The 55,022-nt window shown below is 72.9% G+C and carries 51 protein-coding genes and 1 riboswitch; of the genes, 19 read left to right on the top strand and 32 right to left on the bottom strand.

Annotation, left to right across the window (positions count from 1 at the left end; all coding sequences use genetic code 11):
* The 3 genes from IRQ30_RS19780 to IRQ30_RS19770 form a co-directional block, all read right to left on the bottom strand.
* A partial coding sequence (locus IRQ30_RS19780; RefSeq protein ID WP_193614628.1) for an RDD family protein occupies positions 1-655 on the bottom strand: 655 nt, incomplete at its 3' end.
* 16 nt (positions 656-671) lie between these two features.
* A complete protein-coding gene (locus tag IRQ30_RS19775; protein WP_193614627.1) occupies positions 672-2,024 on the bottom strand; it encodes a hypothetical protein in 1,353 nt (450 codons plus the stop codon).
* Positions 2,021-2,842 carry a PP2C family protein-serine/threonine phosphatase gene (locus tag IRQ30_RS19770; RefSeq protein WP_193614626.1) on the bottom strand — a complete coding sequence of 274 codons (822 nt, stop codon included), beginning with the start codon at positions 2,840-2,842 and terminating at the stop codon, positions 2,021-2,023. The genes IRQ30_RS19775 and IRQ30_RS19770 overlap by 4 nt, the downstream gene beginning before the upstream one ends.
* A 297-nt stretch (positions 2,843-3,139) precedes the next feature.
* On the opposite strand from IRQ30_RS19770, the gene IRQ30_RS23930 reads away from it, so the two are divergent.
* The 3 genes from IRQ30_RS23930 to IRQ30_RS19755 all read left to right on the top strand — a co-directional run bounded on the left by IRQ30_RS23930 (position 3,140) and on the right by IRQ30_RS19755 (position 7,467).
* Positions 3,140-5,149: a helicase-associated domain-containing protein gene (locus IRQ30_RS23930; protein WP_338089796.1), complete on the top strand. Its 2,010-nt coding sequence runs from the start codon at positions 3,140-3,142 to the stop codon at positions 5,147-5,149.
* Positions 5,150-5,159: 10 nt separating this feature from the next.
* Positions 5,160-5,708, top strand: a complete 549-nt coding sequence (locus tag IRQ30_RS24295; protein WP_193614624.1) for a CGNR zinc finger domain-containing protein — start codon at positions 5,160-5,162, stop codon at positions 5,706-5,708.
* Between the two features lie 118 nt (positions 5,709-5,826).
* On the top strand, positions 5,827-7,467 hold the full coding sequence (locus IRQ30_RS19755) for a DNA repair helicase XPB (RefSeq protein WP_193614623.1): 1,641 nt from the start codon (positions 5,827-5,829) through the stop codon (positions 7,465-7,467).
* A gap of 60 nt (positions 7,468-7,527) precedes the next feature.
* Here IRQ30_RS19755 and IRQ30_RS19750 read toward each other — a convergent pair whose 3' ends face one another.
* Positions 7,528-8,037: a hypothetical protein gene (locus tag IRQ30_RS19750; RefSeq protein ID WP_193614622.1), complete on the bottom strand. Its 510-nt coding sequence runs from the start codon at positions 8,035-8,037 to the stop codon at positions 7,528-7,530.
* 149 nt (positions 8,038-8,186) lie between these two features.
* Between IRQ30_RS19750 and IRQ30_RS19745 the strand changes: the two genes are divergently transcribed.
* From IRQ30_RS19745 to IRQ30_RS19735, 3 genes are read left to right on the top strand one after another with little or no spacing between them, the layout of a single operon-like run.
* Positions 8,187-9,587 carry an MSCRAMM family protein gene (locus IRQ30_RS19745; RefSeq protein WP_193614621.1) on the top strand — a complete coding sequence of 467 codons (1,401 nt, stop codon included), beginning with the start codon at positions 8,187-8,189 and terminating at the stop codon, positions 9,585-9,587.
* A 60-nt stretch (positions 9,588-9,647) separates the two neighbouring features.
* Entirely contained in the window at positions 9,648-10,496 is an 849-nt protein-coding gene (locus IRQ30_RS19740) for an oxygenase MpaB family protein (protein WP_193614620.1), read from the top strand.
* A gap of 49 nt (positions 10,497-10,545) precedes the next feature.
* Positions 10,546-11,148, top strand: coding sequence for an HD domain-containing protein (locus IRQ30_RS19735; protein ID WP_193614619.1), 603 nt, complete (start codon positions 10,546-10,548; stop codon positions 11,146-11,148).
* Here IRQ30_RS19735 and IRQ30_RS19730 read toward each other — a convergent pair.
* Complete coding sequence (locus tag IRQ30_RS19730; protein ID WP_193614618.1) at positions 11,125-11,385, bottom strand: DUF4031 domain-containing protein; 261 nt, start codon at positions 11,383-11,385, stop codon at positions 11,125-11,127. The genes IRQ30_RS19735 and IRQ30_RS19730 overlap by 24 nt on opposite strands.
* Entirely contained in the window at positions 11,382-12,092 is a 711-nt protein-coding gene (locus tag IRQ30_RS19725; RefSeq protein WP_193614617.1) for a copper homeostasis protein CutC, read from the bottom strand. Before IRQ30_RS19725 ends, IRQ30_RS19730 begins: the two co-directional genes overlap by 4 nt.
* A gap of 79 nt (positions 12,093-12,171) precedes the next feature.
* Between IRQ30_RS19725 and IRQ30_RS19720 the strand changes: the two genes are divergently transcribed.
* Complete coding sequence (locus IRQ30_RS19720) at positions 12,172-12,519, top strand: hypothetical protein (protein ID WP_193610133.1); 348 nt, start codon at positions 12,172-12,174, stop codon at positions 12,517-12,519.
* 109 nt (positions 12,520-12,628) lie between these two features.
* Here IRQ30_RS19720 and IRQ30_RS19715 read toward each other — a convergent pair whose 3' ends face one another.
* From IRQ30_RS19715 to IRQ30_RS19705, 3 genes are all read right to left on the bottom strand, one after another.
* A complete protein-coding gene (locus IRQ30_RS19715) occupies positions 12,629-13,342 on the bottom strand; it encodes a GntR family transcriptional regulator (RefSeq protein ID WP_338087985.1) in 714 nt (237 codons plus the stop codon).
* Between the two features lie 76 nt (positions 13,343-13,418).
* Positions 13,419-15,947, bottom strand: a complete 2,529-nt coding sequence (locus tag IRQ30_RS19710; protein ID WP_193614616.1) for an ABC transporter permease — start codon at positions 15,945-15,947, stop codon at positions 13,419-13,421.
* A 5-nt stretch (positions 15,948-15,952) separates the two neighbouring features.
* Positions 15,953-16,723: an ABC transporter ATP-binding protein gene (locus IRQ30_RS19705; RefSeq protein ID WP_193614615.1), complete on the bottom strand. Its 771-nt coding sequence runs from the start codon at positions 16,721-16,723 to the stop codon at positions 15,953-15,955.
* A gap of 117 nt (positions 16,724-16,840) precedes the next feature.
* Here IRQ30_RS19705 and IRQ30_RS19700 point away from each other — a divergent pair, with 117 nt between their 5' ends.
* The 4 genes from IRQ30_RS19700 (at position 16,841) to IRQ30_RS19685 (ending at position 20,314) form a co-directional block, all read left to right on the top strand.
* Complete coding sequence (locus IRQ30_RS19700; RefSeq protein WP_193614614.1) at positions 16,841-17,266, top strand: SRPBCC family protein; 426 nt, start codon at positions 16,841-16,843, stop codon at positions 17,264-17,266.
* 64 nt (positions 17,267-17,330) lie between these two features.
* Complete coding sequence (locus IRQ30_RS19695) at positions 17,331-17,945, top strand: alpha-ketoglutarate-dependent dioxygenase AlkB (RefSeq protein ID WP_193614613.1); 615 nt, start codon at positions 17,331-17,333, stop codon at positions 17,943-17,945.
* 44 nt (positions 17,946-17,989) lie between these two features.
* Positions 17,990-19,453: an NADP-dependent phosphogluconate dehydrogenase gene (gene gndA / locus IRQ30_RS19690; protein ID WP_193614612.1), complete on the top strand. Its 1,464-nt coding sequence runs from the start codon at positions 17,990-17,992 to the stop codon at positions 19,451-19,453.
* Positions 19,454-20,314 carry an aldo/keto reductase gene (locus IRQ30_RS19685; protein ID WP_193614611.1) on the top strand — a complete coding sequence of 287 codons (861 nt, stop codon included), beginning with the start codon at positions 19,454-19,456 and terminating at the stop codon, positions 20,312-20,314. It begins immediately after the preceding gene.
* Positions 20,315-20,386: 72 nt separating this feature from the next.
* Here the strand turns inward: IRQ30_RS19685 and IRQ30_RS19680 are convergent, their stop codons facing one another.
* Positions 20,387-20,950, bottom strand: a complete 564-nt coding sequence (locus IRQ30_RS19680) for a LemA family protein (protein WP_193614610.1) — start codon at positions 20,948-20,950, stop codon at positions 20,387-20,389.
* 49 nt (positions 20,951-20,999) lie between these two features.
* Positions 21,000-22,760, bottom strand: coding sequence for a DUF2207 domain-containing protein (locus tag IRQ30_RS19675; protein ID WP_193614609.1), 1,761 nt, complete (start codon positions 22,758-22,760; stop codon positions 21,000-21,002).
* A 75-nt stretch (positions 22,761-22,835) separates the two neighbouring features.
* On the opposite strand from IRQ30_RS19675, the gene IRQ30_RS19670 reads away from it, so the two are divergent.
* Positions 22,836-23,204 carry a hypothetical protein gene (locus tag IRQ30_RS19670; protein WP_193614608.1) on the top strand — a complete coding sequence of 123 codons (369 nt, stop codon included), beginning with the start codon at positions 22,836-22,838 and terminating at the stop codon, positions 23,202-23,204.
* Positions 23,205-23,227: 23 nt separating this feature from the next.
* Here IRQ30_RS19670 and IRQ30_RS19665 read toward each other — a convergent pair whose 3' ends face one another.
* The 10 genes from IRQ30_RS19665 to IRQ30_RS19620 all read right to left on the bottom strand — a co-directional run bounded on the left by IRQ30_RS19665 (position 23,228) and on the right by IRQ30_RS19620 (position 35,213).
* Positions 23,228-24,460, bottom strand: coding sequence for an HNH endonuclease signature motif containing protein (locus IRQ30_RS19665; protein ID WP_193614607.1), 1,233 nt, complete (start codon positions 24,458-24,460; stop codon positions 23,228-23,230).
* Between the two features lie 576 nt (positions 24,461-25,036).
* Positions 25,037-25,723, bottom strand: coding sequence for an SRPBCC family protein (locus tag IRQ30_RS19660; RefSeq protein ID WP_193613312.1), 687 nt, complete (start codon positions 25,721-25,723; stop codon positions 25,037-25,039).
* Entirely contained in the window at positions 25,723-26,580 is an 858-nt protein-coding gene (locus IRQ30_RS19655; protein WP_193613313.1) for an FAD binding domain-containing protein, read from the bottom strand. Before IRQ30_RS19655 ends, IRQ30_RS19660 begins: the two co-directional genes overlap by 1 nt.
* Positions 26,577-29,075, bottom strand: a complete 2,499-nt coding sequence (locus IRQ30_RS19650; protein ID WP_338089695.1) for a xanthine dehydrogenase family protein molybdopterin-binding subunit — start codon at positions 29,073-29,075, stop codon at positions 26,577-26,579. Before IRQ30_RS19650 ends, IRQ30_RS19655 begins: the two co-directional genes overlap by 4 nt.
* The gene (locus IRQ30_RS19645; protein WP_193610146.1) at positions 29,072-29,542 is read right to left on the bottom strand and encodes a (2Fe-2S)-binding protein; all 471 of its coding nucleotides are present in this window, start codon (positions 29,540-29,542) and stop codon (positions 29,072-29,074) included. The genes IRQ30_RS19650 and IRQ30_RS19645 overlap by 4 nt, the downstream gene beginning before the upstream one ends.
* Before the next feature lie 181 nt (positions 29,543-29,723).
* Positions 29,724-30,959, bottom strand: coding sequence for a transcriptional regulator (locus IRQ30_RS19640; RefSeq protein WP_193613315.1), 1,236 nt, complete (start codon positions 30,957-30,959; stop codon positions 29,724-29,726).
* 91 nt (positions 30,960-31,050) lie between these two features.
* Positions 31,051-32,106: an alpha/beta fold hydrolase gene (locus IRQ30_RS19635; protein WP_193613317.1), complete on the bottom strand. Its 1,056-nt coding sequence runs from the start codon at positions 32,104-32,106 to the stop codon at positions 31,051-31,053.
* Positions 32,103-33,242: an XdhC family protein gene (locus IRQ30_RS19630; RefSeq protein ID WP_193613319.1), complete on the bottom strand. Its 1,140-nt coding sequence runs from the start codon at positions 33,240-33,242 to the stop codon at positions 32,103-32,105. Before IRQ30_RS19630 ends, IRQ30_RS19635 begins: the two co-directional genes overlap by 4 nt.
* On the bottom strand, positions 33,235-34,344 hold the full coding sequence (locus IRQ30_RS19625) for a vWA domain-containing protein (RefSeq protein WP_193613321.1): 1,110 nt from the start codon (positions 34,342-34,344) through the stop codon (positions 33,235-33,237). The genes IRQ30_RS19630 and IRQ30_RS19625 overlap by 8 nt, the downstream gene beginning before the upstream one ends.
* Positions 34,341-35,213, bottom strand: a complete 873-nt coding sequence (locus IRQ30_RS19620; protein WP_193613323.1) for an AAA family ATPase — start codon at positions 35,211-35,213, stop codon at positions 34,341-34,343. The genes IRQ30_RS19625 and IRQ30_RS19620 overlap by 4 nt, the downstream gene beginning before the upstream one ends.
* A gap of 67 nt (positions 35,214-35,280) precedes the next feature.
* Between IRQ30_RS19620 and IRQ30_RS19615 the strand changes: the two genes are divergently transcribed.
* On the top strand, positions 35,281-35,532 hold the full coding sequence (locus IRQ30_RS19615; protein WP_227464659.1) for a DUF3253 domain-containing protein: 252 nt from the start codon (positions 35,281-35,283) through the stop codon (positions 35,530-35,532).
* Here the strand turns inward: IRQ30_RS19615 and IRQ30_RS19610 are convergent.
* The 3 genes from IRQ30_RS19610 to IRQ30_RS19600 are packed head-to-tail and all read right to left on the bottom strand — an operon-like array spanning position 35,529 to position 37,317.
* Entirely contained in the window at positions 35,529-36,080 is a 552-nt protein-coding gene (locus tag IRQ30_RS19610) for an NTP transferase domain-containing protein (protein WP_193613327.1), read from the bottom strand. The genes IRQ30_RS19615 and IRQ30_RS19610 overlap by 4 nt on opposite strands.
* The gene (locus tag IRQ30_RS19605) at positions 36,077-36,760 is read right to left on the bottom strand and encodes a hypothetical protein (protein ID WP_193613329.1); all 684 of its coding nucleotides are present in this window, start codon (positions 36,758-36,760) and stop codon (positions 36,077-36,079) included. The genes IRQ30_RS19610 and IRQ30_RS19605 overlap by 4 nt, the downstream gene beginning before the upstream one ends.
* On the bottom strand, positions 36,757-37,317 hold the full coding sequence (locus IRQ30_RS19600) for a sigma-70 family RNA polymerase sigma factor (protein WP_193613331.1): 561 nt from the start codon (positions 37,315-37,317) through the stop codon (positions 36,757-36,759). The genes IRQ30_RS19605 and IRQ30_RS19600 overlap by 4 nt, the downstream gene beginning before the upstream one ends.
* A gap of 243 nt (positions 37,318-37,560) precedes the next feature.
* Here IRQ30_RS19600 and IRQ30_RS19595 point away from each other — a divergent pair, with 243 nt between their 5' ends.
* Positions 37,561-39,387, top strand: a complete 1,827-nt coding sequence (locus tag IRQ30_RS19595; RefSeq protein ID WP_193613333.1) for a serine/threonine-protein kinase — start codon at positions 37,561-37,563, stop codon at positions 39,385-39,387.
* A gap of 325 nt (positions 39,388-39,712) precedes the next feature.
* On the opposite strand, the gene groL is transcribed toward IRQ30_RS19595, so the two are convergent.
* Both groL and IRQ30_RS19585 read right to left on the bottom strand, forming a co-directional pair.
* Positions 39,713-41,344 (bottom strand): chaperonin GroEL, encoded by a 1,632-nt coding sequence (gene groL / locus IRQ30_RS19590; RefSeq protein WP_193610157.1) that lies wholly within the window; start codon positions 41,342-41,344, stop codon positions 39,713-39,715.
* Positions 41,345-41,686: 342 nt separating this feature from the next.
* Positions 41,687-42,526, bottom strand: coding sequence for an ATP-grasp domain-containing protein (locus IRQ30_RS19585; protein WP_193613335.1), 840 nt, complete (start codon positions 42,524-42,526; stop codon positions 41,687-41,689).
* A 90-nt stretch (positions 42,527-42,616) separates the two neighbouring features.
* Here IRQ30_RS19585 and IRQ30_RS19580 point away from each other — a divergent pair, with 90 nt between their 5' ends.
* The 3 genes from IRQ30_RS19580 to IRQ30_RS19570 all read left to right on the top strand — a co-directional run bounded on the left by IRQ30_RS19580 (position 42,617) and on the right by IRQ30_RS19570 (position 44,573).
* Positions 42,617-42,985, top strand: a complete 369-nt coding sequence (locus IRQ30_RS19580) for a YciI family protein (RefSeq protein WP_193610161.1) — start codon at positions 42,617-42,619, stop codon at positions 42,983-42,985.
* Complete coding sequence (locus tag IRQ30_RS19575; RefSeq protein WP_193610162.1) at positions 42,982-43,335, top strand: YciI family protein; 354 nt, start codon at positions 42,982-42,984, stop codon at positions 43,333-43,335. The genes IRQ30_RS19580 and IRQ30_RS19575 overlap by 4 nt, the downstream gene beginning before the upstream one ends.
* Before the next feature lie 161 nt (positions 43,336-43,496).
* Positions 43,497-44,573, top strand: coding sequence for an RNA polymerase sigma factor (locus tag IRQ30_RS19570; protein ID WP_338089696.1), 1,077 nt, complete (start codon positions 43,497-43,499; stop codon positions 44,571-44,573).
* Positions 44,574-44,578: 5 nt separating this feature from the next.
* Here the strand turns inward: IRQ30_RS19570 and IRQ30_RS19565 are convergent, their stop codons facing one another.
* Positions 44,579-44,854: a MoaD/ThiS family protein gene (locus IRQ30_RS19565; protein WP_193610163.1), complete on the bottom strand. Its 276-nt coding sequence runs from the start codon at positions 44,852-44,854 to the stop codon at positions 44,579-44,581.
* Positions 44,855-44,894: 40 nt separating this feature from the next.
* Positions 44,895-46,184: a threonine synthase gene (thrC, locus tag IRQ30_RS19560; RefSeq protein ID WP_193613337.1), complete on the bottom strand. Its 1,290-nt coding sequence runs from the start codon at positions 46,182-46,184 to the stop codon at positions 44,895-44,897.
* A gap of 9 nt (positions 46,185-46,193) precedes the next feature.
* A riboswitch (SAM riboswitch) is annotated at positions 46,194-46,326 on the bottom strand.
* A gap of 199 nt (positions 46,327-46,525) precedes the next feature.
* Between thrC and IRQ30_RS19555 the strand changes: the two genes are divergently transcribed.
* Positions 46,526-48,265 carry a PHP domain-containing protein gene (locus tag IRQ30_RS19555; protein ID WP_193613338.1) on the top strand — a complete coding sequence of 580 codons (1,740 nt, stop codon included), beginning with the start codon at positions 46,526-46,528 and terminating at the stop codon, positions 48,263-48,265.
* A complete protein-coding gene (locus IRQ30_RS19550; RefSeq protein WP_193613340.1) occupies positions 48,262-48,885 on the top strand; it encodes a hypothetical protein in 624 nt (207 codons plus the stop codon). The genes IRQ30_RS19555 and IRQ30_RS19550 overlap by 4 nt, the downstream gene beginning before the upstream one ends.
* A 27-nt stretch (positions 48,886-48,912) precedes the next feature.
* On the opposite strand, the gene lon is transcribed toward IRQ30_RS19550, so the two are convergent.
* From lon to IRQ30_RS19530, 4 genes are all read right to left on the bottom strand, one after another.
* The gene (lon, locus tag IRQ30_RS19545; RefSeq protein ID WP_193613342.1) at positions 48,913-51,270 is read right to left on the bottom strand and encodes an endopeptidase La; all 2,358 of its coding nucleotides are present in this window, start codon (positions 51,268-51,270) and stop codon (positions 48,913-48,915) included.
* A gap of 562 nt (positions 51,271-51,832) precedes the next feature.
* Complete coding sequence (locus IRQ30_RS19540) at positions 51,833-52,327, bottom strand: carbonic anhydrase (protein WP_193614606.1); 495 nt, start codon at positions 52,325-52,327, stop codon at positions 51,833-51,835.
* Between the two features lie 80 nt (positions 52,328-52,407).
* Positions 52,408-54,177, bottom strand: coding sequence for an MFS transporter (locus IRQ30_RS19535; RefSeq protein ID WP_193614605.1), 1,770 nt, complete (start codon positions 54,175-54,177; stop codon positions 52,408-52,410).
* Positions 54,174-54,872: an LppX_LprAFG lipoprotein gene (locus IRQ30_RS19530; RefSeq protein ID WP_193614604.1), complete on the bottom strand. Its 699-nt coding sequence runs from the start codon at positions 54,870-54,872 to the stop codon at positions 54,174-54,176. The genes IRQ30_RS19535 and IRQ30_RS19530 overlap by 4 nt, the downstream gene beginning before the upstream one ends.
* Positions 54,873-55,022: the final 150 nt, after the last annotated feature.

Raw genomic sequence — 55,022 nt, 5'->3', positions numbered from 1 at the left:
TCGGGGCCGGAGCGGCGGGCCGGGGCGCGGCGGGCTGCGGGGACGGCGCGCCCGCCGGCGGCGCGGTGGGCTTGGGCAGCCGGCGAGGGGTCGGGACCGAGACCACGGGCTGCGCGGGTGCCGGTACGAGCCGCATCGCGGTGAGGTTGACCAGCTGGCGCGGGCGGACCTCCTCCTCCTCCACGACCTCGGGCAGGGGGCGCACGTCCACGACGACGCCGTGGCTGACGTGGTCGTGCCAGCCGCGGCGCTGGTTGGCGGGGTCCATCACCGCGGTCCAGGCGAGCGTCGCGACGCCCAGGCCGATCGTCGGCAGCGTCGCCACGCCCAGCACCAGCGTGCGCAGCAGCGCCCGCCCGACCCCGATCGGCGTCCCGGTGGCGTCCTCGACGACCCGCAGCCCCACCAGGGCCTTGCCCGGCGACGTCCCCTTGAGACCGAGGAGCAGCGCGTGCACGAGGCCGACGAGGAGCACGACCCCCGCGATCAGGGCGATGCCGGCCGCGACGTCGCCGGGCTCGATCAGGTAGACGTAGGCCGCGTAGGTGGCGCCGGCGTAGATGCTCCAGGCGATGAGCCGGTCGATCGTGAAGGCGTAGAAGCGTCGGTCGAGCTCGGCGGGCGGGTACGTCGTGGCGTCGTGCGGCGCGCTCATGGGTCCGTCTCTGAGGTCAGGGGTTGGTGACCTGGATGGTCACCCCGTCGCCGAGGTTGATGATCGCGCCCGGGATGAGCTGCACGGCGATGCCGGGCTTGAGGTCCTCGGGGCCGAGCCCCGGTTGGACCAGCACCGTGCCGTTGGTGGAGCCCATGTCGGTCACGACCGCGCTGCCGTGGTCGGCGCCGGTGCCGGGACGCACCTCGACGTGGGTCGAGGAGATCTCGTGCAGCGGGCTCGGCACGGTGACCAGCCGCGGCTGCTCGGTAACGGTGAAGCGCCGCGCCTCCGGCGCGCGTCCGATCAGCACGACGCGGTCGACCTCGACCGTGTCGCCGCTGGAGACGATCAGCCGGGCCACGGGACGGGTGACGTTGGGGGCCGGCGGCTGGCCGGGGATGCCCGGCTTCTCGCGCGCGAACTCCCCGGTCGCGGGTCCGGTCTGGGTGAGGCCGTCGTGGTCGGTCGGCGGCGGGCCCGACACGGGGGGCACCGTGGCGTCGGCGGGCGGGCCGCCCGGCACGGGGGCGGGCGGGATCGGCGGCGGGGGCAGCGGGGGTGCGTCCGCGCCGTCCTCGTCCCACACGAGCCCCGAGCCGTCGTCGTCGGAGGGCGGCGGGTCCATCAGGCTGATGCCGGCCGGCGGCGCCTCGACGCCCTCGGCCGGGGTGTCGAGCGGTCCGAGAGCGTCCTCCCGCACCTCGGCGGCGTCCTCCTCGGCGTCGTAGGCCGCCACGTCGAGCAGCTCGGTCGCGGGCTGCTCCTCGGGCGCGACGGCGTCGCCGGCGGGCTCGTCGACCGGCTCCTCAGCCGACGCGTCGACGGGCTCGACCACGGGCTCCTCGGCGGGCAACCCGACGGGCGGGGCGCCCAGCGGCGCCGCCTCCGGGGCGGCCGGAGTGGTGGGGGCCTCGTCGGCCGTGCGCGCGGGGAAGTCGATGCGGGCGACACGGACCAGGCCGCCCTCGATCAGGTGGTCGGGGCCGGGGCGGTCGGCCTCGCCGACCTCGACGCCGATGGCGCTGACCCCCTCGAGGGTCTTCTCGACCCAGGTGGTGACGGTGGAGCCGTCGAGCTCGACGGTCTCGTCGTCGGTGGTGAGCGTGGCGCGCACACCGGCCCCCCGGACGATCACCTTGGTCGGGCCGTCGCCGGTCCCGATGAGCACGAAGGCCGGCAGCACGCTGAGCCCGGGGGCCAGCACCTGGTCCAGCGTCTCGGCGAAGCCCGAGCCCCCGTCGACCTGGTCCCACAGCTGGGCGGCGCGCGCCTTCTCGCTGGCGGGCAGCAACAGGGTGGTGGTGGCGCCGAAGATCGCCAGCCAGTCCCCCGGCCGGTAGGACCACGTGCTGTTGTCCTGGCTCATGGCAGGGCTCCCAACTTCTCCTCGAGACTCACCCGCTGGCGCTCGGAGTCATACGGTGTCTCGGCGACCAATCCCACCACATCGACCACCACGGCCGTCGCGTTGTCCCGTCCGCCGGCCGCGACGGCCGCGGCGACCATCTGGTCGGCCGCGTCGCGCGGGTCGTCGGCCGAGCCGAGGATGTGCTGGATGGCGGCGTCGTCGATCATCCCGCTGACGCCGTCGGAGCAGAGCACGAGCCGCTCGGCGGCCGACAGCGGGAGCACGAAGTAGTCGGCCTCGGTGCTCCCGGTGCCGCCCAGAGCCCGCGTGATCACGTGCCGCTCGGGGTGGACCGCGGCGTCGGCCGTGGTGATCGCCCCCGACTCGACGAGCTCCTGGACCAGGCTGTGGTCGACGCTGACCTGCTCGAGCGCTCCGTGGTTGTAGCGGTAGACGCGGGAGTCGCCGAGGTTGGCGAGCAGCCACTTCGGCTCGCCGGACTGCTCGATCAGCAGGGCGACCACGGCCGTCGTGCCGGCGTGGAAGTCGGCGGCCCCCTGGGCGCGCTGGCTGGCGTCGTACTCGGCGATGCGGGCCTGGCAGTCCCCGAGGATCTCGGCGACGACGGCCGCCCCCCGCGCGGGGTCGTAGCCCTGGTCGGCCAGCCGGGCGAACTCCTCGACGACGATCGCCGAGGCGATGTCGCCGCGGTCGTGGCCGCCCATGCCGTCGGCGACGACGAAGACCGGCGGGGCGACCAGGAAGGCGTCCTCGTTGACCTCGCGCACCAGTCCGACGTCGGTCGCGGCCCCGTGGTGGAGCTCCACGCCGGTCATCTGGTGGCCTCGTGGGTGGGGAGGCCGGATAGCGTGGGAAGGATGAGTACGACGAGGGGGTTCCGGTCGCTCGCCGACCAGCTGCGCGGCTGGACGGACGAACGGCTGTCGACCCTGCTCTCCGAGCGTCCCGATCTCGCCACTCCCGCCCCTCATGATTTCGGCCAGCTCGCCTCGCGTGCTGCCGTGCGTACGTCGGTCGTCCGAGCGCTCGACGGTCTCACACGTCTCGAGCTCACTGTCCTAGATGCCCTGGTGGTCAGCGGCCAAACCACACCCACCGAACTCTGCACATCAGTGCAGGCGGACCCGGGTGCCGTCAAGGCGGCGCTCCGCAGGCTGACCGACCTGGTGCTCGTGTGGGAGTCGACCGGCGGCCTGCGTCCGCTCACCGGCGTCGCGGAGGGCCTCACCGGCGGACCGGAGGCGGGCGTGAGCGGCCTGCGCCCGCGCAGCGCGGAGCCGCTGTCGCCCAGCGACGTCGGCACGCGCCTCGCCGAGCTGTCCGCCCCGGCCCGGGCGCTGCTCGACCACGTCCTGGAGCAGGGCGGGGAGGCGACGACCAGCGCCGCGCGCCACACGGTGTCGCCCCGCGAGGCCGCCAACCCGGCCGAGGAGCTGCTCTCGCGGCGCCTGCTCGTGCCGCGCGGCACCGGCACGGTCGTGCTGCCCGGCGAGGTCGGGCTGGTCCTGCGCGGTGGCACCACCACCAGCGAGCCGGCCGACCGGGTCCCCGGGCTGGCCACCACCGCCCGCGAGCAGGCCCTGGTCGACCGCGTCGCGGGCGGAGCGGCGTTCGAGCTCGTGCGGCGCCTCGAGCTGCTCCTCGACCACTGGGGCACCCACCCGGCGCCGGCGCTGCGCAGCGGAGGCCTGGGCGTGCGCGAGCTCAAGGCGGCCGCGACGTTCCTCCACGTCGACCAGCAGGCCGCCGCGCTGATCATCGAGTGCGCCTCCACTGCCGGGCTGCTGGCCTCGCGGGCCGACACCGACGGCAACCTGGTGTGGGTGCCGACCGACGTCTTCGACACCTGGAGCGCGCAGGACGTCCCTGCTCGCTGGTCGGCCGTGGCCCGGTCGTGGCTCGAGAGCCCGCGGATGCCCGGCCTCGTCGGCAGCCGCGACCCCGCCGGCAAGCCGTGGAACGTCCTCACCCCCGAGCTGGCCGCGCGCACCATGCCCGAGGCGCGGCTGATGACCCTGCAGGTGCTCGCCGGGCTGCCGCCCGGGCAGGTGCTCGCGGCCGGCACGGGCGTGCCCTCCCTGCTCGCGCGGCTGGCGTGGTTGCGGCCCCGGCGACCGCGCTCGCGGGCCGACCAGGTCGCCTGGACCGTCGAGGAGGCCGCGGCGCTCGGGGCCACCGGCCTGGGCGGGCTGGCGTCGTACGCCCGGGTGCTGCTGGACGGCGGCGACCCGCACGACACCATGGCCGCCCTCCTGCCCGAGCCGGTCGACCACGTGCTGATCCAGGCCGACCTCACCGCCGTCGCGCCCGGTCCGCTCGAGTCGTCGCTGGCGCGGCGGCTGCAGCTCCTGGCCGACGTGGAGTCGCGCGGCGGCGCCACGACGTACCGCTTCACGCCGGGCTCCGTGCGTCGCGCCCTCGACCTCGGCTGGACCGCGGCGGAGGTGCACGAGTTCCTCGGCACGGTCTCACGCACGCCGGTGCCACAGCCGCTGACGTACCTGGTCGACGACACGGTCCGCACGTTCGGTGCCATCCGGGTCGGGCAGGCCGAGTCGTTCCTGCGCGCCGACGACGAGACCGCGCTGACCGAGCTGCTGCACCATCCCAAGGTGGGCCCGCTGGGGCTGCGCCGGCTGGCGCCGACGGTCCTGATCAGCTCCACCCCGATCGAGGTCCTGCTCCCCCGGCTGCGCGACCTCGGCGCCGCCCCGGTGGTCGAGGCCGCCGACGGCACCGTGCGGGTCACCCGCCCCGACCAGCTGCGCGCCCGCACCCCCCGCGCCCGCCGCGCCGCCGCCGCGAACGCCCACGAGTCGGCGCGGATCGCCGCCACGATCACCGCCATCCGGTCCGGGGACCGCGCGGCGGCCTCGCGGCCCGCCACCGGGACCACCCTGTCGCCGAGCGGCTCGCTGACCGCGCTGCGGGAGGCCATCGAGATCGGCGGCGCCGTGCTGATCGGCTACGTCGACAACCACGGCACCGCCACGGACCGGATCGTGGACCCGCTCTCGGTCGAGGGCGGGCAGCTCACCGCGCGCGACCACCGCTCCGACGACGTGCGCACCTTCGCCGTCCACCGCATCACCACCGTGAAGTCGCTGGACGGGCCTTCGTAGACTCGCAGGCGTGGACTTCATCAGGTACGCCGAGCGAACGGCCGGCCTCCTCAACACCGAGCTGGCCGACGTCGACGCGCTCGTGGACCACCTCGAGGGGCGCGAGTGGCTGCACGAGCAGTGCACCGAGCGCGACCTGACGCAGCTGCGGCGCTTCCAGCGCGAGCTCCGGCCGGTCTTCGAGGCCTCGGCCGCCGGCGACGACCGCGGGGTCATCGACGGCCTCAACGCGCTCATGGTCCGGCACCCGATCACCCCCCGCATCTCCGACCACGACCCCGGCGACCTTCACCTGCACGTCGCCACCAAGGCTGCCTCGGTCGCCGAGCTGCTCGTCGGCGAGGCGCTGCTGGGCCTGGCCACCCTGGTCTGCGACCTGGGCCCCTCGCGCCTCGGCGTCTGCGAGGCCGCGCCGTGCGACCACGTCTTCGTCGACACCTCCCCCAACCGCTCGCGCCGCTACTGCTCCGAGCGCTGCTCCTCGCGCGCCAACGTGGCGGCGTACCGCGCGCGCCGCAAGGCGCAGGCGCTCGCGCTCGCGCTCGCCCAGTCGGCCTGAGCGGTCCAGTTTCGCCGGTCGACCGGCGAAACTGGAGCCTGACCGCTGAAACTCACCCCCAGAAGCGTGAGAAACGCCGGTCGACCGGCGAATCTCACCCGGTCCGTAGACTCACCAGGTGAACGACGGCCCCCTCATCGTCCAGTCGGACAAGACGCTCCTGCTCGAGATCGACCACGCGCAGGCGGCGGCGTGCCGACGCGCAATCGCGCCGTTCGCGGAGCTGGAGCGCTCGCCCGAGCACATCCACACCTACCGGCTCACGCCGCTCGGGCTGTGGAACGCGCGCGCGGCCGGACACGACGCCGAGCAGGTGGTCGACACGCTGCTGGAGTTCAGCCGCTACGCCGTCCCGCACGCACTGCTCGTCGACGTCGCGGAGACGATGGCCCGCTACGGCCGACTGCGCCTGGAGAAGCACCCGGTCCACGGCCTGGTCATGGTCAGCAATGACCGCCCGGTGCTCGAGGAGGTCCTGCGCGCCAAGAAGATCGCCGGCATGATCGGCGAGCGGCTCGACGACGACACGGTCGCGGTGCACGCCTCCGAGCGCGGCAACCTCAAGCAGGCGCTCCTCAAGCTGGGCTGGCCGGCCGAGGACTTCGCCGGCTACGTCGACGGCGAGGCGCACCCGATCGCGCTGGACGAGTCCGAGTGGCACCTGCGCGACTACCAGCGTGACGCCGCCGAGTCGTTCTGGCACGGCGGCTCCGGTGTGGTGGTGCTGCCGTGCGGGGCTGGCAAGACGCTGGTCGGCGCGGCCGCCATGGCCCAGGCGCAGGCCACGACGCTGATCCTGGTCACCAACACCGTGAGCGCGCGGCAGTGGAAGGACGAGCTCGTGCGGCGCACGAGCCTCACCGAGGACGAGATCGGCGAGTACTCCGGCGCCGTCAAGGAGATCCGGCCCGTCACCATCGCGACGTACCAGGTGATGACCACGCGCCGGAAGGGCGTCTACTCCCACCTCGAGCTGCTCGACGCCCGCGACTGGGGCCTGATCGTGTACGACGAGGTGCACCTGCTGCCGGCGCCGATCTTCCGGATGACCGCCAACCTCCAGGCCCGCCGCCGCATCGGTCTCACCGCCACCCTGGTCCGCGAGGACGGCCGCGAGGGCGACGTGTTCTCCCTCATCGGGCCCAAGCGGTACGACGCCCCCTGGAAGGACATCGAGGCGCAGGGCTGGATCGCGCCGGCCGACTGCGTCGAGGTCCGCGTGACGCTGCCGACGCACGAGCGCATCGCCTACGCCACCGCGGACCCGGAGGAGCGCTACCGGCTCGCGTCCTGCACCCACCACAAGGTGCAGGTCGTGCGCGACCTGGTGGCCCAGCACCCCGGGCAGCCGACCCTGGTCATCGGCCAGTACCTCGACCAGCTCGACGAGCTCGCCGCCGCGCTGGACGCCCCCGTCATCAAGGGCGAGACGCCGGTCAAGGAGCGCCAGCGGCTCTTCGAGGCCTTCCGCAGCGGCGAGGTCGGCCTGCTGGTCGTGAGCAAGGTCGCCAACTTCTCCATCGACCTGCCCTCGGCCGAGGTCGCGATCCAGGTGTCCGGCTCGTTCGGGTCGCGGCAGGAGGAGGCGCAGCGCCTGGGCCGGCTGCTGCGACCCAAGACCGACGGCAGGTCCGCGCACTTCTACACGATCGTCAGCCGCGACACCGTCGACGCCGACTTCGCCCAGAACCGTCAGCGCTTCCTCGCCGAGCAGGGCTACGCCTACCGGATCATGGACGCCGAGGACCTGCCCGCCTGACCTGCCCGCCTGACCTGCCCGCTTGACCGGCCCGCCTGACCGGTCACGGGGCCGCGCGGCTCAGAGGAACGCGACGAACACCATCAGCGCGATCAGCGCCAGGAAGAACGCGGCGAAGGCGTAGACGAACCACACGCCCTTGCGCTTCTGCTTCTCGAAGCCGATGCTCCCGGTCGTGAACTGGTGGTACGGCATCGCGTAGAACACCGGCACCTGGTGGCCCGGGGCGATGTCGACGTCCAGCGCCGCCTGCCCGTAGGTCAGCAGCCACTGGCCGTGCACGTCGATGTGCCAGCGCCCCGCCGGCAACGGGATCGTGTTGAGGCCGTACTGCGTCGGCACCCGGTAGCCGTTGAGCCGCACCGTCGGCGGGATCAGGCCCGCGGTCATGACGCTGCCCTGGATCGTCAGCTGGAGCCAGCCCGTGCTCGGGTCGGGAGCCGGGGTCGGCTGCGGAGCCGCGTGGGGAGCCGCGTGGGGAGCCGCCTGCGGGGCCGACGGCTGGTACGCCGGTGGCTGGGTGGGCGGCGGGGGTGGCTGGTACGGCGGGGGCACGGGCGGTTGGCTCATGCCCGCACCCTGCCCCACCGGCGGGCGAAGTAATCCCGGGTGACGTCCAGCACGTCTGCTGCGGTAATGCCCCGCGGTGACCTGCAGCGACCTACCCTGGTGAGGAGATCGTCGGCGCTGGGCCGCGTTCACGACCTGGAGCCTGTCACATGCCTTCCCCGTCCCGCAGCCGCGACCACGCCCTCCTCGCCGTGGTGCTGACCGCCATCGTCGCCTGCCTCGCGCTCGTGATGCCGGCGCAGTCGGCGCTCGCCGGCGACGGATCAGGAGCCGGCACGAGCGGCAGGGCGACCAGCGAGAAGGCGTCGGTCGGCAAGGTCCGGGGCAACGTCGTCGGCAGGGCCAGCGACGGCCGGCTGCGGCTCAAGATGCTGCTGTTCCGGGCCGACTGGAGCTACATCGGCGCCCGCCGGATCGCCGGCTCGACGTACTCGCTGACCCTTCCGGCCGGGACCTACCGCCTCCAGTTCGTCGACAAGCGGCCCTCCTACGACGTCCGCAAGTACGCGCCCACCGACGTCCTCGTGCGGGTGCGCGCCGGCTCGACCACCGTGCGCAACGCCCGGATGCGTCGCGGCGCGGCCATCACCGGCGTCGTCCGCGCCGGCGGCAAGGTGGGCGCCGGCGCCAAGGTCGTCGCGGCCAACACCAGCGAGCAGTCCTTCGACACCGTCGCCAACGCCCAGGGCCAGTTCGCGATCGGCGGCCTGCCTGCGGGCAACTACTCGATCTTCACCTACGACCGTCGCCGCGCGTGGGTGGGCAAGAGCCTCTACGTGCCCCGCGTGAAGGCCGGGAAGTTCCGCAACGTCCGCATCAACCTCCGCAAGCGTGCGGGCGAGCTGCGCGTCGACCTGTACGCCGGTGGACAGCCGCTCACCGGCAGCGGCTTCGCCACCGTGGTGAGCCGCAAGACCGGTCAGTTCTGGACCGCGAAGTTCTCGCGGGGCTCCATCGCCTTCCCCGGCGTCTACCCCGGTCGCTACCGCATCATCATGCCTGACACCGGTCGGTGGTTCGGGCGCAGCGGCAACGTCTCCAACGGCTACGTGCGGCCCGGGCGCGGCGCCTTCGGCAGCTTCGCCCTCACCCAGCGCGGCGGCGCCCTCACGGGCCGGGTCCTGCGCGGCGACAGCGGCACCGCCTTCCAGGGCGTGACGCTGCGTCTCTACAACCGGGCCGGCGCGCTCATCGCGCAGACCACGAGCTCCACCAACGGCGGGTTCTACCTCGGCGGCAACCTGCGCAGCCAGGTCGGCATGACCCTCGTGGCCTACAACAGCTTCGACGGCAACTACAAGCAGCTGACCGTCCCCAACCTGAGCGTCCGGATCAACCAGGACGTGCGGCTGCCCAACCTGACCCTGCAGCGCAACGCCACCACCACGCCGTCCAGCACCCCACCCACGACGCCCACGAGCACGGCGACCAGCACGGCGACCAGCACCGCGACGAGCACGCCGACCACCCCGTCGGCGACGGCGCCGACCTCAACCTCCACCGCCACGGCCACCACGACCGTCACGGTCACGGCCACCGTCACCCCGTAGCGGCTGCGCGCGGCCCCGGGGGCCGCTTGGCCCCGCTGGCACGATGGCAGGGTGTCCACGATGAGCGAGGTCCGCGAGCGGCTCGGCACCGCCCTGTTCCTGCGGGTGGCCGGCCCGGACGGCGCCGCTCACGCGGCACGCATCCACGACACCCCGGGTCCACGCTGGTTCGAGCCCGACAGCGCGATCGTGCGGGTGCACGGCGACGCGTCGATGTTCGTCGGCGGCATCCGCGCCCTCCTGCTGCAGACCCTCCACCCGGCCGCGATGCGCGCCGTCTCGGAGCACTCCGGCTTCCGCGGCGACATGTGGGGCCGCCTCAACCGCACCAGCCGCTTCCTGGCGACCACCACGTTCGGGACCGCGGAGGACGCCGAGCAGTCGATCCGGATCGTACGCTCCATCCACGAGCGGGTCGTGGGCACGATGCCCGACGGCACGCCCTACCGCGCCTCCGACCCGCACCTGCTGCGCTGGGTCCACATAGCCGAGGTCGACAGCTTCCTGCGCGCCCACACGCTCTACGGCAAGGAGCCGCTCGACCAGGCCGGCCGCGACGAGTACGTCGAGCAGGCGGCCGAGGTCGCGCGCCGCCTCGGCGTGATCGACCCGCCCCTGACCGAGGCCGCCCTCGCCGAGGACCTCGCGGCCTTCCGCCCGGAGCTGCGCGGGACGCCGGAGGCGCGCGAGGCCGTGCGCTACCTGCTCTTCAAGCCGCCGCTGCCGCTCGCGGCCAGGGCTCCCTACGGCGTGCTGGTCGCCGCCGCCGTGGCGATGATGCCGCGCTGGACGCGGCGACCGCTGCGGCTGCCGTGGCTCCCGGTCTCCGAGCGCACCGTCGTGCGCGCCCTGGGCGGGCTCGCGACCGGCACCATCCGCTGGGCGATGGGCGCCGGGCGCCCCTCCTGAGGCCCGCCGTGACGCGCGTCCTGTCGGGAGCCGGTGCTTGACTGTGCCGATGGACGTTCTCTCGGCCTGGCCCCTGCCCGACGGCGCCGACCTGCGTGACCGGCTCCTTGCCGCCTACGCCGACGAGGCTCGCGGCTACCACGACACGACGCACCTCGCCGAGGTGCTGGGGCGCCTCGACGAGCTCGCCCGCCACGGCGCGACGTACGACCGGGTGCCGGTGCTGCTCGCCGCGTGGTTCCACGACGCGGTCTACGACGGCGAGCGCGACGCCGAGGAGCGCTCGGCCGCGTGGGCCGAGGCGGAGCTCCCGGAGCTCGTCGACGAGTCCCTCGTGCACGAGGTCGCGCGGCTGGTGCGCCTCACCGAGACCCACCGCCCGGAGGCCGACGACCCGAGCGGCTGCGCGCTGTCCGACGCCGACCTCGGCATCCTCGCCACCGAGCCCGCCCGCTACGCGACGTACGTCGCCGCGGTGCGGGTCGACTACGCGCACGTGCCCGACGACGTGTTCGTCGAGGGGCGCGCGGCGGTCCTGCGCGACCTGCTGTCCAAGCCGCACCTGTTCCACACCGACTACGCCCGCGAGGCCTGGGAGGCGCCGGCCCGGGCCAACGTCGGGGCGGAGCTAGCGAGGCTTGCGGCGCCGTAGTCCGGCGGCGATCAGCCGGCGGACGAGCTCGCGCGAGGTGACCGGCTGCGCGCCCAGCGCGACGACCTGGTCGTACCACTCCGACGGCACGTCGTAGTGGTCGCGGTCGAAGCCGCGCTCGGGGATCCCGAGCACGCGCGCGAACTCGTGCAGCTCCTCGTAGGAGGTGTCGCTCGCGAGGTGCGACCACATCCGGCCGTGGCCGGGCACGTTCGGGGGGTCGATGAGCAGCGTCATGCGGACCGCGACGCCGCGTCGTCGAGCATCAGGCGCCACGAGCGCACGTAGTCGGCGTCGACGTACGAGCGGGTGGTCGAGCCCGGCCGCACCTGGAGGTCGACGTGCAGCTGCCGCACCCCAGCCCGCAGGAGCCAGGGCACGTGCTCGGGCCGGAGCCCCCCGGCGGGCAGCAGCAGCCGCGCGACGTCGGGGTCGGACTCGGCGAGCGCCAGGAGGTCGTCGTAGCCGTGGCTCAGGCCCTGCGGCGAGCCACCGGAGCGTACGGCGGTCAGGCCCGGCAGCCCGGCCGTCAGGGCGCGCCAGGCGCGGACCGGCTCGAGGACGTGGTCGATCGCGCGGTGGAAGGTCCACGGCACGCCGGGCAGGGCCGCGGCCAGCGCCCGGCACGTCTCGACGTCGACCTCGAGGTCGGCGTCGAGGAAGCCGAGCTCGACGCCCTCGGCGCCCAGCGACACCAGCTCCTCGGCCAGCCGCACCAGCCGCAGGAACTCCCCGCCGGTCGTGGTCAGCGAGTCGTCGGTGCGCAGCATCACGCGCACCGGGAGCTCGGTGCCGCGGATCACCGACGCCGCCAGCGCCAGGTCGGGAGAGCGGCCGTCGCCCTCGCCCTCGACGGCGAGAGAGAGCCGGTCGGCGCCGCCCTGCTCGCAGCCCGGCAGGTCGCGCGCGTGCAGCACGGCGACCTCGAGGAGCGCTCTGCCCATGACCGCACTGTAGGCGCTCACCGGGCCCGCCCCCGGGACGCGCGCAGCGCCCGCCTTGCGCCGTCGGCACAATGGGGACGTGGACAACGCCCTGTACTTCGACGCCCGCGCCCGCGTGCTGGCCGACCTGCAGGCTCGACGGCTCGCGACGGCCGAGGCCGTGTCCGCCCTCGAGGACGCCTGCGCCTCCCGCAAGTGGTGGGCCGAGCAGTGGCCCGAGGGAGCGGTCTACGTCGCGGGGCTGGTGGCCCAGGACGTCCAGGACGCGCTCTTCGAGGTCTCCGCCCGCTGGCCGATGTGCCTCGACTGCGAGGACGGGCCCGTGCACTCGCTCTACATCCAGCCCGACCTGGGCGGCCCCGAGCCGGTCTGGGTGTGCGAGGAGACCGGCCAGGTCGCCGCCGCGCTGGGCCACCTCGGGGGCTGAGCGCCGGCGGCGGTTTCCCCAAGGTATGCGGGGAAGACGTCACTTCCCGTGCGCTGCAGACCGAGGGAAGTGACGCTTCGGCGTCATACCTTGGTGAAGCGGCGCGGGCTCAGGACCCGAGCTGCACCCACATCGTGAAGCGGTCGGCGCGGTAGACCGAGCGGGAGACCTCGACGATCTTCTCGCCCGAGAGGGCTCGCCTCGACTGGCGGAGCACGACGCCGCCCGGCGGCAGCTCGAGCAGGGTCGACTCCTCGACGGTCGGGCGGTCGGCGGTGATCGAGTCCTCCGCCCACGTGGGCCGCAGGCCGCGCTGGTCGAGGTCGTCGTAGAGGCTGGTGGGCATGCCGCTCTGCAGGAAGCCGGGCAGCAGGATCTCGTTGAGGTAGGCGTCCTCGAGGCACACCGGGGACCCGTCGCCGCGGCGCAGCCGCCGCCAGTGGATGACCGCGTCGCCCTCGGAGATGTTGAGCGCCCGGGCGACGCCGGGGCCGGCCTGCTCGCGACGGGCCAGGAGCGTCTGCGACTCGGCGAGCAGCCCGCGCCGGGTCATCTCCTCGGTGTAGCCCGAGATCCGGCTGACGGCCTGTCGCGGGCGGGCGACGAAGGTGCCGCGGCCCGGGATCCGCTCCAGCAGCCCCTCGACCACGAGGGCGTCGAGCGCCTGGCGCACGGTCATCCGGGCGACGCCGAACCGGTGCACCAGCTCGCGCTCCGACGGCGCCGGCGAGCCGGGCGCGGAGCCGGTGACGAGCGACCGGACGTACTCGCGCACCTGGACGTGCTTCAGCGTCCGTCCGTCCGTCAGGAGCGCGTCTTCCACCCCTGCACCCTAGGACCACGGGGCCTCCCGCGTCCCCCGAATAGCCGGAGAAAGGGCCTGACCTGCGGCGAGGCTGCTAGTCGGTGGCGATCGCCCGCAGCACGTCGAGGCGCGCGGCGCGCCGCGCGGGGAGGACGGCCGCGAGCATGCCGATGACCACCGAGAGCACCAGGAACGCCGCCAGCTGGCCGTAGGGCACGCGGATCACCTCGAGCCCCTCGTCGCGCAGGGCGTACATCAGGGCGATCCCGAAGCCGACACCGAGGATCACGCCGAGCACCGCGCCCAGCGCCGAGATCACGACCGACTCCAGCGTGATCATCCAGCGCAGCTGCGAGCGGGAGACGCCGATCGCCCGCAGGAGGCCGACCTCGCGGGTCCGCTCGATCACCGACAGCGCGAGCGTGTTGACGACGCCGAGCACGGCGATGATCAGGGCCAGCCCGAGCAACGCGAAGATGATCAGCACGAACTGGTCGATCGGCTCGCGCTGCTCCTCCGCGAACGCCGCCTGGTCCTTGACCGTGACGATCGGCAGCTCCTCGACGACCGCGTCCAGGCCCGCCTGGAGGTCCTGGGCACCGGGCTCGGCGAAGATGATGAGCGCGTTGTCGGCCGCCTCGTAGCCAGCGTCCTCGAGCGTGGAGAGCGTCGTCACCAGCGGCACGAAGATGATCGGGTTGTCCTCGAACACCGCTACCACCGGCCACGTCCGCTTCCCGTCCGGCGTCTCGAACTCCACCGTGTCGCCGACGCCGAGACCCTCGTCGTCGGCGTAGCTCTCGGGCACCACGACGGTGCCGTCCTCGAAGTCGCCGAGGTCGCCCTCGACGACGCTCAGCTCCAGCCGGTCCGCCGTGGCGGGGTCGATCGCGGACACGCCGTCGCCGCCGAGGTCGCCGAACTGGTAGCGCTGGCGCACGACGGTGTCGACGCCGTCGACCTCCGCCATCTCGTCGGCGATCGCGGGGTTGAACTCCCCGCCGAACACGTTGCTGACGACGTAGTCGCCGACGAAGTTCTCCTCCACCGACTTGTCGACCGACGCCTTGGCGGACGCGCCGACGATCGCCATCATGCACGCGAGCGTCAGCGAGATCATCAGGGCCGACGCGGTCGCCGTGGTCCGTCGCGGGTTGCGCAGGGTGTTCTGCCCGGCGAGGTTGCCGATCGAGCCGAACAGGCGGGTGTAGAGCGAGCGCGCGCCGCTGAGGAACGGTCGCGACACCACCGGGCTCACGGCCGCGGCGGCCAGCAGGATGAGGAACATCCCGCCACCCGCGGTCTGGAGCGCGTAGGGGATGTCCGCGAAGAGGCCGAGCGCGACGGCCACGACGCCGACGACCGCCAGCGCCACACCCCACGAGAATCGTCTCCAGATCGAGGTCTCGGTGAGCGCCACGTCGTCGCGCATCGCCTGCACCGGCGAGATGCGCGACGTGCGCCGCGCCGGCAGCCACGCCGCGATCATCGTGACCAGCACGCCCACGGCGTACGACGCCACGACCGTGCGCCAGCCGAAGACCAGCGGCTGGCCCGACAGGTCCAGGCCGAACTGCCCGAACAGCACGCGCAGGCCCATCGCCAGGAGGACGCCCAGGCCGAGCCCGATCGTCGAGCCCAGCAGCCCGAGCACGAGCGCCTCGAGCTGCACCGACCGGACCACCTGCCGCTTGGAGGCGCCTAGCGCGCGCAGCAGCGCCAGCTCCCGGCTGCGCTGGGCGACCAGGATCGAGAAGGTGTTGACGATCAGGAACGCCCCGACCACCAGCGAGATGAACGCGAACACCAGCAGGAAGACCGTGATGAACGAGATCGCCTCGAGCAGCTGGCTCGCCGACTCGTCGGCCGCCTCGTCGCCGGTGACCGCTTCGATCTCGTCGGGCAGCACCGTCGTGACCGCGTCGCGCAGCTCCTCCTGGGACACGCCGTCCTCGGCGGTGACCCAGACGTCGTTGTACTCGTCCTTGCCGTCGAGGAACAGCTCCTGGGCGGTCGCGGTGTCGAACATCGTGAGGGTCGCGCCGTTGAGGGAGCCGCCGTCGGGGAAGCCGACCAGCCCCACGAGGGTCGGCGCCAGCTTGCTGGTCCCGCGCGGGAGCAGGAGCTCCACGGTGTCCCCGACCTCGTAGCTGCCCTTCTCGGCGGTGCTCTCGTCGAGGACGATCTCGTCGCGTCCCTCCGGCGCCTCGCCGTCGACCAGCTCGAGTCCCTCGCCGCCCGCGGCGGGTGCGGTGGTGTAGTTGCCGCCCAGCGCCGGCGGCCCGAGGCCCCCGATGACCTTGTCGTCGCTGCCGACGACGTAGACCCCGAAGGCGCTGACGTTGCCGTCGACCCGCTCCACTCCCTCCGCGCCCTCGAGCTCGTCGACCAGGGAGGCCGGCACGGTGAGGGACGACAGGGAGCCGGCCGCCGTCTGACCACCCACCGGGCGTACGACGACGTCGCCCACCGTGGAGGCGAAGAGCGCCGTGAAGCTGCGACTCAGCGTGTCGGAGAAGATCAGCGATCCGGCGACGAAGGCGACGCCCAGCACGATCGCGAACGTGCTCATCAGCAGGCGGACCTTGCGCCCGAGCAGGCTCTTGAGGGAGGCGCGCCACATGCCGCTCAGGCCTCCGGGTCGGCCATGCGGGCCATGATCTCCAGGACCCGGTCGCGGTCGGGGTGCCGCAGCTCGTCGACGACCCGGCCGTCGGCCAGGAAGACCACCCGGTCGGTGTAGGCCGCCGCCACCGGGTCGTGGGTGACCATGACGACCGTCTGGCCGTGGTCGGCCGCGCTGCTGCGCAGGAGCTCGAGCACCTCCGCGCCGGACTTGGAGTCGAGGTTGCCGGTGGGCTCGTCGGCGAAGACGATGCGAGGCCGGCTCACCAGCGCCCGGGCCACGGCGACGCGCTGCTGCTGCCCTCCGGAGAGCTCGTTGGGCTTGTGGCCGAGCCGGTCGCCGAGCCCGACGGTGGCGATGACCTCGTCGTACCAGGCCGCGTCGGGCTTGCGTCCGGCGATCGACATCGGGAGCAGGATGTTCTCCTTGGCGGTCAGCGTCGGCACCAGGTTGAACGACTGGAAGACGAACCCGATCTCGTCGCGCCGCAGGCGGGTGAGCTCCTTGTCCGAGAGGTTCTCCAGGCTGCGGTCGCCGATCACGACGGTGCCGCTGGTGGCGGTGTCCAGCGCCGCGCACAGGTGCATCAGCGTGGACTTGCCCGAGCCGCTGGGACCCATGACGGCGGTGAACTCACCGGAGAGGATGTCGAGCGTGACGTCGTCGAGGGCCCGGACGAGCGCGAGTCCCTCGCCGTAGGTCTTCGTGAGGTGCTGGACGCGGGCGGCGGGAGCGCGCGTGGCGCCTGCGTCGGCGAGCGGGACGTCGGTCATGGGCCTACCCTCTCGCGGCGCGCCAACCCCCGGCCACCGGGAATGACCCCGAGCCGGCCCCCGAGGTCGCCCTCGGGGGCGACCGGCCGCTTGCCGACCGTCCGTACTGTCAGGAGCATGCACGTCGAGCGCACGTTCACGGTCCCTCGGCCGGTCGAGGAGGTCTTCGACTACCTCGCGGACTTCACGCACACCGAGGCGTGGGACCCGGGCACCGTGTCGACCACCCGCACGGGAGGCGACGGCGGCGTCGGCACGACGTACGCCAACACCTCGCGGTTCGTGGGGCGCACGGTCGAGCTCACCTACGAGACACTCACCCACGACCGCCCGCACCGGCTCGTCTTCCGCGGCCGCAACGCGTCGGCCACGGCCACGGACACGCTCACCTTCGCCACGGCCGGTGAGGGCACGACCATGCACTACCGCGCCGACTTCGACTTCGGCCGCCTGGGCAACCTGCTGTTCCCGCTGTTCGTGCGGGGCAAGATCGACCGGCTCGCCGACGACACCGTCGCCCAGATGTCGCGCACCCTGTCCTAGACGGCGTCGCGACGACACGCCAGGAAGTCGAACGCATGTTCGAACGATCGCGTATCGTGTCGGCATGGACTTCCAGACCTCGCTGTTCGCGGCCCCGCCGCACCGGCTCCGGTCCTTCGAGGGGCTCGAGCGCCGCACCCTGAGCCAGGGCGCCTGGGTGGACGTGCTCCGCTCCTGGGTGCCCGAGGCCGACGACATCTTCACGACCATGGTCGACGCCGTGCCGTGGCGCGCGGAGCGACGCCAGATGTACGACCGCGTCGTCGACGTGCCCCGGCTCGTCTACACCTACATGATCGGCGAGCAGCTCCCCCATCCCGTGCTGGAGGAGGCGCGCGACGCGCTGAGCGAGCACTACCTCCCGGAGCTGGGCGAGCCGTTCCGCACCGCCGGCTGCTGCTACTACCGCGACGGGCGCGACAGCGTCGCGTGGCACGGCGACACGATCGGGCGCGGCAGCAGCCAGGACACGATGGTCGCCATCGTCTCCGTCGGCGACCCCCGCAAGCTCCACCTCCGCCCACGCGGGGGTGGCGAGTCGATCGCGATCGAGATGGGCCACGGCGACCTGCTCGTCATGGGCGGCAGCTGCCAGCGCACGTGGGAGCACGCCGTCCCCAAGGTCGCCCACGCCGGCCCGCGGATGTCGGTGCAGTTCCGCCCGTTGAACGTCTTCTGAGCGAGCAGGGAACACGGCACGGCGTGCCGAGGTTGTACGAGGTCATGCCCTCCACTGACGCCACCGCCACCATCGGGTTGACCGGACTGGCGGTGATGGGCCGCAACCTGGCTCGCAACATCGCCCGGCACGGTCACACGATCGCGGTCCACAACCGCACCCACTCGCGCACGACCGCGCTCCTCGACCAGTTCGGCGACGAGCCGCTGGAGAGCGGCGGCGCCTTCGTCGGCAAGGAGTCGCTCGAGGACTTCGTCGCCGCGATCCAGCAGCCGCGCGCGGTCATCATCATGGTCAAGGCCGGCGAGGCCACCGACGCTGTGATCGACGAGCTGGTGCCGCTGCTCGACGAGGGCGACATCGTCGTCGACGCCGGCAACGCCCACTTCACCGACACCCTGCGCCGCCAGCAGGCACTCGAGGAGCGGGGACTGCACTTCGTCGGGATGGGCGTCTCCGGCGGGGAGGTGGGCGCCCTCGAGGGCCCCTCCATCATGGTCGGCGGCTCCGACCACGCCTACGAGGTGCTGGGCCCGATCATGGAGAGCATCGCCGCCCAGGTCGACGGCACGCCGTGCTGCGCCCACGTCGGCCCCGATGCCGCCGGCCACTTCGTGAAGATGGTGCACAACGGCATCGAGTACGCCGACATGCAGCTCATCGCGGAGTCCTACGACCTGCTGCGCAGCGTGGCCGGCCTCGAGCCGACCGAGATCGCCGACGTGTTCGACGAGTGGAACCGCGGCGACCTCGAGTCGTTCCTGATCGAGATGACCGCCGACGTCCTGCGTCACGTGGACGCGGCGACCGGGTCGCCGTTCGTGGACGTCGTGCGCGACGCCGCGGAGCAGAAGGGCACCGGCCGCTGGACCGTGCAGAGCGCGCTCGACCTGGGGGTGCCGATCACGGGCATCGCCGAGGCGACGTTCGCGCGGAGCCTGTCGGGCCACACCGCGCAGCGCGAGGCCGCCCGCGCGGTGTTCTCCACCTCGCCCGAAGAGCAGCGGGTCGACGTCGACCGCGACGCGTTCGTCGACCAGGTCCGCGCCGCGCTCTATGCCTCCAAGGTCGTGGCCTACGCCCAGGGCTTCGACCAGATCGCGGCCGGCGCCGAGGAGCACGGGTGGGACGTCGACCTCGGCCAGACCGCCACCATCTGGCGCGGCGGCTGCATCATCCGCGCGCAGTTCCTGGACCGGATCAAGGAGGCCTACTCCGACGAGCCGGACCTCACCACGCTCCTCACGACGCCGTACTTCGCCGAGGCCGTCAAGGACGGCGTCGACTCGTGGCGCGAGGTCGTCGCGGTCGCCGCGCGCGGGGGCGTCCCGGTCCCGGCGTTCGCCTCGTCGCTGTCCTACTTCGACGGCCTGCGCCGCGAGCGGCTGCCCGCGTCACTGATCCAGGCCCTGCGCGACAACTTCGGTGCCCACACCTACCAGCGCACCGACAAGCACGGCACCTTCCACACGACCTGGGCGGGCGACCGCTCCGAGACGGAGATCTGAATGACCACCACCACCGCAGCAGCGTCCGGCACGTTCTCGATCGGCGGCGACCTCCCGGTCGTGCGCCTGGGCTACGGCACCATGCAGCTCACCGGCGAGGGCGTCTGGGGACCGCCGAAGGACCACGACGAGGCGGTGCGCGTGCTGCGCCGCTCCGTCGAGCTCGGCGTGACGTTCTTCGACACCGCCGACTCCTACGGCCCGGTCGTCGCCGAGCAGCTCCTCAAGGAGGCGCTGCACCCCTACGCCGACGACGTCGTCATCGCGACCAAGGCCGGTCTGACCCGTCAGGGCCCGGGCGTCTGGACCCCGGTCGGCGTGCCGGCGTACCTGCGCCAGCAGGCCGAGCTGTCGCTGCGCAACCTCGGCGTCGAGGCGATCGACCTGTTCCAGCTGCACCGCATCGACCCGGCGGTGCCGCTCGAGGACCAGGTCGGAGAGCTCAAGCAGCTGCAGGACGAGGGCAAGATCCGCCACATCGGCCTCTCCGAGGTCAGCGTGGAGGAGACCAAGGCGGCTCAGCAGGTCGCCACGATCGCCACCGTGCAGAACCTCTACAACCTGGTGAAGCGCGACGCCGAGCCCCTGCTGGAGTACGCCGAGGAGCAGGGCATCGGGTTCATCCCGTGGTTCCCGCTCGCGACCGGCGAGCTCTCGCAGCAGGACGGACCGCTCGCCGCTGCCTCGCAGGAGCACGGCGCGACCCCCTCGCAGCTCGCGCTCGCCTGGCTGCTGCGCCGCTCGCCGGTGATGCTGCCGATCCCCGGCACCTCCAGCGTCAGCCACCTGGAGTCCAACGTCGCCGCTGCGGACATCGAGCTGACGGACGAGGAGTTCGACAAGCTCACGCAGGTCGCCTGACCCTGTCGCACCAAGCCGAGACCCCGGTCGGTCCTGAGGACTGACCGGGGTCTCGGCGTCTGCGCTGGTCGCTCAGAACTCGATGCTGGGGGCGGCCTGCTGGCCTTCGGGAGCGTCGTAGAACTCCCGCTTGTGGACGCCCGCGATCCCGGTGAGGAACATCCACGGGATGGTGAGGACCAGCTTGTTGAGCGTGGCGACCGCGTCGTTGTAGTACTGGCGGGCGAAGGAGATCTGGTTCTCGGTCTCCGCGAGCTGCTTCTGCAGCTCGAGGAAGTTCGTGTTGGCCTTGAGGTCCGGGTAGCCCTCGGCGACCGCGTTGACCCGCACCAGCGACTGCTGGAGCGCGGCGTCGGCCGCCGCCTTCGCCGGCACGTCGTTGCCGGCCGCGGCCGTCTGCACGGCGGCGCGGGCCCGGGTGACCTCCTCGAAGACGCCCTTCTCGTGGGCGGCGTAGCCCTTCACGGTCTCGACCAGGTTCGGGATCAGGTCGGCCCGACGGGTCAGCTGTACGTCGATGCCGCCCAGCGCCTCCTGGGCACCCACGTCGGTCGTGCGCAGCTTGTTGAAGCCGACGACCACGAAGCCCACGACGAGGACCGCCAGGACCACCAGTACGATGAGGAGGATCAACACGGACGTGCCTTCTTTCGTAGGGGTGGCGCTGCTGCGCCGCTGCGAGTGTTCACCATGAGCCGCCGCCTCCGCCACCGCCGCCGCCGCCGCCCGAGAAGCCGCCGCCTCCCCCGCCGCTCGACGAGGACGACTGCGTGGCCTCGTAGGAGGAGATCGACCTGCCGACGGTGGAGTCGAAGTCGTCGACCATCGAGCTGACGGAGCCGGCGTACGCCCCTCCGTAGCCGGCCGCGAAGTAGCTGGGCGTGGGCGGCTCGACGCCCATCTCGGTGCGGTACTTGGCCGCCCACTGGTCGGCCACCCCCAGTGCCACGGCCCAGGGGATGTAGGCGGTGTAGAGCTCCTGGCGACCCGAGAAGTCGAACCGGTCGACGCTGGAGTCGGTGGACAGGACCCGGTGGAAGCCGCCGACGCGGGACCAGAGGTCGCGGCCGGACGCGGTGCGCTTGGTGCCCGATCCGGGCCGCAGCAGCGGGCTGGCGAAGATCGCGAACGCGCCCGGGACGAGCGAGAGCGCGGTCATCGTGAACGGGTTGAAGATGACGTTCGCGATCGCCAGCAGGAACGCGACCAGGACCACCAGGCCGCCCACGCCGCCGAAGCCGGACGACACGACGTGCCCCTCGTCCTCGGCCCAGCTCGTCGTGGCCTTCTCGAACGACTCGATCTCGCTCTGCAGCCGCTTGCCGGCCTCGACGTCCTCGGGGTCGGCCTTGAACGACGAGCCCGGCCCTCCGAGCAGGTGCGCGACCGTCGTCGTGACCGGGTCCAGCTCGGCCCAGGCCGCCGGCCCGCTCTTGTCGGTGATCGTCCAGACGTCGCCGTCCTTGTCCAGGTCGACCGCGCCCTTCTCGGCGGCGTACATGAGCGTCGCGACGTAGGCCTCCCGGTCGACGTCCTCGTTCAGGATGTAGTTCGCCTGCGCCGGACCGATGCCCTCGGGCGGCGCGTACATCAACGGGAACGGCGGCGTCGCCTCGTACGAGCGACGCGCGGCCAGGCCACCCAGCAGCGCCGCCCCCAGCGCGAGCAGGCCCACGACGCCCAGCCCCACCACGCTCTTGCCGAGCACCCGGTCCCAGCGCGACGTCCAGGGAAGGGTCAGTCCGGCCTCGGGGGTCGCCATGTCCAGACCCGCGCGCAGGGTCACCGGCGTGTTCGCGTCGAGGTCGCTCGCGGTGACCGTGAGCGTCTCCGTGCCGGCGCCCTCGACGCTGTCGCAGTCACGGGGCGACTTCCCCAGGCCGACACCGCACCGGACCTCGCCGGCGGGCGACGGCAGGTTGACCGTCAGCCGTGCCTGGTCGATGCTCTGCCGCCACCCTGACGGCACGAGGTCCCAGTAGAGGTCGGTCCGCCCGAGGTCGCCGGGCACGAGCACGCCGTCGAGGTGGTAGCTGATCTCATAGATGTGCTGTCCCGTGCTGACCGTGCGATCGGCGTCCCCGATCTTGGCCACCAGGACCTGACCGCCCTGCTCGCTCGAGGCGTCGACCGGGACGTCGCGCCCGTCCATCGTCACCTCGAGGTCCTCGACGTCCAGGCGGGTGTGGGAATCCGTGGTGTCGGTGAGGTCCCAGAAGCGGAAGATCCCGTGCCGATCGTCGACCGGGAAGTCGACGGTGATCGTCTCGACCACGTCGAGGTCGCCGTCGTCGGCCACGTCGAACGTCGCGTCGTACTGCGTGATGCTCGTCGGCTCGCTCTCGGTGTCGCCGTCGTCGTCAGGGCCGCCGTTGAAGAGCGCCGGCAGGCACGTGATGCCCACGAGCACGAAGACGCTGATGAGGATGGTGACCGTGCGCCGCATGCTGCGGAGCCTAGGGGCACCGCGGGTTGCGCGAGGTCACCGCACGGAGCCCGGGCCTGGGTCATGCTGGTGCGCATGGAGCTGGATGGTTCGTGGCACGACCTCGTCGCCGCGCTCGACGACTGGACCGCGGCCTCCGCGCTCAGCGACCGCACGATCGACGTGGCTCTCCCCTCCGACGACGGCCCCGGTCGACGATTGATGGTGGTCCTGACCCCCGACGAGTGGGAGGACATGACCGACGTGATGTGGGGCAGCTTCGAGGCCGCCGTGGAGGAGGTGAAGCAGACCCTGCGCGAGATGGGCGCCGACGACGCGTTCGCCGTCTACTCGCAGTACCGCCTCGTGCCGTCCGTCTCTCCCACCGTCGGTGAGGAGGGTGGTTGGGCGGCGCCGTCAGGCCCCGGTGAGTGGGTGGCTAGCGACTCCGAGGGACGAAGCTGACGAGTGCGTCCCGAAGGCGCTCCTCACTCCCGCTTGTGGAAGGACACCTTGCCGCCCTCGTGGTGGGTGACGCCGTAGCCGGGGTGGTGGATCAGCGTGTGGTGGCGAGCGCACAGCATCGCGCCGCGTTCGACGGAGGTGTCGCCGCCTTGGGACCAGGGGTCGAGGTGATGGGCGTGGCACCAAGCGGACGGCCTATCGCAGCCCAGGGCGATGCAGCCGCCGTCGCGGACGGCCATGGCGATGCGTTGGGCCTTGGTATGGAACCTGCGCTTGCGGCCCACGTCGAGGACCTGAGACCTCCCGCCGAGCACGACCGGGATCACGCCCGCCTCGCACGCCATCCGCCTCGCGAGGCTGGGGCTGATGCGGGTGCCGGTGTCGAGCTGCGCCGCTTTGAGCCCGCCCATGAGGGTCTCGAGGGTCATGGTGACGACGACGGTGGCGTCCATCCCGGCGGCCTTCGGGAGCGTCTCGACGGGGTAGCGGTCGACGTACTCGATGAACGCCAACCCCATGCCGTGCGGTGTCGATCCTTCGCCGCCGGCCTTGGGTGAGGCCAGGGCGTTGAGGGGCTTGCGGAGCTTGTCGGCCTCGTGGGTGGGCATCGAGAACCGGCCGTAGGTGGTGCCGTGGCCGTCGTCGTGCATCGTGAACCTGGCCTTCGCCCGGGCCTTGGCCTCCTGGGCCTCGAGCTGTCTGGCTTCTTCTGCTTCGCCGACCTCGGGGGCGACGACGTCGAGGACCTGCTTGCCCAGGATCCGCAGGCGGATGGCGTCGAAGTGCTCGGCCTCGGCGAGGAGGTGGTCACGTGCTTGGGTCTTGATGGCGGTGCCGACGTCGTCGGGAAGGGCGTCGACGGCCTCGACGATCGCCTTCGCCTGGTCGGCCAGGACGTCACCGCGGGCGAGCGCGTCCTCGACCGGCTCGTGGTCCTGGGTCTGCAGGGCCTTGGCGAGCTTCATCCTCGAGGCCGCGTCGCGTTGGGTCAGGTGGGTCTCATGCGCCCAGTAGGCAGCGGTGGACGTCGCGCCCTGGGCGGTCCCGACCTCGGTGCGGTCGGCGTGGGCGGCGAGGCGGAGCTCGAGGCCGGCGGCCTGGGCGCTCAGGCGGGTGGTCTCGGCGAGGGTCCTGGCGGTCTCGTCGGGGGTCATCGACCACAGGGCGGTCTCGCTGAGGTCGGCGAGCTCGGCCCGGATGCGCGCCACCTGCTGAGCCACGGGGTGGCTCAGCGGGAGGGTGGCGCGGTTGCTCATGGGACCTACTCAAGCAGCCGCCACCGACAGTGGTGCCTGGTCAGGAGGCGGTTGTCCACAGGGTGTGGAGCGTTGGTGGCTTTGTTTCTTTGATTTTACTTTGGGTTGTCCTGCGGGGTGGTTTCGAGGCTCGCTGCGCTCGCACCTCAACCACCGCGGTCGCCCCCGTCGTTGGTTGAGGAGGTTGCGCCGCACCCGTCCCGAAACCACCCCCGCCGGTGGTCGCGCCGCGCGCGCTGCGAGCGCCGGTCGAGACCCCCACACCCGACCGCCTGCCTTAGCTCACCGGTCTCGACGGGCGCTCGTCGCTGGCGCTCCTCCCTGCTCGACCACCGGTGGTCCTGCCCCTCTTCGGTGGTCGAGCAGCGAGCGCCAGCGAGCGCCCGTCGAGACCCCCGCACCCGACCGCCTGCCTCGACTCACGGGGTCTCGACGGGCGCTCGTCGCTGGCGCTCCTCACTGCTCGACCACCGGAGGGTGGTTTCGAGGCTCGCTGCGCTCGCACCTCAACCACCGTGGTCGCCGCCTTCGGAGGTTGCGCGGCAACCGTCTCGGAACCACCGCCGGCGGCGGCGGTCAGCGGAGGAGGCGGCGGAGGAGGGCGAGGGCGACGATGGCGCCGAGCGCCTGCTTCCAGTAGGTCTTGAGGAGGATGGGGACGACGGCGGCGCCGAGGTCGAGGGAGTCGTCCGCGGGCTGCGGAGCGGGGGCCGGTCGCGGTGGGGGCGGCGGCGGGGCGGTCGCTGCGGCCGCCTCGTCGGCCAAGGGGGTCGCCTCGACGACGGGCTCCTCGACCGCCGCAGCAGGCTCGTCCGCAACCGCCGGCGACAGCCGCTGCTCGAGGCAGGCGACGAACTGGCCGAGCAGCTTGTCGGAGACGTCCTGCATCACACCGCGTCCGAACTGCGCCGGCTTGCCCGTGATGTTGAGGTCGGTGACGACCTCGACGTCGGTGGCGCCCGCGGAGTCGGTCATGGTGCAGGTCACCACCGCACCCGCGGTCCCGTTGCCGCGCTTGTCCTTGCCCTTGGCGTCGACGACGAACCGGTGGGCGTCCTCGTCCTTCTCCACGAACGTCCCGGAGCCGTTGTAGACCAGGGCGATCGGGCCGAGCTTGACCTTGCAGGAGCCCTGGAACGTGTCGCCCTCCACCGACGACACCGTGGCGCCCGGGAAGCACTCGGCCACCGACGCGATGTCCTGGAAGTGCGCCCAGGTCTCCTCGACGCCGGTCGGGACGGTGAACCGGTGGGTCAGGTCCATCAGCTGCTCCCGGCCGCCGACAGCACTGCCCGGCGTACGAGCACGGTCGCGAGGTGGGACCGGTACGCCGCCTCGCCGTTCAGGTCCGAGGGCGGGTTCGTGCCCTCGGCCGCGTGGGCAGCCGCGGCGCGCACGGCGTCCTCGGTGGCGGGCTGTCCCACGAGCGCCGCCTCCACCGCACGGGCCCGCAGGGGGGTCGAGCCCATGTTGGTGAGGCCGACGCGCGCCTCGGCGATGGTGCCGCCCTCGACCCGGACGGTCGCCGCGACCGCGACGATCGGCCACTGGTGGGCGACCCGCACGAACTTCTCGTACGTCGCTCCCCAGCCGGTGTGCTTGGGCACCCGGATCTCGGTGAGGATCTCGTCCTCGCCGATCGCGGTCTCGAACAGGTCCACGAAGAAGTCGTCGGCCGCGACGGTGCGCGTGCCGCCGGGACCGGCGATCACGAACTGCGCCTCCAGCGCCAGCGCCGGAGCCCCGAGGTCGCCCGCCGGGTCGGCGTGGGCCAGGGCGCCGCCGAAGGTGCCGCGATGCCGGATCTGGTGGTCGGCGAGATGCTCGACTGCCTTGGAGATCAGCGTCGTGTGCTCGGCGACCAGCGCGTCGTGCTCCACCACCGAGTGCTGCGTCATCGCGCCGATGACGAGGGCGTCCCCGTCGTCGCGGATGCCCCGCAGGCTGTCGATCTTGCCGAGGTCGATGACGACCTCGGGCGCGTTGAGACGCATCCGCAGCACGGGCAGCAGGCTCTGCCCCCCGGCCAGGATCTTGGCGTCGTCGCCGTGCTGGCCGAGGGCGGCGAGCGCCTCCTCCACCGTGGTGGGGGCGAGGTAGTCGAACGGTGCGGGGATCATGCGTTTCCTCCAGACGTGCGGTCCACGGTGCCGTCCATGCCGGTCGACTCGTCGAAGTGCGGAGCGGCCGCGCCGACCGTCTCGGCCTGGGCGCCGCCGCGGGCGTCGTTGATGGCCTTCCACACCCGCTCGGGCGTGCAGGGCATCCGGACGTCCTGCACGCCCAGGTGGCGCACGGCGTCCACCACGGCGTTGACGACGGCCGGGGTCGAGGCGATCGTGCCGGCCTCTCCGACGCCCTTAGTGCCGAGCGTGTTGGTGGTCGCGGGCGAGGTCGTGTGGTCGAGGTCGAAGCTGATCGTGTCCGCCGCCGTCGGCAGCAGGTAGTCGACGAACGAGCCGGTCACCAGGGTGCCGGAGTCGTCGTAGACCGCCTCCTCCCACAGGGCTTGCGCGATGCCCTGCACAAGACCTCCGTGCAGCTGCCCGGAGACGATCAGCGGGTTGATGATGTTGCCGATGTCGTCGCAGGCGGCGTACTTGCGCATCGTCACCTCCCCCGTCTCGGTGTCCACCTCCATGGCGCAGAGGTGGGTGCCGTGGGGGTAGTTGAAGTTCACGGGGTCGAACGTCGCGTCGGAGTCGAGCGAGGGCTCGACGCCGTCGGGCAGGTTGTGCGCCGCGAACGTCGCCAGCGCGATCTCCGCCATGGCCAGCCCCTGGTCGGTGCCCTTCACCGAGAACCGGCCGGAATTGAACTCGATGTCGTCCACCGAGGCCTCCAGCAGGTGCGCCGCGATCGGCTTGGCCTTCTCGATCACCTTGTCGGCGGCCTTGACGATCGCCTCTCCCCCGACGACCAGCGAGCGCGAGCCGTAGGTGTCGAGACCCTTGTGGCTGACCATGGTGTCGCCGTGCAGTACCTCGACGTCCTCGAACGCGACGCCGAGCCGGTCGGCGACGATCTGGCTGAACGCCGTCTCGTGGCCCTGCCCGTGCGCGGACGCGCCGGTGAGGACCTCGACCTTGCCGGTGGGCAGCATCCGCACGCTCGCGTGCTCCCAGCCGCCGGCGCCGTAGTCGAGCGAGCCGAGCACCCGCGAGGGTGCCAGGCCGCACATCTCGGTGAACGTCGAGACGCCGATCCCCAGCTGTACCTGGTCTCCCGAGTCGCGACGCCGCCTCTGCTCGGCCCGCAGCTCGTCGTACCCGAACAGCTCCTTGGCGCGCGCGGTGGCGGCCTCGTAGTTGCCGGAGTCGTACTCGAGACCGGCCACCGTCGTGAACGGGAACTCCTCGTGCTTGATCCAGTTCTTCTCGCGCACCTCGAAGGGGTCGACGCCGAGCTCGGCCGCCAGCTCGTCCATGATCCGCTCGATGGCGTACGTCGCCTCGGGCCGGCCGGCGCCGCGGTAGGCGTCGGTCCAGGTCTTGTTGGTCAGGACCGTCTGGCAGTTGAACTGGTAGGCCGGGAACTTGTAGATCGCGTTGAACATGAACGCGCCGAGCACCGGCACGCCGCCGCCCACCAGGGACACGTGCGAGCCGAGGTCGGCGAGCAGCTCGACCTTGAAGCCGGTCACCGTGCCGTCCTTCTCGGCCGCGAGCGTGAGCTTCTGCCACTGGTCGCGCCCGTGGTGCGCGGCCATCAGCGACTCCGAGCGGGTCTCGGTGTACTTGACCGGCTTGCCCACCTGGCGGGCCACGAGGAAGGTGATGAACTCCTCCGGCGTGGTCTGGAGCTTGCCTCCGAAGCCGCCGCCGACGTCGGGGGCGATCACCCGGATCTTGGACTCCGACACCCCGGTGACCGCCGCGAGCAGGAACTTGAGGATGTGCGGGATCTGGGTCGACGACCACATCGTGATCTGCTCGCCGGTCGGGTCGACCACGGTCGAGCGCGGCTCCATGAAGGCGGGGATCAGGCGCTGCTGGCGGTACTCCCGCTCGATGACGATGCCGTCGGCGCGGGCCTTGGCGATGGCCTCGTCGACGTTGCCGCCGGTCCCGGCCTCCTCGGAGTCGAACCTCCAGAACGCCGACTTGTTGGTGCCGAGGTCGGGATGGGCCAGCACCTTGTCTTCTGCTGCCTCCTTGAGGTCGAGCGCGGCGGGCAGCTCGTCGTAGTCGATGTCGACCAGCTCGGCGGCGTCGCGCGCCTCGGCGGCGGAGCGGGCCACGATGACCGCCACGATCTCGCCGGCGAAGACGACGCGGTCGACGGCGATGGGTGGGTGGTTGGGCGTCACCTGGTCGGGCGTGATCGGCCACGCGTTGGGCAGCCCGCCCTGCTCGTCGGCGACGTCGGTGCCGGTGATGACGCGCACGACGTTCGGCGAGGCCTCGGCCGCGGACTTGTCGATGTTCGTGATCGTGGCGTGGGCGAAGGGGCTGCGCACCATCGCGAGGTGCAGCATGCCGGGCAGCGTCAGGTTGTCGGTCCAGCGTGTGCGGCCGGTGATCAGGCGCTGGTCCTCCTTGCGGCGCCGGTCCTTGCCGATCTCCAGCGTGGCGTCGGGCTGGGCCTGGGTCATCTCGTCCTCAGTGAGCGTCACTGCGCACCTCCCTGCGCGGCCGCGTGCTGCACGGACTTCACGATGTTGTGGTAGCCGGTGCAGCGGCACAGGTTGCCCTCGAGGCCGACCCGGATCTCCTGCTCGGTGGGGTCGGGGTTCTCCTTGAGCAGGTCGACGCTCTGCATGATCATCCCGGGCGTGCAGAAGCCGCACTGCAGGCCGTGGCACTCCCGGAACGACTTCTGCACCTGGTGCAGCTCGCCGTCCTTCGCCAGACCCTCGATCGTGGTCACCTCGGACCCGTCGGCCTGCACGGCCAGCACGTTGCACGACTTCACGCTCGTGCCGTCCAGGTGCACGGTGCACGCCCCGCAGTTGCTGGTGTCGCAACCGATGACGGTGCCGGTCTTCCCCAGCTTCTCGCGCAGGTACTGCACCAGCAGCATCCGGGGTTCGACGTCGTCGGAGACCTTCGATCCGTCGACGGTCAGGTTGATCCGGGTCATGGACGACTCCCTCGAGCGTGGGGTGTGGTGACCCAGGTCACGCTAGGGACGATCGGTTGGCGGAAGGTAGGTCCGTGGACGCCGGCCCGGCAGCCCCGAGGTTCTGGGCGTTTCCTGGCGCTTCTGGGGTGGAATTTCGGCCCGGAGGCGCCGGGTTTTCAGCATCTGCTGAAAAACCTGCTCAGCGAGCCGCGACCGCGAGCCGGCCCTTGAGGAGCGGCACGGCGGGGTGGGAGGTGCCGGCGAGGCGGGCGAGGCAGACCTCGATCACCTCGCTGTCGTACGGCGCGAGCTCGCTGTAGCGGACCACGGCGTCGGGCACCGGGTCGACCAGGAGCGCCTCGCGGACCGCGACGGCGACGTACTCGGCCAGGTCGCCGAGGGCCGGGGAGTTGGTGCCGGGGAGCAGGTCGCCGCCGTAGGCGTCGACGGCGGCGGCGACGTGGCCGCCGCGGAGCAGGGCGAGGACGTGCTCGACGTCGGTGGCCACGGGCATCAGCAGCCGGTAGGGGCGGGACGAGAGCTGGCCGCCGAGGGCCGCGCGCAGGTGGGACACCTCGGCCTTGAGGGTCGAGAAGGTCACCGCCTGGTCGCCGTATACGAGGGCGTGCAGCTGCTCGAGCGAGAGACCCTCGGGGTGCAGCGCGAGCAGCGCGAGCACCTCGGTCTGGCGGCGGTTGAGCAGCAGCCGCTGGCCGTCGAGGCGCACCTCGGCGGTGCCGAGCAGGGTCATCACCAGGCCGGGGTCCTGGGTGAGGTCGTCGGCCAGGGCGGAGGGGTGCTGCGAGGACTTGGGCAGCGCCGACTCGATGAGGCGCGCCATCACTCGCGCGGTGGCCAGCCCGATCGGGTGCGTGCGGTCCCAGGTCGTCGAGAGGTCCAGGACGCCGAGCTGCAGGCCGGTCGTGGGGTCGACCACCGGGGCGGCCCAGCACACCCAGTTGTGGACGATGGAGGCGTAGTGCTCGGCGCTGAAGACCATCGCCGGCTCGCCGAGCCGGTTGGCGAGGTCGAGGGCGTTGGTGCCGACCGACTGGTCGTCCCAGCGCCCGCCGGCCACGAAGTTGACGGTCTCGGCCTTGCGGCGCATCACGCGTCCGCCGTAGGTCCACAGGATCCGGGTCTCGGCGTCGGTGACGGCGAGCACGAGGTCGCCGTCCTCGGCGGTGCGGCGCAGCTCGGACTCGACGCTCTCGACCGCTGCCTGCAGCGGGGAGTCCTTCCAGATCGACGCCGTCTCGTCCTCGTCGGCGAGCGGGGCCTCGGTCACGTCGGGCGTGATCGCGGCGGTCGAGCGGGTCCAGCTGGTGAGGATCTCGGGACGGACGACGGGCTCCGCGAGGTCGCCGCTCTCCACGAACGTCGTCCAGGCGCGCATCGCCTCGCGCTTGCGGTCGCGCAGGTCACCGCGCCCCATTGGCCTACCCCCGATGCTGGTCGTCGCCAACGTAGCACCGGCGCGGTGACGTGGGTCACAGCCGCTTCGGGGCCCTGACGCCCCGGCCGGCTCAGCCCAGTCGGCGCCGCAGGAACTGGATGGTGCGGTCCATCGAACGCTGCCAGTCGAAGGTGAACGCGTGGGCCTCGCCCTCGTAGACCTCGAGCCGGCTGTCGACCCCGGCACGGCGCATCGCCTTCTGGGTGTCCAGCGCCCAGGGGAACGGGCACACCTCGTCGGTGTCGGCGTGGTGGGCCAGGACCGGCTCGGTGATGCGGTCGAAGTAGCGGCGGGCGGAGAGACCGGCGTAGACCTGCGGCGAGTCCTCGGGGCTGCCCAGCTCGTCGTAGAGCGCCGCGACCTCGTCGGGGCGCTCGGGCTCGGCGAAGTGCCGCACGTTGTCGAGGTAGCGCGAGGAGACCGAGGCGTAGATGACGGCGGCGTCGACGAGCCCGGGCGCGACGACGAGCGCGTTCATGGTGACGCCGCCGCCCATCGAGCGACCGAGCATCGCCATGCGGTCCTCGTCGACGTAGCGCTCGCGCTCGAGCGCGAGCACGGCGTGGATCGCGTCGCGGGTGTAGCCCAGACGGGTCTCGCGCGACAGGGGGCTGGCGGGGTCGGAGCCGGCGTGGCCGCGGTAGTCGGTGTGGAGCACCGCGAAGCCGGCGTCCGCCAGGGCGACCTGCTCGCGGGCCAGGCCCTGGCCGGTGACGTAGATGGACGGCTCGATGTAGCCGTGGTTGAGCACGATCCCGGGGAACGGCCCGCGTCCGCGCGGGCGCAGCAGCACCCCGGAGACGGTCACGTCGCCGCTGCGGTAGGTGACCTCGTAGCGCGTGTAGCGGTCGGTCTCCTCGATCATGTCGCCGTAGCGGATCCGGCTCGGGCGGAGCTCCTCGCGCATCAGCCCCGGCAGCGAGCGCGGGCCCGTGACCGGCGGCAGCGTGTCCTCGGGCTCCGGCGGCGCGGACGGAGCAGGGGCGGCGGAGGTCGAGGGGGTGGCGGAGGGGCTCGTGGTCGGCGACTCCTCGGAGGGCTGCAGGCCGGGGGTCTCGGTGTCGGTGCTGCAGGCGGCGAGCGGCAGCAGCAGGACCAGCGCGAGCCAGCGCGACGCCCGCCTCACGGCGCGCGGTCGATGTCGCGGTGGATGCGGCCGCCGGTGGCTGCCAGGCGCTCGCCGCTGCCGCCCCAGCGGCCGGCGATGATCTCCGCGGCGATGCTGATCGCGGTCTCCTCCGGGGTGCGCGCCCCGAGGTCGAGGCCGATCGGGCTGGACAGGCGCCCGAGCTCGTCGTCGGCCAGGCCGGCCTCGCGCAGCCGGGCCATCCGGTCGTCGTGGGTACGCCGCGAGCCCATGGCGCCGACGTAGGCGACCTCCGGCAGCCGGAGCGCCACCTCGAGCAGCGGCACGTCGAACTTCGGGTCGTGGGTCAGCACGGTGATCACGGTACGTCCGTCGAGGCGACCGGCCGCCTGCTCGGCCTGCAGGTAGCGGTGCGGCCAGTCGACCACCACCTCGTGGGCGTCGGGGAAGCGGCTGGCGGTGGCGAACACGGGTCGGGCGTCGCAGACGGTGACCTGGTAGCCGAGGAAGCCGCCCACCCGGGCGACCGCGGCCGCGAAGTCGATGGCGCCGAAGACCAGCAGCCGCGGCTTGGGGGCGAAGGCCCACACGAACACCCGCATGCCCTCCCCGCGGCGCTCGCCGTCGGCACCGTAGGTGAGCGTCGCGTTGGTGCCCGACGCGAGCAGCCCGAGCGCGTCGTCGTGCACGGCGTCGTCGGCGCGCGGGGAGCCGAGACCACCGGTGCAGTCGGCCCGGTCGGCGCGCACGACCATGCGGCGCCCGATCCGCTCGGGGTCGGGGTGGTCGATGACGGTGGCCAGCGCCACCGGCGTGCCGGCCTCGATGTCGGCGGCGAGGTCGCCGAGCTCGGGGAAGGTCTCGCGCGAGACCTTCTCGACGAAGACGTCGAGGACGCCGCCGCAGGTCAGCCCGACCGCGAAGGCGTCGTCGTCGCTCACGCCGTACCGCTCGAGCACGGGCTCGCCCGTGGAGACCACCGTCTGCGCCAGGTCGTAGACCGCGCCCTCGACGCAGCCGCCGGAGACCGAGCCGACGGCGGCGCCGTCGCCGAGGACCAGCATCGAGGCGCCGGGCGGGCGGGGAGCCGAGCGGAACGTCGCCACAACCGTCCCGACGCCGACCTCCTCGCCGGCGTCCCAGCGCTTGACCAGGTCGTCCAGCACGTCACGCACGGGCCACCACCTCCAGCACCTCGGCGAACGTCGCCAGTGAGTGGCCGGCGACGAAGTCGTCCACGTGCGGCAGGACCGCCAGCACGCCCTGCTGCACGGGCTCGTAGCCCTCCTTGCCGCGGTGGGGGTTGACCCACACGACGTGGTGCGCCACCCGGCGCAGTCGCGCCATCTGCGCACCGAGCAGGGCGGCGTCGCCGCGCTCCCAACCGTCGCTGAAGACCACGACGACCGCGCCGCGCGCCATGCCGCGCCGGCCCCACCGGTCGAGGAACACCTGCAGCGTCTCCCCGAGGCGGGTTCCGCCGGACCAGTCGGGGACGGCCTCGCCCGCGGCGACCAGCGCCCGCTCGGCATCGCGGTTGTGCAGCGCCCGGGTGAGGTGGGTGAGGCGGGTCCCGACGGTGAACGTCTCCACCACGCCCGGTCCCTGGGAGATCCGGTGCGCCAGGCGCAGCAGCGCGTCGGCGTAGCCGTTCATCGATCCGGACACGTCGACCAGCAGCACGATGCGTCGCGGGCGCACGGCCCGGCGCCGCCACTCGATGACGGCCGGCTCCCCCAGGCGGCGCAGGCTGGCGCGCAGGGTGCGGGAGGCGTCGACCTGGCCGCGGTGCCAGCCGCGGTGCCGCGCCGTACGTCGGACCGGTGCGCGCGGGCGCAGGGTCGCGAACATCGCGTCGAGGCGGTGCTTCTCGGCCGCCGACAGGGTGGCGACGTCGCGGTGGCGCAGCACCTCCGCGGCGCTGGCGCGGGCGTGGACGGCCTCCTCGGCCGCCTCGCCGGAGCCGGAGGACTCGTCGGCGGGCAGGTCGGAGAAGGACGGGACCGACGGCGCCGCGGGCCGGGCCCGGGGCAGTCCGTCGCGGGCGTTGAACCACGCGGTGAAGACCTGGTCGTAGCGCGCCAGGTCGTCCGGGGAGCCGCAGAGCGTGGCCCGGCCGGCGGTGTAGGTGGCGCGCTGGTCGTCGACGCCGACGATCGAGACCGCCTCGACGAAGGTCTGGGCGCGGTCCTGGGTGACCGGGACGCCGGCGGCGCACAGCGCGCGGGTGAAGCCGACGAGCACCTCGTCGACCTCGTGGCGCACCGTCGTGCTCATGCGCGCAGCATCTGGTCGAGCGCCTGGCGGACGCGCTCGGTGTCCTCGCGGTACTTGACCAGCGCCCCGAGCGTGCGCGCGGCGGACGCCAGGTCCAGCTCCGAGCTGCCGAGGTGGTGCAGCGCCCGCGCCCAGTCGAGCGTCTCGGCGACGCCCGGGGGCTTCTCCAGGTCGTGGCGGTCGCGCAGCTGCTGCACGACGGTGGCGACCTGGCGGGCCAGCAGCTCGGGCACCTCCGGGGCCCGGGAGCGCAGGATCTCGACCTCGCGCTCCAGGCCGGGGTGGTCGATCCAGTGGTAGAGGCAGCGCCGCTTGAGCGCGTCGTGCAGCTCGCGGGTGCGGTTGGAGGTGAGCACGACGATGGGAGGCGTGGCGGCCTTGACGGTGCCGAGCTCGGGGATGCTGACCTGGTAGGTGGACAGCACCTCCAGCAGGAACGCCTCGAACTCGTCGTCGGCGCGGTCGACCTCGTCGACCAGCAGCACCGCCGGGCTCTGCTGCAGCGCCGCGAGCACCGGCCGGGCCAGCAGGAAGCGCTCGTCGTAGAGGCTCTTCTCGGCCTCCTCGACGTCGGCGCCGCCGGCCGCCTCGAGGGCGCGCAGGTGCAGGATCTGGCGCGGGAAGTCCCAGTCGTAGAGGGCCTGGGTGGCGTCGATCCCCTCGTAGCACTGCAGCCGGACCAGCGGCAGCCCGAGGCTCTGCGCGATCGCCTCGGCCAGCGCGGTCTTGCCCGTGCCCGGCTCGCCCTCGAGCAGCAGCGGCCGCTCCATGCGCAGCGCGAGGAACGCGACCGTCGCCAGGGAGTCGTCGCAGAGGTAGCCGGTCTCGCCGAGCTGCTCGGCCAGGGCGTGGGCGGACGCGGACTCCATGACCCCGAATCTAGCCGGGGGTGCGTTGGCGGCGGGTTGGCGTGGCGACGCCGGGCAGACTGGGGGCATGAGCGACACCGACGCCCGGCTGGAGGCGACCATCCTCGAGCTGCTCGGCCGGCGCGCGCCCGGGGCGACGATCTGTCCCTCCGACGCGGCCCGCGCCGTCGGGCCGGAGGACGGCTGGCGCGAGCTGATGGAGCCGGCGAGGCGTGCGGCCCAGCGGCTCGTCGACGCCGGCGAGGTCGACGTCACGCAGGGCGGTGAGGTCGTGGACCTGGCCACCGCGCGCGGACCGGTGCGGATCCGGCGGCGCTAGCGCGCGTCGACGTCCTGGCCGGTGGCGAGGTCGCCGCACTCGACGAGGCGGGCACCCGCCGAGTCGAGGTAGTCGCGCGCGCCGCGGTCGCCCGTGGCCGAGCCCTGGACGCCCGCCCAGTGGGCGCGCCCGAGGAGCACGGGATGGCCCGGGCGGCCGTCGTACGACGCGCGGGCGAGGTCGTCCGGCCCCGCGCCGGCGGCGACCACACGCCGTACGACCTCGGCGGTGACGTCAGGCAGGTCCACGAGCAGCACGACGGCCGCGTCGGCGCCGGCGGGGAGGGCGGCGAGCCCGGCGCGCAGCGAGGCCGACATGCCCGCGGCCCAGTCGGTGGCGACCGCGACGTCGACGCCGAGGCCGTCGAGCAGCGGCATCGCCTCGTCGGCGGCGGCGCCGAGCACGACCGTCACGTCGTCGCAGCCGCCGTCGCGCAGCACCTGCACCGCGCGGGCCAGCCAGGACTCCTCGCCGTCGTGGACGAGCGCCTTCGGCATGCCCATGCGGCTGCCGGCGCCGGCCGCGAGGAGCAGGCCGGCGGTGCTCACCCGGGGAACGCCTCGACGTAGAGGGCCTCGAGGTTGGGGCTCAGCGGACCGCTGAAGCCGCAGACGGTGACCTGGCCGTCGGTGGCGCTCACGAGGTAGCGCCGGCCCTCCTCGAAGGAGACCGCACCGACCAGGGCGGTCAGCTCGTCGGGCGTGGCGCGCACCTCGACGAGCTCGGTGGCCTCGCCGGTGTAGAAGCGGTCGGGCACGAGCGTCACGACGCCGGCCTCGACGGACTGGACGGTGCCGGAGAAGGCGACCTGTGCGGTCGACAGGGCCTCGGCGGTGGGGACCATGCAGCGACCGGCGGCGGGCGGCGGCGCCCCCAGCTCGGTCACCGAGGGCGCGGTGGAGCCGGGGTCGACGCTCGCGGAGGCGCTCGGGGCCGCGGTGGGCGCGTCGTCGCGCTCGGGGTCGTTGCCGAGCAGGCTGAAGACCCCGACGCCGGCGATGAGGACCGCGGCCGCCGCGACCAGCCAGGTGAGGGGGCTGCGGTTGCGGGTGCCGTCGTTGCGGCTCTCCTGCTCGGGGGTGCCGGGGGTGCCGGGAGCGGACGTGTCGGTGAGGTCGGTGTTCATGGTGTCCTCCAGGAGTCGGGCCACCCGGTCGGGGTCCGCCGGGGTCAGGTCGGACGCCGGGTCGATCGCCCGGAGTCGCTGCTGCAGCTCGTCGTCGTTCACGGTGTCCTCCCTTCCGTCGACTCCTCATGTCCGGCTGCGGGCCGGTCCTTTCGCAGGATCTCCTTGAGCTTCTCGCGGGCGCGGTGCAGGCGGATGCTCGCGGCGTTGGGGGTCAGGTCCATCACCCCGGCGATCTCGGAGGGGGTGAGCTGCTCCCACGCCCACAGCCGCACGAGCTCGGCCTCGGTGTCGGTCAGCCGGGCGAGCGCCTCGTGCAGCCGCTCCTCGCCGTGCTGGGTCTCGCCGGGTCCGGGGCTGCTCTGCGTCGGCGGGTCCACGGTCGCCACCCGCGCGGCCACCCGGCCCTGCCGGCGCGCGGAGCGCTGGGCGTTGGCGAGACAGTGGCGCGCGACGCCGTAGGCCCAGGGCAGCGCGGCGTCGGGCGGGACGTCGTCGAGCCGGCGCCAGCAGACGAGGAGGGTCTCGCCCAGCACGTCGTCGGCCGTGACCGGGTCGGTACGGCGGGCGAGGAAGCGCCGCAGGGGCTCCACCAGCTCGGGCGCCAGCGCCTCGAACCGAGCGCGGCGCTCGGCTGCTCCAGGGTCGTCGTCGGCCACGCCCCCACCCTCACACGTGCCGCCGACTCCGCGCACGTCGCGGCCCGGCGCCGAGGAGTTTCGCCGGTCGACCGGCGAATCACCCGCTTCCGGCACGTAATTTCGGCCCAGAAGCGTGAGTTTGGCCGGTCGACCGGCGAATCTCACGCGGCGTCCGCCCCGCCCCGACGGCCCGCCGTGTTTCGACAGGCCCGGCAACGGATAGGTTTCCCTCGCTGGACCGCCCGCGACGGAGGAGACGAGATGGCCCGCTTCCCCTCGGTGGGCGAGGAGTTCGGTGGCTACCGCATCACCGGCACGCTCGGACGCGGCGGCATGGGCGTCGTCTTCGCCGCCGAGCAGCGCGGACTCTCGCGCACCGTCGCCCTGAAGGTGCTGGCCCCGGAGCTCGCCGAGCAGCCCGACTACCGGCGCCGCTTCGCCCACGAGGCGTCGGTCCTGGCCCGGCTCGACTCGCCGCACATCATCCAGGTCTTCGACCACGGCGAGCAGGACGGCTGCCTCTACATCGCCACCCAGTACGTCGCCGGCGGCGACCTGAGCGAGGCCATGCGGCGCCACGGCGCGGTGCCCACGGCCCCGGCCGCGCAGATCGTGGGCCAGCTGGCCTGGGCGCTGGCCGACGCCCACGCCGCCGGGATCGTGCACCGCGACCTCAAGCCCAGCAACGTGCTGCTGCGCAACGGCGACGCCACCGACGTGTTCGCCTACCTCTGCGACTTCGGCATCGCCCAGGACCGCAGCCCCGGCCTCACCGCCCCGGGCGCGGTCGCCGGCACCTTCGCCTACCTCGCCCCCGAGCGCCTGCGCGGCGAGCCGGCCACCCCGAGCGCCGACCTGTACGCGCTCGGCTGCGTGCTGTGGACCGCGCTCACCAACGCCACGCCGTACGCCGGCAGCGACGTGCAGATCGCGATGAGCCACATCAGCGACCCGGTCCCCAGGCTCGCCGACACCTCGCCCGTCGCCCGGGCCGTCAACGACGTGCTGCAGCGGTCCATGGCCAAGGAGCCGGCTCAGCGCTACCCGACGGCCTCTGCCATGCGCGCCGCCCTCCAGCAGCTGGCGCACCTCGCCCAGACGACGCCGCACCCGCCGCTGGTGCCGCACCGCTCCACGTCGCCCGGGCCTCCCCCGCCCCCGCCGCCGTCGCAGCCCTCCAACCCGGCCAACCCCGCCCCGCCCTCGCCGCCGCCGCCCTCACCGCCGCGGCCGTCGTACCCGTCCCACCCCTCGCACCCGTCACACCCGTCGGCGCCCACGATGCTGCCGTTCCGGCCGCCGCCGCCGGCGCCTGCGCGCAACGGCCGCCGTACGGCGCTCGTGGTCGCCGCCTCCGTCGCCGCCGTGGCGCTCGTGGCCGGGACCGTCGCCGTCGTCGCGACGCAGGGCTCCGACGACGACCCGACCACCACCTCGACCACCTCCTCGGACCCGACCCCGACCGACTCCGGCGACCCCACCGAGTCCACCGAGTCGCCGACCGAGTCGCCCACGATCGAGATCGACCCGTCCCTGCCCACGGTCAGCTCGCCGCCGGCCCCGCCGACCAGCAGGGCGCCGAAGCCGACGTACCCCGACGTCGCCCCGGCCACGGGCATCAAGCTCGCGGTCGGCAAGGCCGAGATGCGCGCGCCGGCCGGCTGGGGGCGGGTGACCGAGACCAAGATCCCCAACGACGGCGTGGGCTCGCGCGACTACTCCGACTACGAGGGCTACTACTCCTCGGTCTTCCTGGAGCGCACCGAGCCGCGCTTCGAGCTGACCTCGCTGAGCCTGCTGGAGCTCGTCGCCATGGGCTCGGTGCGGGCGCTCGCCGACAACAACCCCGAGATCAAGCTCCTCAGCCAGGACACGCTGAAGCCCGGCTGGCTCGACGGCGAGCAGGCCGCCCGCGTGCGCGGCGTCTACTCCAACTCCAAGACCGGCTTCTCCTTCGCCGAGGAGTCGTGGTTCGTGCAGCGCGGCAAGTTCCTCTACCGGCTCACGTTCCAGCACAGCAAGGTCGACCCCCTGGACCAGCGGCGCGCCGACATCGACCCGGTCACCGTGTCGTTCCGCTGGCGCTGACCCGCGGGCCCCTCCCCCGCCGTTCGGCGCCGGCCGTTTCCCCAAGGGATGCAGGGAAGACGTCACTTCCCGGGCGCTGCAGACCGAGGGAAGTGACGCTTCGGCTGCATCCCTTGGGGAAACTGCAGCCGGCGTACGCCGGAACGCCGACAGGGCCCCCGCCGAAGCGGAGGCCCTGCCGGGTGGTGCTGGTTCGTGACGCTGTCGAGCTGGCTGGGGTTTCGAGACGCGTCGCACGTCCCGGGCTCCGCCCGGTCCGTGCCGACGCTCCTCAACCTGCCGGCCTGATCGCTTCCCCGCGGCTGCGCCGCGAGGAAGCGGGCCGTCAGAAGTCCATGCCGCCCATGCCGCCGGTCGGGTCGCCGCCGCCCATGGGCGCCGCCTTCTCCGGCTTGTCGGCCACGACGGCCTCGGTGGTGAGGAAGAGCGCCGCGATGGAGGCGGCGTTCTGCAGCGCGGAGCGCGTGACCTTCGCCGGGTCGATGATGCCCTCGGCGATCATGTCGACGTACTCGCCCGTGGCCGCGTTGAGGCCCTGGCCGGACGGCAGGTTGCGCACCTTCTCGGACACGACGCCGCCCTCGAGGCCGGCGTTGATGGCGATCTGCTTGAGCGGGGCCTCGGTCGCGACGCGCACGATGTTGGCACCGGTCGCCTCGTCGCCCGTGAGGTCCAGCTTGTCGAACGCGACGACCGCAGCCTGCACGAGCGCCACGCCGCCACCGGCGACGATGCCCTCCTCGACGGCCGCCTTCGCGTTGCGAACGGCGTCCTCGATGCGGTGCTTGCGCTCCTTGAGCTCGACCTCGGTGGCCGCGCCGACCTTGATGACCGCCACGCCGCCGGCCAGCTTGGCCAGGCGCTCCTGCAGCTTCTCGCGGTCGTAGTCGGAGTCCGACTTCTCGATCTCGGCGCGGATCTGGTTGACCCGGCCGGCGATCTGGTCGGCGTCGCCCGAACCCTCGACGATGGTGGTCTCGTCCTTGGTGATGACGACCTTGCGGGCCTGGCCGAGCAGCTCGATGCCGGTCGACTCCAGCTTGAGGCCGACCTCCTCCGAGATGACCTGGCCGCCGGTCAGGATCGCGATGTCCTGCAGCATGGCCTTGCGGCGGTCACCGAAGCCGGGGGCCTTGACGGCCACGGACTTGAAGGTGCCACGGATCTTGTTGACGACCAGCGTGGACAGGGCCTCGCCGTCGACGTCCTCGGAGAGGATCAGCAGGGGCTTGCCCGACTGCATGACCTTCTCAAGGAGCGGCAGCAGGTCCTTGACCGAGGAGATCTTCTGGTTGGCGATGAGGATGTAGGGGTCCTCGAGGACCGTCTCCATGCGCTCGGGGTCGGTGACGAAGTAGGCCGAGATGTAGCCCTTGTCGAACCGCATGCCCTCGGTCAGCTCGAGGTCCAGGCCGAAGGTGTTGGACTCCTCGACCGTGATCACGCCCTCCTTGCCGACCTTGTCCATCGCCTCGGCGATGATCTCGCCGACGGTGGTGTCGGCGGCGGAGATCGACGCGGTGGACGCGATCTGGGCCTTGGTCTCGATCTCGACGGCCATGCTGGAGAGCTGCTCCGAGACGGCGTCGACCGCGGCCTCGATGCCCCGCTTGAGGCCCATCGGGTTGGCGCCGGCCGCGACGTTGCGCAGGCCCTCGCGGACCATCGCCTGGGCGAGGACCGTGGCGGTGGTGGTGCCGTCGCCAGCGACGTCGTCCGTCTTCTTGGCGACCTCCTTGACGAGCTCGGCACCGATCTTCTCGTAGGGGTCCTCGAGCTCGATCTCCTTGGCGATGGACACACCATCGTTGGTGATCGTGGGGGCGCCCCACTTCTTCTCGAGCACGACGTTGCGGCCCTTGGGACCGAGGGTGACCTTGACGGCGTCTGCGAGCGTGTTCATGCCACGCTCCAGGCCGCGCCGGGCCTCTTCGTTGAAAGCGATCAGCTTCGACATATCTGCTGCGATCCTTCGCACTTCAGAGCTGTGGACGGACCGGCTCGCTGCCCGCGACGGACGGTCAGGCTGCCCGGCGAACCCTTCTCGCCGGCGCTTCGGACCTCAGCTCCCCGGTCCGGGGAAAGTTGTCACTCTCATGAGGAGAGTGCCAACCTCATGTTTAGCACTCGGGCCAGGCGAGTGCAAACGATCGGGCCGGCGCCGACCGCGCGCCTGGCTGCCCACGACGACCTCCTCACCGGGCGTGATGCCGGTGTGATGCCTGGTGGTCGTCCACGGTCCTCCGTCCGTCGCCCGCACCTCTCTACCGGGGCACGGGCGGCCCGGACGGTGGGAGGGTCAGAGGCGCGCGACCACCGCGTCCGCGAAGAGCCGACCGTTGTCGGGGATCACGTCGAGGTAGAGGCCGGGCTCGGTCACCTCGACCTCGCTGACCGAGAGCCGGCCCTCGTGGAGCAGCAGGTCGATCCGGGCGTAGACGATCTCGCGCCCGACCAGCCGGGAGGTCGCCGCGGCGGCGGCCTCCGCGACCGAGGCCGCCTCCGGCGAGAGCGCGGCGGGCACGGACGTGCCGCCGTACTCCTCGTGGACCCGGACGTCGCTGGCCCCGGCGACCTTGTGGACCTGGCTGACCGAGCGCCCGTCGATCACGAACACCGACTCCTCCCCCTCCTGCTGCACCGAGGGCACCAGCGGCTGCACCACCCACGAGCCGGGCTCGCCCGTCGGCTCCCACGACCCGTCGCGGACGACGACGAGGCCGCGACCGCCGGCTCCGACGCGGGGCTTGACGACGGCCGGCCGGACCCGCGCCACCGCCGCACGCAGCTCCTCGACGGTCGCGGGCACCTCGGTGGGCACCACGGGCACGGACCCGAGGCCGGCGAGCTCGACGAGGTAGGCCTTGTCGGTGTTCCACCGGAAGACGTCGGCGCCGTGGAGCAGGGTCGGGCCCACCCCCTCGGCCCAGGCCAGGAAGTCCTCCAGCCGGTCCTCGTAGTCCCAGGTGGAGCGCACGGCGACGAGCGCCGCCTCGGCCCAGTCGACGGCCGGGTCGTCCCAGCGGACCCAGCGGCTGCGGACGCCGCGCTCGGCGAACGCCGCGTCGAGCGCGGCGTGCCCGGCCTCGCCCTCCTGGTGCTCGCGGTCGGTGGCCAGCAGGACGAGCTTGGAGGTCATGGAGGAAAGAGTGTCATCCGTGTCGATCGAGGGGTGCCTCGCCCGTCATCGAGGTGTCACAATCCGACAGCCACGACGCGAGAGGTCCCCATGACCCAGACCAGCACCACCTACGTCATCCTCCTGCCGGGCGACGAGTCCGCCTGGGAGGCCGCCACCGAGGACGAGCGCACCGCGGTCTACGCCCTGCACGAGGAGTTCTCCGCGGCCCTGGAGGCGCGCGGTCACAAGATCACCGGCGGCCTGGAGCTCGGCCCGTCGCGGGAGGCGCGCACCCTGCGCACCGCCGCCGACGGCTCGATGACGGTCACCGACGGTCCCTACGCCGAGACGGCCGAGCAGCTCTCGGGGTTCTACGTCGTCGAGTCGACCGACCTCGACGACCTCATCGACGTGTGCCGGATCCTCGGCCGCGACGAGGGCGCCATCGAGGTCCGGGCCACGGCGGTGGAGCCGTGAGGTTCCTGGTGCTGATGGCCGAGGAGGACCACTTCGCGCGCTGGGACGCCGCCGACGAGGCCGCGCGCCAGGCGGTGGTGGAGTGCTTCACGGCCTTCGACGCGGCGGTCAACGAGCGCGGCTCGATCGTCGCCGGCGAGGCGCTGGCTCCCCCCTCGGAGGCCAGGACGGTCCAGCCCGGCCCCGGCCGCGCCGTGACCGACGGGCCCTACGCCGAGACCGTCGAGCAGACCGGCGGCTTCTACCTCGTCGACCTGCCGTCGCACGAGGTCGCGGTCGAGGTGGCGGCGCTGCTGCCGCCGGCGTACACCGTGGAGGTGCGGCCCGTCGTGGACGTGGTCTTCGACTGAGCGTCCACGACGACGCTCCCGAGTCTCTCGAGCGAGCGCTGCGCGACGAGTGGGGCCGCCTGCTCGCCCTGCTCGTCGCGCAGTACCGACGCCTGGACCTGGCCGAGGACGGCCTGGCCGACGCCTTCGAGGCGGCCGCCCGCACCTGGAGCGAGGCCGGCGTGCCGGACAACCCACCCGCGTGGCTGCTGACCGCAGCCCGGCGCCGGATCGTCGACCGCCTGCGGGCCGAGGCGGTCGCCGCCCGCAAGCTGCCGCTGCTCGCCGTCGAGGCGGACCTGACCGAGGAGGCGCACCGCACCATGGCCGACCCCGGGACGCCTGCCGTGCTCGGCGACGAGCGCCTGCGACTGGTGCTGCTGTGCGCCCACCCGGACCTGCCGCCGGAGTCCGCCGCGGCGCTGACCCTGCGCCTGGTGATGGGCGTCCCGACCGCCGACATCGCGCGGCTGTTCCTGGTCAGCACCCCCACGATGGCCGCCCGGCTGACCCGGGCCCGCAAGCGGCTGACGGGCGCGTCGTTCGCGCTGCCCGCCGGCGACGCGCTCCAGGCACGACTCTCGTCCGTGGCCGACGTCGCCTACCTGGCGTTCACGGCCGGCTACGCCCCGGGGACGGGGCCGGACGTGCTGCGCGCCGACGTCGCCGCCGAGGCGCTGCGACTCGTGCGCGTCGTGCGCGAGCTCGCCCCGGGCGACGACCTGGACGCCCTGCTCGCCCTGATGCTGCTCCAGCACTCCCGTCGCCACGCGCGGGTCGTCGACGGCGCGCTGGTGCTCCTCCCCGACCAGGACCGGGCCCGGTGGCGCCACGACGAGGCCGGCGAGGGGCTGCGCCTGCTGACGCCGCTCGCCGGGGCGCCCGCGACCCCGCTGCTCCTGCAGGCGCTCATCGCCGGCGAGCACGCCATCGCGCGCCGCGCGGAGGACACGGCGTGGCCGCGGATCGTGCGCCACTACGACGAGCTGCTGGCCCTCACCGACACCCCCGTGGTCCGGCTCAACCGGGCGGTCGCGGTCGCGGAGGCGGACGGGCCGCTGGCCGGCCTCTCAGCCCTCGACGGGCTGGACTCCGGCGCCCTGCCCGGCCACCGCCTGCCCGCCGTGCGCGCCGAGCTGCTGGCGCGCGCGGGCCGCTCCGCGGAGGCCCTGGCGGCGTACGACGAGGCGCTCGCCGCCTGCGCGAACGACGCCGAGGCGGCGTTCCTCCGGCGCCGGCGCGCCACCCAGGTGACCTGAGGCGCTCAGCCCCCGGCGACCGCCGGGATGACCGAGATCTGGGTGCCGTCGGGCGTGGGCGTCGCCAGGTCCTCGAGGAACCGCACGTCCTCGCTGCCGACGTAGACGTTGACGAAGCGGCGCAGCGCGCCGTTGTCGTCGAGGATCCGCGCCTTGATGCCCGTGTAGCTCGCCTCGAGGTCGTCCAGCACCTCGCCGAGGGTCGCGCCGGTGGCGGTGACCTCGGACTCCCCGCCGGTGTAGGTGCGGAGGATGGTGGGGACGCGGACGGAAACGCTCACGGGTGGCTCCTGGCTGTCGGTGCGTGCGGTGCGGTCCGGCTCAGGCCAGGCCGGTCTGGACGAAGGCGGCGTACGACGGCTCGATGGTCGCGACCGGGCCGACGGAGTCGGAGACCGCGTCGAGGGTCTTGAGACCGTGGCCGGTGTTGATGACGACGGTCTCGAGCGAGGTGTCGAGCTGGCCGGTCTCGACGAGCTTCTTCAGGACGCCGACCGTGGTGCCGCCGGCGGTCTCGGTGAAGATGCCCTCGGTGCGAGCCAGGAGCACGATGCCCTGGCGCACCTCGTCGTCGGTGATGTCCTCCACGGCCCCACCGGTCTGGCGGCAGATGTCGAGGACGTAGATGCCGTCGGCGGGGTTGCCGATCGCGAGGCTCTTGGCGATCGTGTCGGGCTTGACCGGGCGGATCGCGTCGGTGCCGCCCTTGTAGGCCGCCGACACCGGCGAGCAGCCGTTGGCCTGGGCGCCGAAGACCTTGTAGGGCTTGTCCTCGACGAGCCCGAGCTTGATCAGCTCCTGGAAGGCCTTGTGCACCTTGGTCAGCTGCGAGCCGGAGGCGACCGGGATCACGATCTGGTCGGGCAGGCGCCAGCCGAGCTGCTCGGCGATCTCATAGCCCAGCGTCTTGGAGCCCTCGGCGTAGTAAGGGCGCACGTTGACGTTGACGAACGCCCAGCCGTCCTCCTCGCCCGCGATCTCGGAGGCGAGCTTGTTGACGTCGTCGTAGTTTCCGTTGACGGCGACCAGCGACTCGGTGAACACCGCGGAGTTGACCTGCTTGGGCTTCTCGAGGTTGCTGGGGATGAAGACGACGGTCTTGATGCCGGCGCGGGCACCGGCGGCCGCGACCGCGTTGGCGAGGTTGCCGGTGGACGGACAGGCGAAGACCTTCGAGCCGAACTCGGTGGCCGCGCTCAGCGCGCAGGCGACGACCCGGTCCTTGAACGAGTTGGTGGGGTTGGTGCTGTCGTCCTTGACCCAGAGGTTGTCGATGCCCAGCTCGCGGCCGAGGTTGCCGGCCTTGAGGAGGCGGGTGAACCCGGGCTCCATGTTGGGGCTCTGCTCGATGTCGGTCGGGACCGGCAGCAGCGCCTTGTAGCGCCAGATGTTGCGGGGGCCGGCCTCGATCTGCTCACGCGTCACGGCGGGGAAGTCGTAGGCGATCTCGAGGGGGCCGAAGCACTCCATGCACGCGTAGTGCGGGCCGAGCTCGACCTCGTGGCCGCACTCGCGACAGGTCAGGGTCCGGGCGTTGCCGAAGGCACCCTCGCGGATCCCGCTGGTGGTGGTGCTGGTGGTCTCAGCCTGCTCGGCGATGACGGCGCTCATGAATCCTCCTTCTCATCTTCCCCGGCACGTACCTCGCGCCGGGACGGAATTAGCACCGTTTCCACGACTGCGCGATGGCAGGGAGCACGTGGCGGTTGCCGGGACTTCACTGGGCCGTACCCTCAGTCCCTCTTGATGAGCTGGAAGAGACAGTACGGCCGCGTCTCACGATGTGCACATCGGGTCCACGATCCGGGACGGGCTCGTCTCATCCCTCGTCACCCCGACGCGGACCCTCGCGAGCGTTCACCTCGGCGGCACCGGCCGCTCGGCCCGCGTTCAGCGGACGGGAGGACCGTCGGAGCTCCCCCGACGATCCCCCCGTCCCTCCGGAGGACCCCGTGACCCACCACGAGCACCCCCACCTGCACGACCACGACCACGCACACGCCCACGCCCGCGACGTCGACCCCGAGGCCGTGGCGGCCACCCGCGCCGCGGCCGACGAGACGGTGCCCGACCGCGACCTCTCGCCCTCCGAGCTCTCGCGGCGCAACCTCCTGCGCGCCGCCGGCATCACCGGCGCCGTCACGGCCGGCATCGCCGGGATGAGCGGCGTCACGCCGGCCATGGCCGAGGGGACGCGCTCCTCGCGCGGTCGCGGCCCCGGTCGCGGACCCCGGGTCTGGCTCGCCGGCGACCACCACATCCACACGCAGCACAGCTCCGACGGCCAGTACACCGTCCTCGACCAGGCCCAGCACGCCGCGGCGTACGGGCTGGACTGGCTCGTCATCACCGACCACGGCGGACCCACGCACGCCCGCCTCGGCGTCGACCTGGTCAACCCCGACATCGTCGCCGCCCGCCAGGAGCTGCCCGGCACGCTGGTCTTCCAGGGCCTGGAGTGGAACATCCCCTCGGCCGAGCACGGCACGGTGTTCGTCGCGCCCGGCCGCCACGAGGTGGCGGTGCTCAAGCAGTTCGAGAACGACTACGACGGCAACGTCAAGGGGGCCGCGGCCAACGAGGCGCTGGCCGTCGCAGGCATCCAGTGGCTCGGCAAGCAGGTGGACAAGCGCCGGGTGTCGGACGCACTGTTCCTCGCCAACCACCCTGCCCGCAACGGCATCGACAGCCCGCACGAGATCCGAGCCTGGCGCGACGCCGATCCCCGCGTCGCCATCGGCTTCGAGGGCGCACCGGGCCACCAGGCGGCGGGGCTGCCGGCCGGCTACGGCCCCGGCTCGGCCCGCGGCTTCTACGGCAACGCGCAGCGGCCGGACTCGTTCGCGGCGTACCCGCCCGAGAGCTACCGCACCTGGGGCGGCTTCGACTGGATGACGTCGACCGTCGGCGGGTTGTGGGACAGCCTCCTCGCCGAGGGCAAGCCGTGGTCGATCAGCGCCAACTCCGACTCCCACGTCAACTGGTCCGACACCTCGAAGCGCCCGGACGGCTCGACCCAGGCGCAGTTCGACGCCGACGGCCGCTACGGCGACCCCGTCTACGGCGGCCGGGTCAACCTGACCGCCGGCGACTTCTGGCCCGGCTTCTACAGCCGCACCCACGTCGGGGCCGCGTCGCGCGGCTACGTCGACGTCATGCGCGGCATGCGCGACGGCCGCATGTGGGTCGACCACGGGGGCCTGGTGAAGTCCGTGGACGTGACGGTCCGGTCGTCGGGTCGTGGCGGCACGCGGAGCGAGACGCTGGGCGGCACCCTGCAGGCCAGGCGCGGCAGCCGGCTGGAGCTGGTCGTGCGGATCACGGCGCAGGACGTGCCGAACTGGGCGCAGTTCCTCCCGCAGCTCAACCGGGTCGACGTGGTCCGGGGCGCCGTCGACCCCCTGTCGGCGGCCAAGGACCGGGACCGGTTCACCGCACCGGACACCAAGGTCGTCCGGCAGTGGGACACCTCCGGTCGCACCGGCACCTACGAGCTCCGCTACGACCTGGGCGTGGCCGAGGAGCCCTTCTACGTCCGGCTCCGGGGCACCGACGGCAACCGCCAGCAGCCGGGCTTCCTGGGCACGGCGGTCGACCCGCAGGGACCGGCCATCGACGTCGTGGGCTCGGCCGACCCGTGGCTCGACCTGTGGTTCTACACGAACCCGATCTGGGTCGTGCCGGGCCGGTGACACCTCCCCCGACCTCGGCGACGGCGGCCGCGCTCGTGCTGGCCGTCGATGCCGGGACGGCTGACCACGCGGGCGCCGAGCACCTGCTGCACCGGCTGGACGCGCTGCTCGACGGCGTCGCGGGCCTGCCCGGCCCCAGCGACCTGGCGAGCACGCACGTCGTGCCGGGACCGGTGGCGCACACCGCCGTCGTGCTCTCGTGGGACGGCCAGGCACGCCGGGGCGAAGAGGCCCAGCGGCTGCTCGCCGAGGCCCTGCCCGACGCCGGTGTCGTGGTGGCGCCGACGGGCAGCGCCGCCGGGCCGGACGACCGGGTCGCCGGCGCCGACCACGCCCTCGCCGAGCACGAGGAGCGGCGCGCCGGCCGGCTGGCGCGCTTCCCCGGTCAGGCCGAGGTCGAGCGCCGGATCGCGGTCGCGGACGTGCTGACCCTCTCCTGCGTGGACGCCGTCGAGGGCCTGGCCGGCAGGGAGGTGGGGCCGGGGACCATGCTCGACCTCACCGGCTTCGTCCGCCCGACGTGGCGCGACCGGTGGTGCGTCGTGCTGGTGCAGGCGTCAGCAGGGGACCTGGTGCCCTTCGAGAGCCGACACCAGATCCCCTGCTGCTCCGACCACTGAGTCCGATGACGTGGCCGGGCTACCCGGTCAGGCCGCGACCGAGCCGGTCTCCGCCGCGTCGTCCGCGGCGACGTCCGAGGCGACGGGCACGAGCGCGCCCTTCACCACGTCGAGCACGTCGCCGACCACGTGCACCGTCACCGTCTCCAGCACCTCGGCCGGCACGTCATCCAGGTCGGGCTCGTTGCGCAGGGGCACGAAGACCTCGGTCAGGCCGTTGCGCTGCGCGGCGAGCAGCTTCTGCTTGAGCCCGCCGATCGGCAGCACCCGGCCGTTGAGCGTGACCTCCCCGGTCATGCCGACCTCGGAGCGCACCGGCCGCCCGGTGGCCAGCGACGTCAGCGCCGTGACCATCGTGATGCCGGCCGACGGGCCGTCCTTCGGCGTGGCGCCGGCGGGCACGTGCACGTGGATCGCCCGGTCGAAGAACGCCGGGTCGACGCCCAGGTCGTCCGCGTGGGCACGGACGAAGGACAGCGCGATCTGGGCCGACTCCTTCATCACGTCGCCGAGCTGGCCGGTGAGCGTCAGCCCCGCCGTGCCCTCGTGGGCCGAGGCCTCGATGAACAGGACGTCACCGCCCATGCCGGTCACGGCGAGGCCGGTGGCCACGCCCGGCACCGACGTGCGCTCGTGCGCCTCGGGGGTGAAGCGCGGTCGCCCGACCAGGTCCTTGAGGTCGGCCACGTCGATCTCGACGGTGGTCTGGTCGGTCGTCGCCAGCCGGGTCGCCGCCTTGCGCAGCGCCTTGGCCAGCAGGCGCTCCATCTGCCTGACGCCGGCCTCGCGGGTGTAGTCGGCGGCGAGCTCGTGCAGGGCGCCGTCGCTGATCGTGACCTCCTCGGCGGTCAGCGCGGCGCGCTCCAGCTGACGCGGCAGCAGGAAGTCGCGGGCGATGGCGACCTTGTCGTCCTCGGTGTAGCCGTCGAGGGTGACCATCTCCATGCGGTCCAGCAGCGGGCCCGGGATCTGCTCCACGACGTTGGCGGTCGCGATGAACAGCACGTCGGAGAGGTCGAGGTCGAGCTCGAGGTAGTGGTCGCGGAACGTGTGGTTCTGCGCCGGGTCGAGCACCTCGAGCAGCGCCGCGGCCGGGTCGCCGCGGTAGCCGTCGGAGCCGACCTTGTCGATCTCGTCGAGCAGCACGACCGGGTTCATCGAGCCGGCCTCCTTGATGGCGCGCACGATGCGGCCCGGGAGCGCGCCGACGTACGTGCGCCGGTGGCCGCGGATCTCGGCCTCGTCCCGGACACCGCCGAGCGCGACGCGCACGAACGTCCGGTCCAGCGCACGCGCGACGGACTCGCCCAGGGACGTCTTGCCCACTCCCGGAGGCCCGGCGAGCAGGATCACCGCGCCGGAGCCGCGGCCGCCGACGACCTCGAGGCCGCGGGAGGCACGACGGGCGCGGACGGCGAGGTACTCCACGATCCGCTCCTTGACCTCCTCCAGGCCGTGGTGGTCGGCGTCCAGGACGGCCCGCGCGGCGGACACGTCGGTGGAGTCCTCGGTGCGCACCGACCAGGGCAGGTCGAGCACGGTGTCGAGCCAGGTGCGGATCCAGGAGGTCTCGGGGCTCTGGTCGCTGGAGCGCTCGAGCTTGTCGACCTCGCGCAGCAGCGCCTCGCGCACGTGGTCGGGGAGGTCGGCGGCCTCGACGCGGCCGCGGTAGTCGTCGGCCCCCCCTGACTGCTGAGCCTCACCCTCACCTAGTTCTTTCCGGATGGCGGCCAGCTGCTGTCGCAGCAGGTACTCGCGCTGGGTCTTCTCCATCCCCTCGCGCACCTCGGTGCCGATCTTGTCGGTCAGCTCGGCCTCGGCGAGGTGCTCGCGCGTCCACGCGATCACGATCTCGAGCCGCTTCTCGATGTCGGGCGTCTCGAGCAGCTCGCGCTTCTGCTCGCCGGTGAGGTACGGGGCGTAGCCGGCCGCGTCGGCGATCGCGCTCGGGTCGGTCATCTGGTGCACCGAGTCGATGACCTGCCACGCCTCGCGGCGCTGCAGCACGGCCACGACGAGCCGCTTGTACTCCTCGGCCAGCTCGCGCGCCCGGTCGGTGACGGTCTCCTCGACCGGCTCCACCTCGACCCACAGCGCCGCCCCCGGACCGGTCACGCCGGCCCCGATGCGCGCGCGGGTCTCGGCCCGCAGCACCGCCGCGGGCGACCCGCCCGCGAACTTCCCGACCCGCTCGATCGTGGCCACCACGCCGTACGAGGCGTAGCGGTCCTCCAGCCGCGGGGCGACCAGCAGCCGGCTCTCGCTGCCGGCACGGGCGGCGTCGACCGCGGCCTGCGCGGCCTCGTCGAGCTCGATGGGGACGACCATGCCGGGCAGCACGACGAGGTCGTTGACGAACAACACAGGCAGACGGGTGACGGACATGGAGCGCCTCTTTCGGAGAGATTCAAACGTTGAGCGTGATCGACTCAACCTCCGGCTCCGCGGCGGTGTTCCACTGTTCGTCCTGAGCGAACGCGGGCGGCGGGACGCGGCGTGACCGGAGGGTCGGTATGTCGGCAGTTCGAGCCGATGGCGGACCCGGCCGCGCTCGGCCGAGCCGGCGTGGCGCCGAACTGCCGACGCTGAGTGTCGGTCGAAGCACCACCAGCAACACCAGCCCCATGAGGAGGGTGCCGCGCTTTGCGCGGGCGGCGCGGGCGAAGCCCGTGTCCGCCCCGTGCGCCGTCAAGCCGGTCGAGAGAGGCTCCGGGTCAAGGACGCCCGAAGGGCGCCGCGAAGCGGGCGCCGCAGGCGATCCTTGAGGCGGAGACGCGACCGGCTAAGCGCGCGGCACCCAGATCAGCCCGAGGAGACAGCCAGAGGTGCAGGGGTCTCGACGGCCGCTCGTCGCTGGCGCTCCTCGCTGCTCGACCACCGAAGACGCGGTTTCGAGGCTCGCTGGCGCTCGCACCTCAACCACCGTGGACGCAGCGCGGCGCCGGGGTCAGAGGTGCTGCTGCAGCAGGCCGGTGTCGACGTCGTAGACGAAGCCGCCGACGACCGTGGTGGTCGGGATCAGCGGGTGGGTGCGGATGCGGGCGATGTCCTCGGTGAGCGCCTGGATCTGGTCGGCGATGACGCCGAAGGTCTGCCACGAGGCGTCCTGGCCCGAGGACGCCGAGATCCGCTCGCGGATCTCCTCCTCGGTGTTGCTCGCCATGGCGCAGCGGGTGTGGGGCACCACCAGGATCCGGTCGACGCCCAGCAGGTGGGTGCCGAGCACCAGCGCCTCGAGGGCCTGGGGGGTGACCCGGCCTCCGGGGTTGCGGAAGATCTTGGCGTCGCCCGGCTTGAGGCCCACCATGCCGAGGGGGTCGATGCGCGAGTCCATGCACGTCACGATCGCCACGCCCGCGTGGGCCACACCGTCGAAGCCGCTCAGCGCGAAGTCGGAGGCGAAGTCACGGTTGGCGGCGAGCAGGTCGTCGAAGTCAGCCACGACCGCGAACCTAGCCGAACCGGACGACGACCGGGAGACCGCGTCGGCACCGTGGACACCGGCCGAGGAGCCGGGAGGCCTCAGCCGCCTGCGCGCAGGACGTCGGCGGTGCTGAACGAGCGGGTCGCGGCCCCGCGGAAGAGCACCAGGGCGGCCACGGCGGCGAGCACGGCGCACACGGCGGCGCCGGCGAAGACGGCGTGCTCCTGGGGGATCCCGGCGCCCGCGAGCAGGTCGCTGAAGGCCCGGCAGCGGGTCTTGCCGTCGCAGACCTCCCGGGCCGCCGGCATCGGGTTGTCCTCGAGGTAGGCGTAGTAGCGGCGCAGGCCGATCGCGGTGAGCGCGGAGATGCCCACGAGCATGCCGACCATCCGTGCGACGACGACCATCGCGCTGGCCACCCCGTGGACGTCGTCGTCGGTGCTGGCCAGGATCGCGGCGTTGACCGGGGCCAGGGCCAGGCCGAACCCGAAGCCGCAGAGGACGAGCGTCGCGTCGGAGTGCAGGCTGTCGAGGCTGGTGATGTCCCAGCGGGTCATCAGCACGAAGCCGGCGGCGGCCATCAGCATGCCGACGGCCGTGATGAGCCCGGCACTGAAGCGGCGGGTGAGGTAGCCGCCGACCACGGCGCCCACCGGGAGCGCGACCAGGAAGCGGACCAGCTCGAGCGCGGCCATCAGCTGCGAGTCGCGGTGGACGGTCGTGCGGGCGAAGAGCGGGATGTCGATCAGGGCGGCGATCAGGGCCGCGCCGACGAAGAAGCTGACGACGATGGCGCCCCAGGCCGGCGTACGCCGCAGGGCGCCGCGGGGGACCAGCGGGGACGGCGTCCGGCGCAGGTGCACGACCAGGGCGAGCGTGGCGATGGCGGAGCCGGTGAGGTACCACCAGCCCTGGTCGGCCACCAGCTGGATCTTGGGGTCGGCGGTGGCGAAGGTCAGGATGACGCCTCCGAGCGCGACCGCCAGGAACAGGGCGCCGGTCAGGTCGGCGTCGCGGGCGCTGCGCACCCAGCTCGGGCCGTCGACCAGCGGCCTGCGGGCGGTGAAGCACCGCACGACGAGCAGCAGCAGCGCCACGACCGCGGTGGCGCCCACCGGGGTCAGCCACCGGCCGTCACCGGCGAACGGGATGAACATCTGCCCCCAGGTGAGGTCGCGCAGCAGCCGCGCCGGGCGCAGGAACACCAGCGCACCCGCCCCCAGGGTGACCAGCAGGAGCAGGGCGCCCAGGAAGTCGGGGAGTCCTTTCCTCCGGTCCTCCTGCCGCGGCATGTCCTCGGGCACGGGGCGACCACGCAGGGCGTGGATGGCGGCGGCCAGGACCAGGCCGACCACGAGGTTGATCACGAAGATGGCGCGCCAGTCGGCGACCGCCAGCACGACGGCTCCGAACAGGGGGCCGATGACGCTGCCGAGCTCCTGGACGGCCGAGACCACGCCGAGCGGGACGCCGCGCCGCTCGCGCGGGTAGAGGTCGGCGACCAGGGCGAGGGTGGCCGGCACCAGGCCGCCGCCGCCGAGCCCCTGCAGGAACCGGCCCGACACCATGCTGGGCATGTCGTAGGCCAGCGTTGTGACGAGCGAGCCGAACGCGAAGATCACCAGCGCCGCGACGAGCACGGGCACCCGGCCGCGCAGGTCGGCGATGCGGCCGATCAGCGGCAGCATCGCGACGTAGCCGAGCAGGAAGCCCGAGATGATGGGCGCGGCGCGCTGGAGCTCCTCGGTCGAGACGCCGACGGCGCCGACCATCTCCGGCAGCGCGAGGACGACGACGTAGGTGTCGGCGGCGGCGAACGCCACCGCCACCGCGGCGAGGCCGAGCAGCACGCGCGGCGAGCCGCTCACGGCGCGGTGATGTCCTTCTCGGTGCCGTAGTCGTCGAACCCCAGGGTGTAGGTCATGGAGCCGGCGTCCTCGTAGAACGCGCCGGTGAGCACGGCCTCGCGCAGCTGGCCGGAGTCGGAGACGGTGTAGGTCGCGTCGAAGTCGCCCGTCGAGCCGGGGATGATGTTCTTCACGACGTCGCCGGGGACCGTGCCGGAGTACTCGGTGAAGATCTCCTTGTTGCCCTCGCCGCCGCGGATCGACTCGCCCTTCTCCAGGTCGGTCGTCGCGGCCAGCAGCGAGGAGAAGCCCTTGTCGGGGCTCATCAGCTGGGCGGGGTCGGGGGCGCCGTACTCGCCGGGGTCGACCTCCTGCATGCCCGGGCTGAGCGGGATCTCGGCGAAGACCTTGCCGTCGACCGCCACGACGGGCACCTGGAACTGACCCGCGGCGATGGACACGTCGATCGTGCCCTCGAACGCCGGCGCGTGGGTGCCGACGCCGTCGGCCTCGAGGATGCCGGTGACGCCGTCGGGCAGGTCGTCGGTCGACAGGGTGATGGCCACGCCGCTGGTCTCGTCGAGCTCGGTCTTGGCGGTGGCCATCGCCTCCTCGGGCGAGGCGCTGCTGGTGCCGCCCTCGTCGTCGCCTCCGCAGGCGGTGAGGGCGAGCACGAGGGCGCCGGCGACGGCCAGGGGAGCTAGGCGGGAACGCATGCGGTCAGCCTTCCACATCGGTGGAGGGGGCCACGCCGACGCGCGCCGACAGCGGTCCCGCCGCGGCGGCGAGCGGCTGCGGGGCCGGTGTCCCGGAGCCGTCGCGGCGGCCGTTGGCCTCGGGCAGCTCGACCGGGGCGCCGCTGGCCG

The organism is Nocardioides lijunqiniae (assembly GCF_015024225.1).
In the GTDB taxonomy this organism is placed as follows: Bacteria; Actinomycetota; Actinomycetes; order Propionibacteriales; family Nocardioidaceae; genus Nocardioides; species Nocardioides lijunqiniae.
The sequence above is the reverse complement of the archived record's forward strand: the minus strand, read 5'-3'. Positions and strand labels throughout refer to the sequence as shown.

Coding starts and splice junctions, on each gene's coding strand:
- IRQ30_RS19775 (WP_193614627.1), bottom strand. CDS start 2,024: ATGAGCCAGGACAACAGCACGTGGTCCTACCGGCCGGGGGACTGGCTG.
- IRQ30_RS19770 (WP_193614626.1), bottom strand. CDS start 2,842: ATGACCGGCGTGGAGCTCCACCACGGGGCCGCGACCGACGTCGGACTG.
- IRQ30_RS19750 (WP_193614622.1), bottom strand. CDS start 8,037: ATGAGCCAACCGCCCGTGCCCCCGCCGTACCAGCCACCCCCGCCGCCC.
- IRQ30_RS19745 (WP_193614621.1), top strand. CDS start 8,187: ATGCCTTCCCCGTCCCGCAGCCGCGACCACGCCCTCCTCGCCGTGGTG.
- IRQ30_RS19740 (WP_193614620.1), top strand. CDS start 9,648: ATGAGCGAGGTCCGCGAGCGGCTCGGCACCGCCCTGTTCCTGCGGGTG.
- IRQ30_RS19735 (WP_193614619.1), top strand. CDS start 10,546: ATGGACGTTCTCTCGGCCTGGCCCCTGCCCGACGGCGCCGACCTGCGT.
- IRQ30_RS19730 (WP_193614618.1), bottom strand. CDS start 11,385: ATGACGCTGCTCATCGACCCCCCGAACGTGCCCGGCCACGGCCGGATG.
- IRQ30_RS19725 (WP_193614617.1), bottom strand. CDS start 12,092: ATGGGCAGAGCGCTCCTCGAGGTCGCCGTGCTGCACGCGCGCGACCTG.
- IRQ30_RS19710 (WP_193614616.1), bottom strand. CDS start 15,947: ATGTGGCGCGCCTCCCTCAAGAGCCTGCTCGGGCGCAAGGTCCGCCTG.
- IRQ30_RS19705 (WP_193614615.1), bottom strand. CDS start 16,723: ATGACCGACGTCCCGCTCGCCGACGCAGGCGCCACGCGCGCTCCCGCC.
- IRQ30_RS19700 (WP_193614614.1), top strand. CDS start 16,841: ATGCACGTCGAGCGCACGTTCACGGTCCCTCGGCCGGTCGAGGAGGTC.
- IRQ30_RS19695 (WP_193614613.1), top strand. CDS start 17,331: ATGGACTTCCAGACCTCGCTGTTCGCGGCCCCGCCGCACCGGCTCCGG.
- gndA (WP_193614612.1), top strand. CDS start 17,990: ATGCCCTCCACTGACGCCACCGCCACCATCGGGTTGACCGGACTGGCG.
- IRQ30_RS19685 (WP_193614611.1), top strand. CDS start 19,454: ATGACCACCACCACCGCAGCAGCGTCCGGCACGTTCTCGATCGGCGGC.
- IRQ30_RS19675 (WP_193614609.1), bottom strand. CDS start 22,760: ATGCGGCGCACGGTCACCATCCTCATCAGCGTCTTCGTGCTCGTGGGC.
- IRQ30_RS19670 (WP_193614608.1), top strand. CDS start 22,836: ATGGAGCTGGATGGTTCGTGGCACGACCTCGTCGCCGCGCTCGACGAC.
- IRQ30_RS19665 (WP_193614607.1), bottom strand. CDS start 24,460: ATGAGCAACCGCGCCACCCTCCCGCTGAGCCACCCCGTGGCTCAGCAG.
- IRQ30_RS19660 (WP_193613312.1), bottom strand. CDS start 25,723: ATGGACCTGACCCACCGGTTCACCGTCCCGACCGGCGTCGAGGAGACC.
- IRQ30_RS19655 (WP_193613313.1), bottom strand. CDS start 26,580: ATGATCCCCGCACCGTTCGACTACCTCGCCCCCACCACGGTGGAGGAG.
- IRQ30_RS19645 (WP_193610146.1), bottom strand. CDS start 29,542: ATGACCCGGATCAACCTGACCGTCGACGGATCGAAGGTCTCCGACGAC.
- IRQ30_RS19640 (WP_193613315.1), bottom strand. CDS start 30,959: ATGGGGCGCGGTGACCTGCGCGACCGCAAGCGCGAGGCGATGCGCGCC.
- IRQ30_RS19625 (WP_193613321.1), bottom strand. CDS start 34,344: ATGAGCACGACGGTGCGCCACGAGGTCGACGAGGTGCTCGTCGGCTTC.
- IRQ30_RS19620 (WP_193613323.1), bottom strand. CDS start 35,213: ATGGAGTCCGCGTCCGCCCACGCCCTGGCCGAGCAGCTCGGCGAGACC.
- IRQ30_RS19615 (WP_227464659.1), top strand. CDS start 35,281: ATGAGCGACACCGACGCCCGGCTGGAGGCGACCATCCTCGAGCTGCTC.
- IRQ30_RS19595 (WP_193613333.1), top strand. CDS start 37,561: ATGGCCCGCTTCCCCTCGGTGGGCGAGGAGTTCGGTGGCTACCGCATC.
- groL (WP_193610157.1), bottom strand. CDS start 41,344: ATGTCGAAGCTGATCGCTTTCAACGAAGAGGCCCGGCGCGGCCTGGAG.
- IRQ30_RS19585 (WP_193613335.1), bottom strand. CDS start 42,526: ATGACCTCCAAGCTCGTCCTGCTGGCCACCGACCGCGAGCACCAGGAG.
- IRQ30_RS19580 (WP_193610161.1), top strand. CDS start 42,617: ATGACCCAGACCAGCACCACCTACGTCATCCTCCTGCCGGGCGACGAG.
- thrC (WP_193613337.1), bottom strand. CDS start 46,184: ATGAGCGCCGTCATCGCCGAGCAGGCTGAGACCACCAGCACCACCACC.
- lon (WP_193613342.1), bottom strand. CDS start 51,270: ATGTCCGTCACCCGTCTGCCTGTGTTGTTCGTCAACGACCTCGTCGTG.
- IRQ30_RS19530 (WP_193614604.1), bottom strand. CDS start 54,872: ATGCGTTCCCGCCTAGCTCCCCTGGCCGTCGCCGGCGCCCTCGTGCTC.